Source organism: Aquabacterium sp., from assembly GCF_036273115.1.
Lineage (GTDB): Bacteria > Pseudomonadota > Gammaproteobacteria > Burkholderiales > Burkholderiaceae_C > Aquabacterium.
The window spans coordinates 57672-115342 of record NZ_DASUIN010000009.1 but is presented as its reverse complement, the minus strand read 5'-3'; the positions used below and the strand labels follow the sequence as shown (position 1 = coordinate 115342).

Here is a 57671-nt window from a genome sequence, read left to right as displayed (position 1 = left end):
ACTCGATCAGTGGCGACGTGGCGTCCTTGTTACGCAGCAGGGACTTCGGTGTCATCAGCACCAGCGGCTTGCGGAACATGCGCACCATCTGGCGACGCAACACGTGGAAGATCTGGCTGGCCGAGGTGGGCTGCACGATCTGCATGTTGTTGTCGGCAGCCAGCTGCATGAAGCGCTCCAGGCGAGCCGAGCTGTGCTCAGGGCCTTGGCCTTCGTAGCCGTGGGGCAGCATCAGGGTCAGGCCATTGGCGCGACCCCACTTCACTTCACCCGAGGCAATGAACTGGTCGATCACCACCTGAGCGCCGTTGGCAAAGTCGCCGAACTGGGCTTCCCAGATGACCAGGCTGTTGGGATCAGAGCCGGCATAGCCATACTCGAAGCCCAGCACCGCTTCTTCAGACAGGATCGAGTCGATCACGACGAAGGGCGCCTGGTTCTCACCAATGTGTTGCAGCGGCACGTACGTGCCCTCGCTCCACTTCTCGCGGTTCTGATCGTGCAGCACGGCATGGCGGTGGGTGAAGGTGCCGCGACCGCAGTCCTCACCCGACAGGCGCACCGGATAACCCGAGGCCACCAGCGAGGCAAAGGCCATGTGCTCACCCATGCCCCAGTCCACGTTCATTTCGCCACGGCCCATGGCGGCACGGTCGTCGATGACCTTCTGCACCAGGGGGTGAGGTTTGAAGTCAGCGGGAATGGTGGTGATGCGCTCAGCCAGGCGGCGGAACTCAGCCAGCGGAATGGCCGTGTCGGCGCTGTCGGTCCACTTCTTGCCCAGGTAGGGCGTCCAGTCCACCGCGTACTTGCTCTTGAAGTTGGTCAGCACCGGATCGACCGTGTGCTTGCCCGCCTCCATGGCTGCGCGGTATTCCTTGACCATGTCGTCAGGCCCGTTGGGGGGCAAGGTGCCGCCACCGATCAGCTTGTCGCCGTACACCTTGCGGGTGCCGGGGTGCTGACCGATCTTCTTGTACATCAGCGGCTGGGTCATCGACGGAGTGTCTTGCTCGTTGTGGCCCAGTTTGCGGAAGCAGACAATGTCTACCACCACATCCTTGTTGAACTGCTGGCGGTAATCCAGCGCCAACTGGGTACACAGCACGACCGCTTCCGGATCGTCTCCGTTGACGTGCAGCACGGGCGCTTCGATCATCTTGACCACGTCCGAGCAATACAGCGTGGAGCGTGTATCGCGGGGATCTGACGTGGTGAAGCCGATCTGGTTGTTGATGACGATGTGAACCGTGCCACCCGTGTAGTAGCCACGCGTCTGGGCCAGTGCCAAGGTTTCCATCACCACACCTTGACCGGCGAAAGCGGCGTCGCCGTGCACTTGAACCGGCAGCACTTGCGCGCCCTTGACGTCACCGCGGCGGTCCATACGGGCCTTGACCGACCCCTCGATCACCGGGTTCACGATTTCCAGGTGCGAGGGGTTGAACGACAGGGACAAGTGAACCGGACCGCCGGGGGTGGACACGTCAGACGAGAAGCCTTGGTGGTACTTCACGTCACCCGCAGGCAGGTTCTCAGGCGCAGTGTGTTCGAACTCGGAGAACAGATCCTTGGGCTGCTTGCCCAGGGTGTTGACCAGCACGTTCAAACGGCCGCGGTGGGCCATGCCGATCACGATTTCCTGCACGCCCTTTTCACCGGCACGCTGGATCAGTTCGTCCATGGCAGCGATGAAGCTTTCGCCTCCTTCCAGCGAAAAGCGCTTCTGCCCCACGTACTTGGTGTGCAGGAAACGCTCCAGCCCTTCGGCGGCCGTCAGACGATCGAGGATGTGCTTTTTCTGCTCGGCACTGAAGGTGGGCTTGGAGCGAATGCTCTCCAGGCGCTCTTGCCACCAGCGCTTTTCACCAGGGTCGGTGATGTGCATGAACTCGGCACCGATGCTGCCGCAATAGGTTTCACGCAAAGCCTGCAGAATGTCCCGCAGGGTCATGTGCTCGGCCTTGGTGAAATAGGTGTTCGTGGCGCTGAAGGTGATGTCCATGTCGGACTCACTCAGGTCATAGAACGTGGGCTCTAGTTCAGGAATCTTGGGGCGTTCCTGGCGCTTGAGCGGATCGAGATCGGCCCAGCGGGAACCGAGGAAGCGATAGGCAGCAATCAACGACTGAACGTGAACCTGCTTGCGAGCCACAGCCAGATCAGCTGAGCTGGTCTTGACCATGAAGGCATTGGCCTTGGCGCGTTGCGCAAACGATTCGACCACAGGTGCATGAGCCACATCGCGGTGGTCCGTGCCATCTGTTGCGGGAACGTTCTGGAGGGCGTCGAAGTAGGCGCGCCAGTTGTCTGGCACAGAGCCGGGATTGTCGAGGTACGCCTCGTACAACTCTTCAACGTATGGGGCATTGCCCCCAAACAGGTACGAGTTCGACCTGAACTGCTGCATCATTTCGCTCACCTCACTCCCGGGTCTGCCGGGACATTGGCTGGTTGGAAAACCTTCCGCGACACGGCTTGACCGGTTGGCGGATTGCGACCCGCCTTGCTGACTGCTGTAAACAAAATCCAGCAAGGGCGACGGGAAGGGCCTGTAAAAACCGGTACCCAATGTACCACCGGATTCGGACTAATTCCACACCCGGTACGGAAACCTTTTTTGCTCAGCGTTCATTGAATGCGGCGGTGCAGCAAGGCATTCAATAAAAAAGCCGGGCAAAGCCCGGCTTGGTGAGGAAAAACAACGGATCAACCGAAGTTCTTGGCCGCGAATTCCCAGTTGGCCAGGTGGTTCAGGAAGGTCTCCACGAACTTGGGGCGCAGGTTGCGGTAATCGATGTAGTAGGCGTGTTCCCACAGGTCGATGGTCAGCAGAGCGACGTCGCCAGTGGTCATGGGGGTGCCCGCTGCGCCGGTGTTCAGGATGTCGACCGAGCCGTCAGCCTTCTTCACCAACCAGGTCCAGCTCGAACCGAAGTTACCCACGGCCGACTTGGTGAAAGCTTCCTTGAAAGCATCGAAGCTACCCCACTTGGCGTTGATGGCGTCAGCCAGCTTGCCGGTAGGAGCGCCGCCGCCGTTAGGCTTCATCGAGTTCCAGAAGAAGGTGTGGTTCCAGATCTGGGCAGCGTTGTTGTAGATGCCGCCGCTGGACTTCTTGATGATGTCTTCCAGCGAAGCGTTCTCGAACTCGGTACCCGGGATCAGGTTGTTCAGGTTGGTCACGTAGGCCTGATGGTGCTTGCCGTAGTGGTACTCAAAGGTCTCAGCAGAGATGTGAGGCGCCAGAGCGTCTTGCGCGTACGGCAGGGGAGGAAGCGTGTGTGCCATGTTGCTTTTCCTGTTGGGTTATGGAGGAACGTGTAAACGTGCAGCAGCGATTGTAGGCATGTCGCCAGGGGTTTTGATCCAGCGCAAAAAATGCCCAAACCGCCACCGGGATTTAATGTTGCCTAAGACGCGCTGGCTGGCTTCACCGCAGTGACATCCAACTCGATCGATCCGTCTGCCATGACGGCATCGATCGTCTGCCCGACCTGTACCTGAGCAACCGACACCACAGGCTTGCCTTGACCTGAGCTGAGCCATGCATAACCGCGCTCCAGCACTCGCCGCGGATTGACGCTGTCACACCGCGACTGCAGGGACTCAAGCCGAAAGGCCTGTCTCTGCAACGCCACAGAGGCGGCCCGGTTCATTCGTTGCGCCAAGCCAGGTAAGCCCTGCCCCTCCAGGCGGCAGCGCTGCCGGACACCGTCATGCAAGCGATGCTCCAACACCTTGAGGGCCTGCAATCGACTCGACACCACCTGCGCTGGGGCTCGCAAACGCGCCATCAACTGGTCCAGCGTCTGCGCCGCGCCATCCAGTTTCCGCTGCATACGCAACTGCAAGATGCGCTCCATGCTGAGCAACTCTCCAGCAAGGTCGTCTCGATCCCGCGCCACCAACTCGGCCGCCGCCGTCGGCGTGGGCGCGCGCAGGTCCGCTGCGAAATCGCTGAGCGTGAAGTCGGTTTCGTGCCCCACGCCGCACACCACAGGCACCACCGACTCGGCCACCGCGCGCACGACGCGCTCGTCATTGAATGACCACAGGTCCTCCAAAGACCCGCCCCCACGGCAAAGGATGATGGTGTCGATCGCCCCGGTGCTCCTATGGAATTGCTGCACTTCTGCCAGCGCCTCCACAATCTGGGCAGGCGCCTCCGCGCCCTGAACCGAACACGGCGCAACGACTACCTCCACATGAGGCGCACGACGACGCAAAGCCGTCAGCACATCATGCAAAGCGGCGGCGGCCAGCGAAGTCACCACCGCCACTCGCTTTGGGTGAGCAGGAATCGAGCGCTTGCGGTCAGCATCAAACAAGCCTTCGGCTTCCAGCTTGGCCTTTAAACGAAGAAATTGCTCAAACAGGGCACCCGCCCCCGCCCGGCTAAGCCCTTCCACCACCAACTGCAACTCACCGCGCGACTCGTAAACCGACAGGTTGCCTCGCGCCTCCACCAGCATCCCCTCCGAGGGGGTGAAATCAATGCTGCCCAAAGCCCGGCGGAACATGGCGCAGCGCAAGCTGGCCCCTCCCCGTTCGTCTTTGAGGGTGAAGTAGCCATGACCGCTGGCCGCTCGCGTGAACCCACTGATTTCACCCCGAACGGTGACTTGGGCAAAGCGAGCCGTCAGGCTGTCGGCGATCGCTTGAATGAGCGACGAGACCCCCCACACGCGGGACGCCGGTCGTCCAGAAGACATCCAGTTACTCATGTTTCGAAGGCGTGGCAGGCGCGAATTCCAGCGCTGCCGATCACCACATTGTCAAGCGCGCCATTGTCAACCCAGATGATGCCCATCCACAGTCCTTTTGCGTCCATCCAAGCGCCATCAACCCCCGTCACACAAACGCAATATCGTCATAAGTAATTGATTTTATTGAGTTATTTGCTGCACAAAAATTCAGCAAACCACCTCAGATCGTTTATTTGCGCGGTCTGCGGCGTGATTCAACAGCCTTACCCACAAAGTTATCCACAGGAACAGTGGATGAATGCGGCACCGCAGCACTTGTGTCGGCGAACGATCGTTCGCACACCCCCAGGAAACTCCCTAGCCCCCCGATCCCATGACTCTTCCGAGGCACCGACCTCGGAATTCAAGGCCATAATCCAAACCCTCAAACACACATCCAGGCAGGGCTATCTCGCCCCTTGCGTTGTTCTTGATCCGTTTTCCCAAGGGAGTTTGCGTTGCTGTCGATCCTTCAAGCTGCCGGCTGGCCCATCATTCCGCTCGTGCTGTGCTCCATTGCCGCCTTGGCATTGATCATTGAGCGCTTCCTGAGCCTGCGAAGCACCCGTGTTGCACCCGCGCGCCTGGTTGACGAGGTCATCTCCGTCACCCGCACCAGCATGCCCACGGTCGACACCATCAACAAACTGGCCGAGAACTCCACGCTCGGTCTGGTTCTGGCCCACGGCCTGCGCGCCGCCGCTGCCGACCCGCGCATCACTGAAGCCAATCTGCGTGGCGCGTTTGAGTCTGCCGGACGCGATGCGGTCCATCAACTCGAACGCAACCTGAACGCATTGGGCACGATTGCCAGCGCCGCGCCCCTGCTGGGTCTGCTCGGCACCGTCATCGGCATGATCGAAATTTTCGGCGCCTCGGGCGCAGCGACTGGCACAGCGGGTGCCAACCCCATGGAACTGGCTCACGGTATCTCGGTGGCGCTGTACAACACCGCCTTCGGTCTGATCGTTGCCATCCCCTCGCTGATGTTCTTCCGCCATTTCCGTGCGCGGGTCGACGCCTACACCCTGCAAATGGAACAGGCCTCAGAGCGCATGGTGCCGCACCTGCTGCGCCTGACAGGCGCTCGTCGCTGAACCCCGGTTTGCAGCTAGGAGCCTGTCCATGGCCATGAATTTCCGTACGCGGACTCAGGAAGAACCGGAAATCAACCTGATTCCCTTCATCGACGTGCTGCTGGTGATCCTCATCTTCCTGATGTTGACCACCACCTACGCCAAGTTCACCGAGATGAAGATCAATCTGCCGACCGCCAATGCACAGTCGGCCAAGCCCCGCCCCAAGGAGTTGGTGGTGCTGGTGTCGGCTGACGGCCGCTATGTGATCAACCAGCGGGTTCTGGAGACGCGCGGGGTGGAGAGTCTGGCTGCTGCGCTCAACGCCGCGGCAGGCTCTGCCAAGGACACGGTCATCGTGGTCACGGCAGATGCCTCAGCCACGCACCAGAGCGTGATCAACGTGATGGACGCTGCGCGTCGCGTGGGGCTGTCGCAACTGACTTTTGCCACACAAGGTCAATCTGACGCTGCAGCGGCCGGTCAGTGATGGCGCAGACTCACTCGCACTGCTCGCTTTGACTTCACCGCGTGGCATTTGACATTCAAACCACTTGGCGACACCGAGGGCCACTGGCATGCGCCTTGTGGCCCTTGTCGCAACTGTTCGGCGCACTGGCCGGCTTGCGTCGCCTGAGCTACCGCTTGGGACTGTCGTCCGCCACGCGCCTGCCCTGCCCTGTACTGGTTGTGGGCAACCGCATTGTGGGAGGTGCTGGCAAAACCCCGACCACCATCGCCATCCTGCAGTACCTGCAGCAAAAAGGCTGGCGCCCCGGCGTGCTGACCCGCGGCTACAAGGCCGATGAGTCCACTCACCCTCGCCCTTTGCTGCTAGACGCCAACAGCCAGTCCACCCTCACGGCAACGGACGCAGGCGACGAACCTTGGCTCATCTGGCGCCGCACCCAAGTGCCTGTGATGATCGACCCGCTGCGCGTACGCGGTGGACACGCCATGCTCGACCGTCACCCGGAGGTCAACATCCTCGTCTGTGACGACGGCTTGCAACATCTTCCCCTGCATCGGGACATCGAAGTCATCGTGTTCGACGAACGCGGCCAAGGCAATGGCTGGCTGCTGCCGGCAGGCCCTTTGCGTGAACCGGTGAACACGCCCGCGCCGGCCGATCTGTGCGCCGCCCCGATCGTGCTGTACAACGCCGCCCAACCCAGCACCGACCTGCCCGGGCACTGTGTCACCAAAAGCACCGCTCCGCTAATCGAGTTGAATGACTGGTGGCATGGCCGCCGTGATCGCCAGCCCCCCCCGCTGACGCCAGACAACCAGGGCCCCGAGCCCGTCTGGGCCGTTGCCGGCATCGCCCAGCCTGATCGTTTTTTTCAGCAACTGACAGCCCAAGGCTGGCGGGTCCACGGCCACCCACTGGCTGACCACGCCGACCTGAGCACCCTGCCCTGGCCTGAGTCTGTGACGCAAGTCATCGTGACCGAGAAAGATGCTGTCAAACTATCGCCTGACGAGATACGCCGCCAACGCCCCCACACGACGGTGTGGGTAGCGGCACTCGACTACCAGCCAGCGCCCTCTTTCTGGCTGGAACTCGACCAGGCCTTGGGCAAACTCCCCAATCCTCACCCAAAGAATTGACACCATGGATACCCGACTCATCGAACTGCTCGTTTGCCCGGTTTGCAAGGGCCCGCTGCAGCGTCCCGCCCAAAGTGACCACCTGGTGTGTGCAGCTGACAAACTTGGTTTTCCGATCCGAGACGGTATCCCGGTGATGCTGGAAAGCGAAGCCGTGGCCGTGGATGACAACCTGCGGCCCATTCCCATGCACGCCCCGCTGCCCGCAGCCGACTGAGATGAGCTACACCGTTCTGATTCCGGCTCGTCTGGCATCCACCCGTCTGCCCAACAAGCCGCTGGCCGACATCGGTGGTGCACCGATGGTGGTCCGTGTGGCGCAGCGCGCCGCTCAGAGCCAAGCCAGCCGAATTGTGGTGGCCGCTGACCACCCCAGCATCGTCGAAGCCTGCCAAGCCCACAGCATTGAATGCGTGCTCACGCGTGACGACCATCCCACAGGCAGCGACCGACTCGCCCAAGCTTGCGAACTGCTTGGACTCGATGGCCAGGATGCGGTGGTGAACGTACAGGGCGATGAACCCTTGATCGATCCTGCCTTGATCGACGCCTGCGCCACTCAACTCGACCGGCGCCCCGATTGCGTCGTCAGCACGGCAGCGCACCCGATTCACGAAGCTGAACTGTTCGCCAATCCAAACGTGGTGAAGGTCGTGCTCGATGCCGCCGGCCGCGCCTTGTACTTCTCGCGCGCCCCCATTCCTTGGTGGCGCGACGCCCCCGTGGCGGGACAGCCCTGCAGCGCAGTGGCACCTGCTTTGCGCCACATCGGCATCTATGGCTACCGCGCCGGGTTCCTGCGTCGCTTTCCGTCACTGAGCATCAGCCCACTGGAGACCATCGAGTCGCTGGAACAGCTGCGAGTGATGTGGCATGGCGAGCGCATTGCCGTGCATGTCACGGAACAGGCACCCGGAGCTGGGGTTGATACCCCCGAAGATCTGGAGCGCGTGCGCGCCGTGTTTGCTGCAGGTTGACACCAACTTGGTGCACAACAACGACGAGCCCTCACAGACTGACCTAAATTGCGCTGGATCACCGCTCTACGGGCAGTCCCGCAGCTGACCTGAAACCCTGCGTGATATCCTCGCGGGTTGATGCAGTCAGAGCAGGCATCCACCTGCTCAGGACATAGAGGAGATACATGAGACTCATTCTGTTGGGCGCCCCTGGCGCCGGCAAGGGCACCCAGGCTGCCTTCTTGTGCCAGAAATTTGGCATTCCCCAGATCTCGACCGGCGACATGCTGCGTGCTGCCATCAAGGCCGGCACCGAGCTGGGTCTGGCCGCCAAGAAGGTCATGGATGCAGGTGGTCTGGTCAATGACGACATCATCATCGGCCTGGTCAAGGAACGCATTGCGCAAGCCGATTGCGCCAATGGCTTCCTGTTCGACGGCTTCCCTCGCACCATTCCTCAAGCCGAAGCCATGAAGGCCGCCGGCGTGAAGATCGACTATGTGCTGGAAATCGACGTTCCCGACAGCTCCATCATCGAGCGCATGAGCGGTCGCCGTGTCCACGTGGCATCGGGTCGCACCTATCACGTCGTCTTCAACCCACCCAAGGTGGCAGGCAAGGACGACGCCACAGGCGAAGACCTGATCCAGCGCGACGACGACAAGGAAGAAACCGTGCGCAAGCGCCTGGAGGTTTATCACCAGCAGACCCGTCCGTTGGTTGATTACTACTCCCAGTGGGCAGCGACTGGCGACGCAGTGGCCCCTCAATGCCGCAAAATCAGCGGTGTTGGCTCGGTGGACGACATCACCGCCCGCGCGCTGCAAGCCCTGGCAAGCTGATCTCTTTCAGCTTCGGCTGAACGCACAGGCCCCGTCGCCCCACAGCGCCGGGGTTTTTTGTTTCCACCGTGATCCCACAGTCTTTCATTCAGGACCTGCTCGCCCGAACCGACGTCGTCGAAGTCGTCGGGCGCCATGTCACGCTTAAAAAGGCCGGGATCAACTTCAAGGGCCTCTGCCCCTTCCACGGGGAAAAGTCGCCCAGCTTCATCGTCAGCCCCAGTCGCCAGACGTACCACTGCTTCGGCTGCGGCGTGCACGGCAACGCCCTGGGCTTCCTGATGGAAAACGGGGGACTCGGTTTTGTGGAGGCAGTCAAGGAACTGGCGCAAATGCAGGGCATGCCGGTTCCCGATGACAACAGCAGCCCCCAGGACCGCGAGCGAGCCAAGGCGCAAAAAGAAAAGCAGGCCACGCTGACCGACGTCATGGCGCAAGCCATGAAACACTGGAAGCAGCAGCTCAAAATCACCCCGAGAGCGGTCAAGTACCTCAAAGGCCGCGGCTTGACCGGCGAAATTGCCGCGCGCTTCGCGCTGGGCTATGCCCCCGAGAATTGGCGCGGCCTGGCCAGCGCCTTCCCCAAATACGATGACCCCATTCTGGTCGAGGCCGGCCTGGTCATCACTCAAGACCCACAGCCGGGCGAAAACGAGGGCAAACGCTACGACCGCTTCCGCGACCGGATCATGTTCCCGATTCGCAACCCGCAAGGCGAAGTGATCGGCTTTGGTGGCCGGGTTCTGGACAAGGGCGAACCCAAGTACCTGAACTCGCCCGAAACCCCCGTCTTCACCAAAGGCCGTGAACTGTATGGCCTCTATGAAGGTCGCGCTGCTCTGCGCAACAAGGGCTACGCCATCGTCACCGAAGGGTATATGGACGTGGTGGCCCTCGCGCAGTGGGGTTTTGGCAATGCCGTCGCCACACTGGGTACGGCTTGTACGGCCGAACACGTTCAAAAGCTGTTTCGCTTCACCGAACACGTGGTGTTCAGCTTTGATGGCGACGCTGCGGGCCGGCGGGCTGCCGGTCGTGCGCTGGAAGCCGCGCTGCCCTTTGCCACCGACACGCGCCGCATCGGCTTCTTGTTCCTGCCCGCCGAGCACGATCCCGACAGCTACATCCGCGAGTTCGGGGCCGAGGCCTTCGAGGCGTGCGTCAAAAAGGCGGTTCCGCTTTCGCGGCAGATCATCGAGCACGCCAGCGCCGACTGCGACCTCGACACCGCCGAAGGTCGTGCGCGTCTTCTGGCTCAGGCCATCCCGCTGATCAGGCAGTTGCCCGATGGCGCACTCAAAGGCCAGATTGCCGACGACCTGGCCACACAGGCTCGCACCCAGCCTGAGGAAGTACGCAAGCGTCTTCACGAAGGCCACAACCAGGGACCTCGCAGCGGATCCGGACACGGCGCGCGTCAAACCACGCGCGGCGATGGCCCTGACGAGATCCCCGTGTTTGAGCCAGATGATTTCGGCGCTGGCGATCACTGGCAGCCCCCAGATTTTGACGATGGCAGCTACAGTGGCCACCAGGGCGGAGGCCCCGATGGCGGTTATGGCGACACATCGGGCGGCTACCCGAATCGCTCACGTTCATCCAAATGGTCCGGTGAAGGCCGGCAAGGCAAACGCTGGCGCGACGGCACACGCTGGCAAAAGCACGGCAGCCCGGTGGCAGCGCGCCCTTTGCCCCAAGCGGCCACGCCGCTGGACCGCATCGCCTGGCTGCTGGTCAATCACAGCGATTTCTGGGAACAACTCCCCGAATCGGTCCATGACCTGTTGTGCGAGCAAGATCCCCCTTACGGCGAGTTCTTTCGCTGGCTGGACAAAACCATTGTCGACCAGGGCGTTCTGCCCGCGGACGACTTGATGCGCCAGATGCGCGACAATGACGACGACTTCGGTCAGAAGCCCGAAAACGGCGGGCGCTTCACTCAACTGGCCGACCGAATCAGCCGATTCCTCGATCTGTCAGAGGCCAAGGAAACCGTCACCAGCCTGCTGTACATGATCAAACCCCTCGAATTGGAGCTGATCCGAGAGAAACTCGAGTTACTGAATCAATCCGGTGAACTATCCGAAGCAGCTGAGAGTCAAAAGCTCGAGTTGATCCGGCAGTCTCTGGCGCTGAAGCTTGAAATCAGCCAGAAACGCCCCATATCTGGATAGCAGCCCCCCTCCATCCCGCCTTTGCTTTGACGCCCTTCCCCGCTTGAGGGATAATGGAGGGTTCGACAAGCCCCCAGAATTTGTTCGAGGACCTCCCGCATGACCGCGAAAAAAGCCGCGAAGACCGCTGACGCTGCAGAAGTGACTGAAAAGAAAACCAAGGCCGCATCGGCCGCTGACAGCACAGCCACCGCTAGCGAACCCAAGAAGCGGGGCCGCAAGCCCAAGGCTGCAACCGAGTCTGCAGGCGCCAAGTCCACCAAGAAGGAAACCAAAAAGGCTTCCTTTGACGAAGACGATGTGGGCGACCTCGAAGCCGACATCGAAGCCGATCTGGACGCCACCGAAGCTGAAGCGGAAGGTGGCGAAGAAGGCGGCGAAGACAAGCCCAAGGCCAAACCCCTTCGCATGAAGGTGTCGCGCGCCAAGGAGCGCGCCCTGATGCGTGAATTCGGCATCGACGACACCACGCTGACCGAAGACGAAGTCAACAAGCGTCGCCAAGACCTGAAGACCCTGATCAAGCTGGGTAAGACCCGTGGCTTCCTGACTCATCAGGAAATCAACGACCACTTGCCCGAAAAGCTGGTCGAGAACGAAATCCTCGAGGCCATCATTTCCATGTTGAACGACATGGGCGTGGCGGTTTACGAGCAGGCACCTGACGCTGCGACGCTGCTGATCTCCAACAGCGCCCAGTCCACGGCCACCGAAGAAGAAGCTGAAGAAGCTGCTGAAGCTGCCCTGTCCACGGTGGACTCCGAATTCGGCCGCACGACTGACCCTGTCCGCATGTACATGCGCGAAATGGGCACCGTCGAACTGCTGACTCGCGAAGGCGAAATCGAAATTGCCAAGCGCATCGAAGGTGGCCTGCAAGCCATGATGCTGGCCATTTCGGCCTCGCCCACCACCATCGCTGAAATCCTGTCCCTGTCGGACAAGATCCGCGCCGGTGAACAGCCTATCTCCGACGTCGTGGACGGCTTTGTCGCCGCCGACGAAGCCGATGACTACGTGGCCGAAGAAGACTTCGACGAATTCGACGAAGACGACGATGACGATGGCAATGGCGGCTCCAAGGCGCTGACCAAGAAGCTCGAAGAGCTGAAGAACCAGGCCCTGGTGAAGTTTGACGACCTGCGCGACAACTTCGAGAAAATGGCCAAGGCCTTCGAGAAGGACGGCTACAAATCGGCGTCTTACAACAAGGCTCAGCAGGCCATCAGCGACCAGCTGATGACCATTCGCTTTACCGTCAAGACCATTGAGCGCCTGTGCGATGTCCTGCGTTCGCAAGTGGACGACGTGCGCCGCTACGAACGCGAATTGCGCAAGATTGTGGTCGACAAGTGCGGCATGCCTCAAGACCAGTTCATCAAGGACTTCCCACCCAACATCCTGAATCTGGAATGGGCGGTGAAAGAGTCCCAAGCTGGCAAGAACTACAGCGCCGTGATGGGCCGTAGCTTGCCCGCCATTCAGGAACTGCAACAGAAGCTGATCGACCTGCAGGCCAAGGCCGTCGTGCCCATCGAAGACCTGAAGGAAATCAACAAGCGCATGAACGAGGGCGAACGTGCCTCGCGCGATGCCAAGAAGGAAATGATTGAGGCCAACTTGCGTTTGGTGATCTCGATCGCGAAGAAGTACACCAACCGTGGCCTGCAATTCCTGGATCTGATCCAGGAGGGCAACATTGGTCTGATGAAGGCGGTGGACAAGTTCGAATACCGTCGCGGCTACAAGTTCTCGACCTATGCAACCTGGTGGATCCGTCAGGCCATCACCCGCTCGATCGCCGACCAGGCCCGCACCATCCGTATCCCGGTTCACATGATCGAAACGATCAACAAGATGAACCGCATCTCGCGTCAGCACTTGCAGGAATTCGGCTTTGAGCCCGATGCCCCCACGCTGGCTGCCAAGATGGAAATGCCGGAGGACAAGGTCCGCAAGATCATGAAGATCGCCAAGGAGCCGATCTCGATGGAAACACCCATCGGGGACGACGACGACAGCCACCTGGGCGATTTCATCGAGGACACCAACAACACTGCGCCAATCGAAGCTGCCATGCAAGCCGGCTTGCGCGATGTGGTGAAGGACATCCTCGATTCGCTGACCCCGCGCGAAGCCAAGGTGCTGCGCATGCGTTTCGGTATCGAAATGTCGACTGACCACACGCTGGAAGAAGTCGGCAAGCAGTTCGACGTGACCCGCGAGCGCATCCGTCAGATCGAAGCCAAGGCCATCCGTAAGCTCAAGCACCCCAGCCGCTCCGACAAGCTCCGCACCTATCTGGACAACCTCTGATTTCCAGACACCTGCGAGTCAAACCCGGCCTCGGCCGGGTTTTCTTTTGCCTGTTGAAACAAATCAACCGGCGATTTGTGCGTATTTCTTCACACCGCCCGGCAGGATTTCACGTCAAGATGCCGGCATGAGCAACACCCGGCAATGTGCGGTGCTGTTTGCTGACCTGCGAGGCAGCACAGCCCTGTACCTGAAACTAGGCAACAGCGAGGCAGCCACGGTTGTCACGCACAGCCTGGCCATGCTCGGTCAAATCGTGGCCCGTAACGGCGGTCGCGTCATCAAAACGCTGGGAGATGGCCTGATGGCCGTGTTCCGCGACCCGGAACGCGCGGTGGAGTCTGCTGCCAGCTTGCAAGAGTCGCTGGAACGCTCCGCCGTGGTTCCTGGCGGCCTGCCAGGCAGAGAAACCGCCATCAAGCTGAAAACGGCCGTGGCCTGGGGTGAGATCGTCGAACTCGACAACGATTGCTTCGGCGACGCGGTGAATGTCGCTGCTCGCATCCTCGACCTCGCCGGCGACAACGAAACCTTGATCACCGGCCCCCTGCACCGGCAACTGCCCACCGATCTGCAATCGCGCTTCCGCAGCATCGACAAACTGCACCTGCGTGGACGCAAGGAGCCGGTAGCTGTGCTGCGCATGGAAAACCGGCGCTTCGGCGACACGGTGACCACCATGCACATTGAGCTGTCTGGCGCTGACATGCCCGAGGGCATTCGCCTCTTCAACGACGAAACAGACCGCACCTACACCTCGGCTGACATGCCTCTGGAACTGGGGCGCAGCCCACAGGCAGGCTTTTGCATCAACGATTCACGTGTGTCACGCACACATGCCCGCATCGAGTCCCACAGCGGGCATTTCTATCTGAGCGACCAGAGCTACAACGGCACCCACGTTCAGTTTGACCACGACGAACAGGTGCTGACCCTGAGACGCGGCACCTGCACCTTGCACGGCACCGGCTCAATCTACCTGGGCACCACGCCCAACGACCCAAGCGCCGCCAAGGTTCGATTCGAAGTGCTGAGTTATGGCGATGTCGACGCGACCTGACGCCCTTTCCTACACGGATTTCAGTTAGTCCTGTCAGCACCAACCTTGTCCGCTTAACACCGCACGGGTCGATTGCAGCGTGAATGCGTCAGCACATGCAGGGAAATACTCAGATGTGACACTTCTGACAACGACTGCACGACCTTGGGGCTTATGATTGCAACGTTTGCTGATCGAAGCCATGGGAGGACACATGGAGATTCGAAGTCAACCGGGCTCCGGGACCCGGCACATCTTGTCATGCGGCCAGCAGTTTAAGCCTACCCCCAGCCAGCCTTCCCGGCATCAGGCGGCTGGTCGATTTGTTCGATCATGATGAACACCCCGTCTGAGACGTCTGATGCTTCCCCACTCGCACGCCCGCTGCGAGTGCTTTACGTTGAAGACAACCGCATCAATGCCATGCTCTTCGAAGAGGCATTGAGACCCTACGCTCAAATCGAGCTTGAAGTGGCAGAAGACGGCCAAGTGGCCCTGTCTGTGGCACGAGAAAAGACGCCTGACGTCCTTGTGCTGGATGCCCATTTGCCGGGCATGTCTGGCTTTGAGGTGCTCAGGGCCCTGCGCACGGTACCCGGCCTGCAAAATGCGCCGGCTTACATGTGCTCCGCAGATGCCATGCCTGAAGATGTCGCGAAGGCGCACAGTGAGGGCTTTACCGGCTACTGGACCAAACCCATCGATATCATTGAGGTGACCAACATTCTTTGCCAACTGGCAAACGAACTTTTGCCACCTTCCAAATGAGCTACCGCCCAGAGCCCGATTACCGACACGGACAAATTCCCCAGACTGCCATCCTGCTGGTTAATCTGGGCACACCGGAGGAGCCCACTCCCAGCGCCTTGCGACGCTACCTTGGGCAATTCCTGAGCGATCCACGTGTGGTCGAAATCCCGTCGCTGGTGTGGAAGCCAATTTTGCACGGCATCATCTTGCGTGTCCGCCCCGCGAAGTCGGCGGCCAAATACGCCAGCATCTGGATGCCGGACGGTTCCCCGCTTCGGGTCTGGACCGAAAGGCAAACCAAACTGCTACAAGGCTATGTGGGCGAAGACGGCCACAAGGTGATCGTGCGCCACGCGATGCGCTACGGCCAACCCAGCATCGCCAAAGAGCTTGATGCACTGAAGCAAGCCGGGGCCACACGCATCCTGATCGTGCCGCTGTACCCACAGTACTCTGGCGCGACCACGGCCAGTGTGCTCGATGACGTCTATCGCTGGGGTTTGACGGTGCGCAACTTGCCGGAAGTTCGCGTCGTCAATCGCTTCCACGATGACGCAGGCTACATCGATGCCCTCGCCCAGCGAGTGGAACAACACTGGCGCCAGAACGGCAAAGCCCGCAAGCTGGTCATGAGCTTTCATGGCATGCCTCACCACACCTTGCTCAAAGGTGATCCCTACCATTGCGAATGCCACAAAACCGCAAGGCTGCTGGCCCATCGTCTTGGCCTGCCACCTGAAGAATACGTGGTCACCTTCCAGAGCCGCTTTGGCCGCGCCAAATGGCTTGAGCCCTATACCGAGCCCACACTGAAACAACTGGCCCAACAAGGGGTGGAATCGGTTGATGTGATCTGCCCTGGGTTTGTATCCGACTGCATTGAAACCCTGGAAGAAATCGCGATGGAAGCCAAAGCAGCGTTCCTGGGTAGCGGCGGCAAGCGGTTCGAGTACATCCCGTGCCTGAACGATGACCCGGCCTGGATTCGAGCGTTGAAAGCCCTCACCGAGCGCCACATGCAAGGCTGGCCGACTCGACTCGACGAGCAGCCATCGGCCGATGCGCTCGAAGCTCAGCGCAGCAGAGCGGCCGCCATGGGGTGCCCGCGCTGAGTCTTCTCGACTGGCTGATGCGACTCAAGTCAGACCGACGAGCCTGCGGGTGGCTCGTTCGGACCTGGCGCTCGCGTTGCCTCCCCCTCCGCTTGAAAGCCGTCCCCTGATGGATCCTGCGGCAGCAAGGCCTGCGTCAGCGCCTCAGGCACAGCCTCGACCTGCTTGAGGGCCCGCCCCATCACGCGGGTGCGCGTTTCCACAGAAGAAATCACACTGCTGGCTTCGTCCAACTTGCGCCGGGTTTTGGCCAGTACATCGCCAAACTTGCCAAACTCGGTTTTCACTGCACCCAGCACTTGCCAGACCTCGGTAGATCGGCGCTCCAGGGCCAGGGTTCGGAAGCCCATCTGCAAGCTGTTCAAGGTGGCCAACAAGGTGGTGGGGCCGGCCAGCATGACCCGATGGTCTCGCTGCAGGGACTCGACCAAGCCCGGACGCCTTAGCGCCTCGGCGTAGAGCCCCTCGGTCGGCACGAAGAGGATCGCAAAATCTGCGGTATGCGGAGGGGCGAGGTACTTCTCCTTGATCGTACGTGCCTCGTTGCGTAGCCTCTGTTCCAGGGCCTTGGCCGCTTGCTCCACAGCAGACGCGTCCGCTCGGTCATGCGCATCGAGCAAGCGCTCGTAGTCTTCACGTGGGAACTTCGCATCAATGGGCAACCACAAGGCTTGGTCTGGACCACCCCTGCCTGGCAAGCGAATGGCAAATTCCACCCGTGCCCCGCTGCCCGGCACGGTTTCAACGTTGACCGCGTATTGGTCGGGTGTGAAGACCTGCTCCAGCAAGCCCGCCAGTTGCACCTCTCCGAAAATGCCTCGGGTCTTCACGTTGTTGAGCACGCGGTTCAGTGAGCCGACGTCACTGGCCAGGCGTTGCATTTCGCCCAATCCTCGGTGCACCTGATCCAACCGTTCCGCGACCTGCTTGAAACTCTCTCCCAGCCGGGCTTCAAGGGTCGCGTGAAGCTTCTCGTCAACCGTTTGGCGCATCTGCTCCAGCTTGCGCTCGTTGTCGGCTTGCAGAGCCTGAAGGCGCGCCTCGACTGTCGTGCGCACTTCGGCCAAGCGCCGCTCATTGGCGTCTGACAAATTCTTGAGCTGTTCATTCTGGGTACGAGCCAGATCCCCTTGCTGGGCCAGCAGCGATTGCTGGAACTGGACCAACGTACTCCCCGTTTCCTGACGCGTCCAAGCGGCGCTGCGCGCCACCTCATCTCGCAAGGCCCGCTCCAGTTGCTCGGTTCGTTCGCGAAGCAACTCCTGCAACGCCTGCCCCCATTGGTTCAATGCGTCATCGCCACGTGGGCCATTGCGCCACACCAGCAACAGCAAGAGCCCCAGATTGGCCACAAGCAAGATCAAAGTCATCCATTCCATCGGCACATTGTCTCCCAGCAGGCGCATGAAAAAGGCCACCCGAAGGTGGCCTTGTCGCGACGACATGCCTCAAGGCATGGATGTCAACTCATCAGGCTTCAAGATGCGACAGTTGCACATGGGCACCCGTCTTCAAGCGGATCTCCTCGGGCGTGACACCCGGCGCCAGTTCCACGCACTTGAAGCCGTCTGGCGTCACATCAATCACGCACAACTCGGTGATGATGCGATCGACCACACCCACGCCTGTCAGTGGCAGGGTGCAGTTTTGCAGCAGCTTGTGCTCGCCGTTCTTCGCAGCGTGCTCCATGAGCACGACCACGCGGCCCACACCGGCGACCAGATCCATGGCGCCACCCATGCCTTTGACCATCTTGCCCGGAATCATCCAGTTGGCCAGATCGCCCTTTTCCGACACTTGCATGGCGCCCAGAATGGACAGGTTGATCTTGCCGCCGCGAATCATCGCGAAGCTTTCATGCGAACCGAAGATCGACGAGCCGGGCAGGCAGGTCACGGTTTGCTTGCCGGCGTTGATGATGTCGGCATCCACCTGGTCTTCCGTTGGAAAGGGGCCAATGCCCAACATGCCATTTTCCGACTGCAACCAGACTTCAATGTCTTCTCGCACATGGTTGGCCACCAAGGTGGGCAAGCCAATACCCAAGTTCACATAGAAACCGTCTTGCAGTTCCTGAGCGGCGCGTGCCGCCATTTCATCATGCGTCCAGGCCATGGTTCAGGCTCCTGCTTTTTCAGTGATGGTGCGCTTTTCAATGCGCTTTTCTGGGGTCGGGTTGTGCACGATCCGGTGCACGTAGATACCGGGCAGGTGCACGGAATCAGGGTCAATCGACCCGGTCTCCACAATCTCTTCCACTTCGACCACGGTGAGCTTGCCAGCCATGGCAGCTGCCGGGTTGAAGTTACGCGCGGTGCGGCGGAAGATCAGGTTGCCCGACTTGTCAGCCTTCCAGGCCTTGACCAAAGCCACCTCGGGGAACAGGGCGCGCTCCATCACATAGGTTTCGCCATCGAACTCACGGGTCTCCTTGCCCTCCGCCACGATGGTGCCCACGCCCGTCTTGGTGAAGAAGGCCGGAATGCCAGCACCACCCGCACGCAGCTTCTCGGCCAGGGTACCCTGGGGCGTGAACTCCAGCTCCAACTCACCCGCGAGGTACTGGCGCTCGAACTCCTTGTTCTCGCCCACGTAGCTGGAGATCATTTTTTTGATCTGGCGCGTGTTGAGCAACTTGCCCAGGCCAAAGCCGTCCACACCAGCGTTGTTGGAAATCACCGTCAGGTTCTTGACGCCAGTGGCCTGCAGGGCGTCAATCAGAGCCTCGGGGATTCCGCACAGGCCGAAGCCTCCCACTGCGAGCAATTGCCCGTCTTTCACAATCCCAGCCAGCGCACTGGCCGCGTCGGGATAGACCTTGTTCATCCGTTCACTCCTAGCTATTTGTTTGGCAACGCAGCAAAACTCGGGCCACATCAAATTGCCGTTTCGCTGCACTGCAACATGGAAAGCGTACACCGGGTCCGCATCAAAAAGCCAGCAAACAAGACGAAAAAAAGCCGCGTTTTGCGCGAAGCAAACGCGGCCCCATGCTTAGCCCCTATTGACTCAGGCTGGTAGCGCAGGCGGTGTCTCGCCACCAGGTAAAGCAGGCGCACTGGTCGCGAGCTTGCGAATGGCATCGGGCAGCGGTGACGCGCGCCCGTCTTTGAGGCTGACCCACACCAAAGTGGCGCCACCTGCGGCATACACCACGCCAGGGTCATCGGTACGCTCGATCGACACGAATGTGTCGATGCTGGTGCGGCCTGGGTTGGCCACATACAAGCGAATGGTGATGGTGCCCGGAAACACCAAAGGCCGATAGAAGTTACAGAAGGCGTTGGCAATCACGGGCCCATCTTCAGCACCACTGAGCGTGCCGTTGATCGAGGTGATCCAGGACACACGGGCTTGCTCCATGTAGCGGAAATACACCGTGTTGTTGACATGCCCAAGGGCATCCATCTCGCCCCAGGCTATCGGGTGGGCCAGTTCGTAAACCAGGATCTTGTGCTCGGGAATTTCCAGACGCATGGCTGTACTCGGTTCGGTTCAAAAGGTCCAAATGACGCTGCCCTCGAAAATGAGGGCAGCAACTTTTGATTTCAAGGGGCTGATGTCAAGCAAGCCCAGTCTGCGTCAGGCAGCGGTCACACCATCGTCGGCGGAAATGATCGCGCCGTTGATGAAATCGCTCTCGGCGGCACACAGGGTCACCAGCATGGCGTCCAAATCCTTGGGCTGCCCCACACGCTTGCGTGGCAGCATGTTGATCAGCTTCTGACCGGCTTCGGTGTTCCAGTGGTGGTGGTTGATTTCGGTATCAATGTAACCAGGACAGATGGCGTTGGTGGTGATGCCCATGCGCCCCCATTCGGCAGCCATCACCTTCGTCATGTGAACGACTGCGGCCTTGCTCATGCAGTACACGCCGATTTGAGGCATGGTACGCAGCCCCGCGGCCGAAGCAATGTTGATGATGCGACCACCCGTGAAGGTGCCTGGGGCTGAGCCTTTGGCACGAGCCAGCATGCGCTTGGCCACCTCCTGCGCCACAAAGAAGGCGCCGCGCGTATTGGTGTCAAACACGTAGTCGTAGCCGTCTTCGGTCACATCGACCAAGCGCTCGGTGGTGCTGACGCCGGAGTTGTTGATCAGGATGTCGAGCGGACCCACTTCGGTTTCGGCGTGGGCCACAGCAGCACGGATGCTACTGACATCGGTCACATCCAGGCCCACCACATGGGCATCGCCGCCAAGCGACTCGATTTCGGAGCGCAGGTCTTTCAAACGCTCGACACGGCGCCCCGCCAGAACGACCGCCGCGCCGGCCTTGGCCAGGGTTCGGGCGAACTGCGCACCCAGACCGCTCGATGCGCCGGTGATCAGGGCCACGCGGCCAGACAGGTCAATCGTGTAACTCATGAATGTTGCTCCTCAAGCGCTCAAAGTGCCGTCGTTTCGACAGCTGAAACCTCAGAAACCATAGCACGTGAACCTCTCCGCACATTCAACAAAGTACGGTGCAAGCCACAGGTCATTTCATCGGCGTAAATTTGACAAGACATCTTGCCAGAATTTTGCGAACGATCGTGCTTTTTTTGTTGGAAATATCGGCTCACATACCCTTAGAATTGCGCACCTGCAAAGTATCCCCAAGACAAACACAAGTCACTACAGATAAGGAACCACGATGACGCCACAGGAAATCCTTGAACAGTTTGGTCCGCGCGAGTCGATGGAATATGACGTCGTCATCGTGGGCGCCGGCCCCGCCGGTCTGTCTACCGCCATCCGACTGAAGCAACTGGCAGAGAAGGCCGGCAAGGAAATCTCGGTTGTCGTGCTGGAAAAGGGCTCGGAGCCTGGCGCGCACATCCTCTCGGGCGCCGTGATGGACCCGATTGCCATGACCGAACTGTTCCCCAATTGGAAGGAACTGGGCGCCCCCCTGAACCAACCCGTGACCGGTGACGAAGTGCTGGTGCTGACCGAAACCGGCACCATCGCTACGCCCAAGGCCTTGATCCCCAACAACTTCCACAACGAAGGCAACTACGTCATCAGCCTCGGTAATGTGGTGCGTTGGCTGGGCCAGCAAGCTGAAGCCCTGGGCGTGGAAATCTTCCCCGGCTTTGCTGCTGCTGAAGTGCTGTACAACGACGATGGCTCCGTCAAGGGCGTGGCCACCGGCAACCTGGGTATCGACAAGAGCGGCGAGCCCACAGGCGACTTCCAGCTGGGCATGGAGTTGCTGGGCAAGTACACCATCTTCGCCGAAGGCGCACGTGGTCACCTGGGCAAGCAACTGATCGCCAAATTCAAGCTGGACGAAGGCAAGGACCCACAAAGCTACGCCATTGGCATCAAGGAACTGTGGGAAATCGATCCTGCCAAGGCCAAGCCTGGTCTGGTCGTGCACACCGCCGGCTGGCCCATGGACACCAAGACCTACGGTGGCGGCTTCCTGTATCACCTGGAAGACAACAAGGTCACTTTGGGCTTCGTAACCGGTCTGGACTACCAGAACCCCTGGCTGTCTCCTTTCGAGGAAATGCAGCGCTGGAAAACTCACCCCAGCATCAAGCCTTTGCTGGAAGGTGCCAAGCGTTTGAGCTACGGCGCGCGTGCCATCACCGCCGGTGGCATCCTGTCGCTGCCCAAGTTCGTGTTCCCCGGTGGTGCACTGGTGGGCTGTGACGCAGGCTTCCTGAACGCCGCTCGCATCAAGGGCTCGCACGCCGCCATGAAGACCGGCATGCTGTGCGCTGAAGCCATCTTCGACGCTCTGAACGCAGGCCGCCAGAGCGACGAACTGACGGCTTACCCTGCTTCGTTCGAGAAGAGCTGGCTGAAGGAAGAGCTGGACACCTCCAAGAACTTCAAGCAGTGGTTCAAGAAGGGCATGTTCGTCGGCATGATCATGACCGGCATCGAGCACTGGCTGCTGCCCAAGCTGGGCATCAAGGTCGCGCCTTGGACCATCCACCGCACCGAAGCCGATCACACTCGCCTGCTGCCCGCCGCACAGTGCGCCAAGATCGACTATCCGAAGCCCGATGGCAAGATCACCTTTGACCGCCTGAGCTCGGTGTTCGTGTCCAACACCAACCACAACGAGCACCAGCCCGCTCACTTGACACTGAAGAACGCTTCAGTGCCTGTGCAGATCAACCTGGCCAAGTACGCCGGTCCCGAGTCGCGTTACTGCCCTGCTGGCGTGTATGAATTCGTGAAGAATGAAGACAACACCGATCGCCTGCAGATCAATGCGCAAAACTGCGTGCACTGCAAGACCTGCGACATCAAGGACCCCACACAGAACATCGTGTGGATCACGCCTGAAGGCGGCGGCGGTCCTAACTACGCCGGCATGTAATCGAATAGATCATCCGAAAGGATGGTCCCAAAGGGAGCCGATGAGGCTCCCTTTTTTTGTGTCATCAAGGCTTGTCGACCTCACTCAATCCTTGATTCACTTGTGATGCTCGTTCTTGCATCGCTTTGTTCAAGTCATCCCTTACTTGATCTTGCAGCCTTCGCGCATCGTCACCCCGCCCCGCGTCGGGGAACGCCACGCCGGCACTCGATGCCGCCTGAGATGCCGCGAGCGGAACCGCTTGATGTGTCGCTGCCAGCTGATTCTTGGCCAGCACGGCCACGATGGCCAAGGCCACAACCAAGGACACCAAACCAAACACCTTCATACGGAACTCCTGGTAAGACGTGTCCGATCATCAGAGGTCACTCGTCTGGCGACTCGATGATTTGCCCCACGGGCAAGGGTTCATCCTCTTCGATGACGTCCATGCCATGCAAGGCCTGACGAGACGCGGCCGCGCGCCGCTCATCCCGCAGTGCCTTGATCTGCGCTCTGCGCTCGGCAAAGAACTGCTTGAGCAACTGGCTGCTGGCTTCCGCCAGCACACCGCCCACGATGTGGGTATGGTGGTTCAGTTGACGGTTGGCGAACAAATCAAGCACCGACCCGGCCACACCGGTTTTGGGGTCGGTCGCGGCGAAGACCACTCGCTTGAAGCGGGCGTGCATCAGCGCCATGGCACACATGGCGCAGGGCTCGAGGGTCACGAACAACTCGCACTCGGGAAGTCGGTAGTTCTTGAGCAAATCAGCCGCATGGCGCAAGGCCACGATCTCGGCGTGCGCAGTCGGGTCGTGCGTGGTGATGGGGCGGTTGTAGCCTGTGGCAATGATCTGCCCTTGCCGCATGATGACCGCCCCAACCGGCACTTCCCCCGCCAGCCAGGCATTGTGGGCCTGGTCCAGCGCGATGCGCATGGCGTATTCATCACCGGGAAGAATCTGGTCGCTCAATCGCCCACTCCATAAGGGTGCACCACGGCACCAGGCACTGCACATGGGCCCATGAGCCCGTCCTCTCGATCGATTTTATCGGCTTCGTCTGCCCGGTATTACACTGTTTTCATGGACAACATCGTCATCGTTGGCTCATCCGGCCACGCCAAGGTCATCATCGACATCGTGGAAAAGGCCGGACAGTACCGGCTGATCGGCTTGCTCGATCGTTTCCGGCAAATTGGCGAACTCACTTCAGGGCATGCCGTCTTGGGCGGCGAAGAACATTTGCCCGACCTGATTCAGACACATCAGATCGCCGGCGTGATCGTGGGCATTGGCGACAACTTCGTGCGCGCGCAAGTGGCAGCACGCATCCGAGCGCTGTGCCCTGACCTGCCCTTTGTCTCCGCCATCCACCCCAGTGCCCAAATCGGCAAAGGCGTTTCGATTGGAGCAGGGACCGTGGTGATGGCCGGCGCCTGCATCAACCCGGACACACGGGTGGGTGAGCATTGCATCGTCAACACGCGGGCGTCACTGGACCACGATTCGGTGCTGGGCGACTATGCCAGTCTGGCACCCGGCGTGACCACAGGCGGTGGCTGCAACATTGGTCCGTATGCTGCCATCAGCATCGGGGCCACACTGATCCACCGCGTTGAGATTGGAGAGCACGCCGTGATCGGTGCAGGTGCCGTGGTGACACGCTCGGTTGCCCCCCACGTGGTGGCTTTCGGTGTGCCGGCCAACACGGTGCGCCGCCGGGAAGCTGGCGACAAATACCTTTGACTTGTCGCCTCGGCGTTTAGGTTGCACGGATCAAATCGGGCGTTTAGGCACCGCGGCCAACAGCACCCTGGTGTAGTCGTGTGCTGGCCGGGTCAACACCGTCTCGGCATCTCCCTGCTCCACGATCTCGCCCTGACGCATCACCGCCACGTGGTCAGCCAGGTACGAGACCACGCCCATGTTGTGGGTGATGAACAGCAGCCCCAGGCCCAGTTGTTCCTGCAACTCGCGCAGCAAATTCAAGATCTGCGCTTGCACCGACACATCCAAAGCTGAAGTCGGCTCGTCGCAGACCAGCACCTGCGGCTCCACGGCCAGTGCTCGCGCAATGGCCAGGCGCTGCCGCTGCCCCCCGGAAAACTCGTGTGGGAAACGATCCAGCGCATCGGCGCGCAGCCCCACCTGCTCGATGAGTTGTTTGACCTTGTTGAGACGCTGCTCGGCTGACCAATCGGGCCGCAAGCTCAGCAAGCCTTCCTGCAGGATTTCCGAGACGCGCATGCGTGGGTTCAGCGAGGCAAAGGGATCTTGGAAAATCATTTGCACCGACCGACGCGCCAGCAACAAATCTGGCCCACTCAGCTGAAAGAGGTCGTGCCGGCCTGCGGGGGTCTCCAGCCAGGCTTGGCCCCCGACCTGGATCTGCGGCTGTCCGCGCAAGAGCTGCACAATGGCTCGCCCGGTTGTGGTCTTGCCGCAGCCTGACTCGCCCACCAAAGCCAGCGTCTGGCCCGCGGCCACTTGAAAGGTTACGCCCTTGACGGCGTCAAACACACGATCGGGCTTGAACAGGCCTTGCTGAGCGCGAAACGCCACACGCAGGTCTTTCACATCGAGCAGCACACGCCTTGTCTGCTCAGCCTGCCTAACTTGATCACGAGTCAATGCCGTGGTGCTGGCCATGCCTGCCGCCTCTGCACGGTCAGTGTCCATTGGATACCAGCAGCGAACCCGGCGCTGCGCCCCTTCCAGCAAGGGCGCTTCGCTTCGACAACGGTCTTGTGCGACATGGCAACGTGGCGCAAAGCGACAACCTTCGAAGGCTTGCCACAGAGGCGGCACGGTGCCAGCAATCGACACCAAAGGCTGACCCTTGCGTTCCGCATCGGGCAGGGCTTGCAGCAGCAGGCGCGCGTAGGGATGCCGAGGCTGGGCGAAGAACTGCGCGGCGGGTGCTTCTTCCACAATCTGCCCGGCATACATCAATGCCACGCGGTGGGCCATGTCCGCCACCACACCCAGGTCGTGGGTGATCAGAAGCAGGCCTAAGCGGCGTTCGCGCTGCAAGTCTTTGAGCAAGTCGAGCACCTGCTTCTGAATGGTCACATCCAGAGCGGTGGTCGGCTCGTCGGCAATCAGGAAATCAGGCTCGGCTGCCAGGGTCATGGCGATCATGACACGCTGCTTCTGCCCCCCGCTCATCTCGAATGGATAGCTGTCAATACGGCGCTCAGGCTCTGGAATGCCCACACGCTTGAGCCAATCAATGGCCTTGCGCCGTGCAGACTCGCCTCGCAGGCTGGTGTGGGTTTCAATGGCCTCCACGATCTGCTCGCCGACCCGCATGATCGGGTTCAGGCTGGTCGCTGGCTCCTGAAAGATGATGCCCACACGCCCACCCCGAATCTGGCGCATGGCCGACTCGGGCAAGCGCAGCAACTCGGTGGGTTTGGCATCAGGCACCGCGGCGCTGAGTGCGACACGCCCTGAGCGCACATGCCCGTTGTCGGGTAGCAATCGCATCAGGGCCAGTGCCGTCATGCTCTTGCCACAACCCGATTCGCCCACCAGGGCAAAGGTCTCGCCTCGCGACAGGGTCAGGCTCATGCCATCGATGGCGCGCACCAGCCCTGCGTCAGCATCCAGGCCCACATAGAGATCTTGAACTTGCAACATCATTGGCCTCAATTCTTGGCGAGTGCCGCAGCAGTTTTCATCTTCATGGGGCGGGCTACCTTGGCCCGCGGGTCGAATGCGTCGCGCACGGCATCGGCAAACAGGTTGGCCGCCAGCACCAGGGTCACCATGAAAGCAAAGGCCGCCGCGAAGGACCACCACACAACCGGATCGCGTGCCATTTCGCTGCGTGCCTGGTTGATCATGGTGCCAAAGCTGCTCATCGCGGGGTCAACGCCAATGCCCACGTAAGACAGCACGGCCTCGTAAAGGATGAGGCTGGAGAACTCCATCACCGTGGTGATCAAAACCAGGTGCATGACGTTGGGCAAGATGTGGCGGCGCATGATGCCCCAAGGCCCCACGCCAAAGGCGGTGGCGGCCTGCACATACTCCAGCTCGCGCAGCTTGAGGGTTTCAGCCCGCAACAGGCGGCACAGGCCTGCCCAGCCTGTTACACCCAGAATGACGCACAACAGGAAGATCTTCAGATCGGCCCGCTCCAGCCCAGTTTCAAACAGCTCGGGGTGCTTGTCCAGAAACACCTGAACCATGAGCACACACGCTGCAATCAACAAGATATTGGGTACGGAAGACAGCACGGTGTAGATGTACTGGATCACATCGTCGACCCAGCCCTTGAAATAGCCGGCCGCAATGCCCAGCGCCAAGGCCAAGGGCAAGGTGGCAATGGTGGCCAGTGAACCGATCACAAAGGCGGTGCGCACGCTCTTGATGGCGGTATAGAGCACATCGTTGCCCGTGCGGTCTGTCCCCAGCACATGGTAGCCCTGCCCCCAGCTCAAGGCACATCCAATACAGATGAGCGTGATGACAACCGACGAGCTCACCCACATGGCACGCCAGTGAATGGTGCGACGGCGCAACAGGGCCTGCGCGTCTTGCTCATGGATAGCCGAGCGCATCAACACACGCAAGCCAGCGGCCACGATCAAACCGAGCACCAGGCCGTAAGCGAAACGGCCCAGGACATCGCCAAGCCACTGCTGCTGAGGGTCCGTCAAACCGGCTCCCCCATGTTTGAGACGCGGGTAAGCACGTTTGGGCAACTCAGGTACACCCGCAGCATCGAGCTTGGGCTTGGCGCCCGCCTGAGGTGGCACAGCCTCCTTGACGAAGCCATGGGTGGCCAGCGGCTGCGAGTAGCTCTTTTCGCGGCTGGCGATGAGTTTGGCCAAGGCCAGATCCAGCACCGATTCGGTCCGGGTATCAAACGCAGCCGCACCGCCTGCCACATTGGGTAAGGCGCGGCGAAAATGCAGGCTGTCGACCAAGGTCACCAGGAGCATGGCCGCCAGCACCACGCACGAAGCCACTGCGGCACCGTTTTCGAAAACGCGGCGCCAGGCGGCTCGCAACACGGGGTCGCGCCAGACGCGCCACACATAGGCGCCCAGGGCCAACAGCAGCACCCACATGACCACATCGGTCCAGAGAATGACGGGTTTGAAAGACATCATCACACACCCTCACTGCATGCGAACACGGGGGTCAGCCAAGGTGTAGGCCACATCCACCAGAATGTTGGACAAGATGTAGAGCACCGAACCGAGGAAGACCATCGCCCGCACGATGGCGAAGTCCTGGCTGGCAATGGCGTCCATCATGTAGGCCCCCAAGCCAGGAATACCGAAGAAGCTCTCGGTCAACAAGCCACCCATGAACAGCCCTGGCAAGGATCCCCCCACGCTGGTCAGAATGGGCAGCATGGCGTTGCGCAGCACATGGCGCCCCATGATTTGTCCATCGCGCAGGCCTTTGGCGCGTGCGGTTCGCACATAGTCCTTGCCGACCTCTTCGAGGAACAGGGTGCGATAAAAGCGCGCGTGCCCGGCCAGGTTGGCCAGCAGCATCAGGCCAATGGGCAGCACCAGGAAACGAAGGGCATCCAAGCCATTGGCATAGCCCGACACCGGGGCCAGCTTGGCCCAGCGCGAAAAAATGTATTGCCCCACGATGATGTAGAACAGCGCCGAGATCGACATCATCACCACACAGGCCACCACGCCCCAGAAATCGACCGACGTCCCTCTGAACATCACCAGCCACAGCGAAAAGATGATGCTGGCCACCAAGCCCATCACAAACAACGGAAGAGTCAATTGCAGGCTCACGCCCATGCGCTGCTTGATCTGGTAGCCGATATCGCCGGCGCTGTCGTTGTCTGCACGGCCAAAGTCAAAAGCAAACAGGGACACGGAACGGTCCCAGAACACGGTGTCGGTCACGCAATCCAGGCCTTGGGCCTCGGCGTTGATCAACAAAGGCTTGTCGTACCCCCGCTCGGCTTTCCACTTTTCAATCTGCTCGGGTGTGACACGCTTGCCGCCGCCCACGTTCATGCGAGCCATGTCGTCGGTTGTGTTGACTGTGAAAAACAGAATGAAGGTGATCAGGTTGACCCCGATCAGCGTGAGCACCCCGTAGCCCAGGCGGCGAATCAGAAAACTCAACATCAACGATCTCCCTGAGCCACGGCGGTTTGCTGCTCTCGCACGCGGTACAGATGCCAGGCGCCCCACCCCATCAAGCCCAATAGGGCAAACAAGATGGCGAAGGGCCAATACAGAGGCTGGTTCCAGTCTTGCAGGCGCTGTACCCGCTCTTGGGTGTCAAGGCGGTAATACTGGGCCTGGTCTCGCACCATGATGCTGGGCTTGCCGTTGTGCACCCAGCGGTGATAGGCGCCCGAGGCATAGGGGAAGTAGCCCCAGGACCAGGGGGCGTCTTCTTGCAGGATACGGACCATGCGGTCGATCACGGCCTGCTTGGCGGGGCCGTCGTCCATGAAGCGCAACTGGCTGTAGAGACGGTCATACTCTTCGTTGGCGTAGTTGGCGGCGTTTTCGCCGTCATGCACCGATTTGGCGTTGGGGCCATACAGCAGGAACAGGAAGTTCTCTGCATCGGGATAGTCTGCCAACCACCCCCAGGTGATGATCTGGTGCTTGCCGCGCCGCACCTTGTCCTGGAACTGGTTGTAGTCGGTTGCGCGAACCTCCAACTGAATACCCAGTTTGGCAAACTGCTTGGCGGTCCAGTCGAGCATGGGCTTGGCTTCCGGAGTCGCTGGCCGACCATAGTCGTAGTACAGCACCAGCGGCTTGCCCGTCTTCGCATCGCGCCCATCAGGGTAGCCGGCCTCAGCCAACAGGTTGCGGGCCTCTTCCACCGAGCGGCGCACAGCCAAGCCGTTCACCCAACGGTGCGTCACCGGGTTGATGCCTTCTTGCGTGCCATGGCGGGACCCGAATACACCTCCCGGCAATGGACCATGCGCGACCTCCCCTGCTGCTTTGGGGAAGATTCGGTTGTATTCGTCCCAATCCACGGCAATGGAGATGGCCTGGCGCAGCTTGCGGTTGCGCGCTTGTTGCTCGGGGGTGTCGCCCTTGCCCACAACCGGATCCAACCAGTTGAAGCCCATGTAGCTGCTGGACAGGTCCACCGTGCGGGCCAGCACGATGCCCTTGTCAGTGAACTCCTTGTTGAACTTATCCGAGTCCTCCATCTGGATCTTGTAGGCATTGCCGTAGCTCATCTGGTCAAACTCGGGCAGATCCAGATAGCCCTGACGGAACTTCGCATCTTGCGAAACGCCTTCCTTTTCCAGATTGAAGACGATGGTATCGACAAAGGGGGTCTTCTTGCCGCAGTCGGTGAGCAGACCTGCTGCACGATCCTTGTCGGTCCCATCGCAGGGATACACGCCCCCCCGGTAATTCGGGTTGCGCTTGAGCACGTGCCGACGGTCTTGCACCGAAGTCCACATCATGTAAGGCCCCGTACCCACGGGCCAGGTGTTGAGCGACAGGCCATTGCCAGCCATCCCTGGCTGGGCGTAGAACGCATCGGCCTCCCAGGGCACCGGCGCCAGGAAAGTCATGGCCATCCAGTACTTCCATTGGGGGTACTTGCCCTTGATGCGCAGGACCAGGGTGTACTTGTCGGTTGCGCGCGCACCTTCCAGTGGCCATTGGCGGAAGTCAAGGAAGGGCTTGTCGCGTGTGGTGGGAGGCAAGTTGGCACGCAGCTTCTTGTCCTCTTGCTTGACCAGCTTGCCGTACTCAGCCAAGCCCACCACGTACTCGCTGAACACGCCGAACACCGGCGCAGCGGTACGCGTGGTGGCATGTCGCTTGATCGCGTACACATAGTCTTCCGCCGTCAACTCACGTGTGCCAGTCTGCTCAAACTCCCAGGGGCTGCGCTTTTGACCGATCTGCTCGCGCGTCAGGTGATGGTAGAGGTACTCGCCTTGCGCATTGCGCGCAAAGGCGGGATGGGGTGCAAACAACACGCCAGGCCGAATTCGGATGGTGTAGACGCTCTCGGCAATCTGATCGGCAGGGGCATCGTCTGGCAAGGGCTTGCCGGCACGGTCCACATAGTGGGGCTGCACAACTTCTTCCGCCGTCTTGGGAACCAGCGTGTAGGGCCGCTTGAGGTAATGGTAGCCATACAGCGGTTCGTAGATCTGGTAGGTGAACGGGGTCTCGTTGCTGCTGTAAGACGAGGTCGGATCCAGATACCGAGGCGAACGCTCATTGAAGGCGGTGTACAGGGTGTTTTCCTGCGCGGCGCCATCTGCATACGGGCTGTTGTTGCACCCGACGACCGTGGCTGCTGCCAGCCCCAATGCAAACACCTTGACCGAGCGACCCCAAAGACGTGCGAAACGCTGCATGGACACAATCACCACATGATGAAGGCTTCACGCCCCTGAACCACCAGATTGACCTGCCGGCCCAAAGGCAGACTGAGCTTGACTGGCACATGCCCGAATGGCAGCCCGGTGAGAATGGGCACCTGGGTCAACTCGCGTAGGTAATGAATGACCGATTTGAGGGTGTAACCACGGTCAAGTGGCGAGCGGCGGTACTCGGTAAAGGCACCCAACACAATGGCCCGCTGGCTGGACAGCACGCCGGCCTGGTGCAATTGCAGCAAGGCGCGCTCGATTCGGTAAGGATGCTCGTTGACATCTTCCAGGAAGAGCACCCCATTCTTGATTTTTGGGAAATGCGGTGTGGCCAGCAAAGCCTGCGTCACGGCCAGATTGCCCCCCCACAGGCGCCCAACCACGTCCAGGCCATCAAAATCAGCCTCGGTACGGAAACCCACGGCCTCCAGTTCTCCGGTCATGGCCTCGACAAAACATTCTTGGGTGACGTCATCGCCGCCTTCGGGCGAGTCGTCTCGGCCAAAGTCGTCACAGGCCATCGGGCCAGCCCAGAATCCCGCCGAGACACCTTCGCCCGGCTTGGCAGGGCCGGTGGCCTTGTGCGCCAAGGCTGCGAGTTGCAATGCGGTGACGTCGCTGTAGCCCACCCAGGCGGTGCCCTGTTCGACACTGCGAGCGATCTGCTTGAAGTCGAGGGTGTCGAGCAAACGGCTCAGGCCATAGCCGCCACGTGTGGCCAGTGCCACGGCCGGCGCAGCTTGTGCCACGCGGTGAATGGCGTCTCGGCGGGTGGCGTCGTCACCCGCGAAACGCTGGTGCTTGGTCAGGGCCGAGGCATCAACCGATGGCTCAAACCCCAGGGCGGTCAGGCGCTTGGTGGCCCGACGAACAGGCGCCGCAGCAGACACGATGCCCGCTGGGCTGTAAATGATCAATTGGCGCGACACAGAACCCCCGCGAATCGCTGCGTGATTGCAGCGACCACGAGTCTAAGTGCTGTGTGGCAATCAAACGATGCTCAGGTTCCCGAACGTTGCGGCTTGGCCAAGGTTTTGACCTGGAAAGTGCCATCACTGTCAAACAACCAGGCCTCCACAAAGCCATTGCGACTCAGTTCCTGCCGCACTGGTTCAGGCACCGACTCCACCTGCGCGCGCTGAACGGTTTCCAGTGCCCGGGCGAGCATTTCAGGCTGCTCATCGTTGGTGCGCAACACATCGGCCACGAAATGGCCATCGTCGGCCATCTTCACATTGAGCACGATCACGGCTCGCAACAATGGCTGAGGGTTGCGGTCATGCACCAGTTCTGGCGACCCCGCGTACACCGCGCGGGCGAAGTCTTTGCGGAACTCGTCCAACGGGCCTGCAAAGGCGGGCTTGGCCGCCGCCAGCAAAGAGGCTGCGAGCAAACTGAAACAGACTGTTTTTGCCATCATGAGGGGCTCCTGGTTCTCCAGACACCTCATTGAGCGTATGCCTGTGGCAGGCCCTTGTGTCAGCCACAGGGCACCGGGGGACACAAGGCTACGTGCGGAAGTTCACAAGACCCTCAGTTTCGTGCGATGCAGGACATGGCCAAACCGGCTTGAGTCTTCGTTGGGCGGGCCCCCAAAGGGCTTCGCCGCCACACGGCGACCGAAAGCCCCCAGATACAACCCGTGACAAAAAACGGCTTCAGTTAGACTGGGCTCATGGAGATCCGCCCTTACCAAGCCAGCGACGAGACCGCTGTGATCGAACTCTGGCAGCGCTGTGAGCTCACCCGCCCATGGAATGACCCGCACAAGGACATCGCCCGCAAAATGGCGGTGCAGCCAGAGCTATTTTTTGTGGGGGTGCAAAATGGCCAATTGGTCGCCAGCGCCATGGCGGGGTTCGACGGCCATCGCGGTTGGGTGAATTACCTGGCCGTGCACCCGCTGTGGCAGCGACAGGGCTTGGCGCGCCAACTCATGCGCCATGTTGAACAGGCGCTTCAAGCCATCGGGTGCCCCAAGCTGAACCTGCAGGTGCGAACTGGCAACCTGCAGGCCATGGCCTTCTATGAGGCCATCGGCTATGGGCAAGACGAGGTGGTCAGCCTGGGCAAACGACTGATTTCAGATCAGCACTGATCTTTACTTGTGGCGCGGATGGATGGTGCGGTCCAGCCAGCCACCCAACAGCATGGCGGGCACAAACAGCCACACCTCCGTGTTGCTGGACAGCACCGAAGCCAAGGCGGGCCCAGGGCAATAGCCGGTCAGCCCCCAACCCACACCAAAAATGGCCGCCCCGGCGATCAAGCGCCGATCCAGCGCCACGGCGCTGGGCAGGTAAAAGCGCTCAGCCAACCAGGGCTTGCCACGCTTCAAAACCAGGGCAAAGGCCACCAGGGTCACCATCACGGCGCCGCCCATCACGAAGGCCAGGCTCGGGTCCCAGTGCCCGGCCACATCCAGAAAATCGAGCACCTTGACCGGATTGGTCATGCCCGCCAAAGCCAGGCCCACACCAAACAAGGCGCCCGCGATCAAGCAAACAAATAGCTTCAGCATGGGGCACCTCAGGCTGCAAGGAGGTGGCGCACCACCCAAACGGTCAGGCCACCCGTAGCCATGAAGGTCAGCGTGGCCACCAGGGAGCGCCAGGAACGGCGCCCCAAACCACACACACCATGCCCGCTGGTGCAACCGTTACCCAAAGACGTGCCGTAGCCCACCAAGGCGCCGCCCGCCACAATGACCCAAGGCGACATGCCCGCGCGAGGGCCCACCGACCCATACCCGAACAGGAAGCAAACGGAGGCCCCCAGCACCATGCCCAACAGAAACACGGCACGCCAGGTGGCTTCGGTTTGAAGCCCCGCTCGCAAACTGGAAAACAAGCCATGGGCCATGTTGCTGATGCCGGCAATGCGACCGGTGGCAAAGAGCAACAGCGTAGCCGACAGGCCAATCAAAACGCCCCCTGCCAGAGCCTGGGCGATGGATGAAACAGTCAACACAAAACTACCTGATCACGTGTCAAAAAACCCCTCAATGATGACACGTGATCGGCGGTTCAGTCTTTGTAGAGGCCATCCACCACGTCACGGTAGCGGTCCAGTACCACCTTGCGCTTGACCTTCATGGTGGGAGTCAGCTCGCCGGACTCGATCGTCAACGATTGCGGCAAGACCGTGAACTTGCGGATGTGCGCCACCCGGGCATGCCGGGTGTTCACATGGTCCACCCCTTTTTGCAGCTCGGCCAGCACCGTGGGATGCTGATGGAGTCCCTCGCCACTCAGATGATGTTGGCGCGCAAAATCGGCCAAAGCATCAGGCATCAAGGTCAGCATGGCCGTCAGATAGTGGCGCCCGTCGCCACACACCACGGCGTGCTCGACCAGGTGCGTGTTCATCAGGTCGGCCTCGATGTTGGCCGGCGAAATGTTCTTGCCGCCCGAGGTGATCAGCAGGTCTTTCTTGCGCCCCGTGATGTAGAGGTAGCCCTCTTCATCCATGTGCCCCAGATCACCTGAAGCCAACCAGCCATCGACCAGAGCCTCGGCTGTGCCTGCAGGATTTCCGGCATAGCCTCTGAAAATATGGGGACCTCGCACGAAGATCTCACCGTCATCCGCAATACGGACCTCAGCACCATCCACCGGGCGCCCCACTGAGCCCAGCTTGGTGGCACCCGGCACACTCAAGGTGGTGGCGCCACAGCTTTCAGACTGGCCGTACACCTCTCGAATGACCATGTCGAGCCCGGTGAAGAACTTCAGCATCTCTGCGGAAATGGGCGCGGCGCCTGTGGCCAGCATGTGGGCCTGATCCAGGCCAATCGCCGCTTTGACCTTCTTCAGGATCAAGGCCTCGGCCACACGCATTTTCAAGGTAACCCAAGGGCCCGGCATCTCGCCCTTGAGTCGAAGCTCATGCCATTGCGAGGCCACGTCCAGGGCCCACCGGGCCAGATGAGCCTTGGCGCCGGTCGCCGCATCGAGCTTGGCGGTGATCCCCGCATGCATTTTTTCCCACACCCGAGGCACACCAAAGAAGATGGTGGGACGCACCTCCTTCAAGTGGTCGCTCAGCTCTTCCAGCTTTCTGGCGAAATAGACTGGAAAGCCCTGCAGGGCTGGACTGTGAACCGAAATCATCTGTTCTGCCACGTGTGCCAAAGGCAGATACGAGATCACACGTTGGTCGGCTGTGGCCCCCAGCGCACCGCACAAAGACTGCGCACTCCACGACAGATTCGCGTGGGTCAGAACCACGGCCTTCGACGGCCCTGTCGTGCCCGATGTGTAGATATAGGTCCCGGGGTCCTCGGGATGGATCGCTTGCAAGCGCTCATCGACCTGCTTTTGCAAGCTACCCTCACCCATGCGCAAAAACTCATGCCAGCCAATGGTGCCCGTCACCGATGGCCGCCCATCGTCCATGCGCACCACATGCTTGAGGTGCTTGAGGCCATCTCTCAATGCAGCGATCTTTTGATAGCGCTCTTCGTTTTCGATCAACAGCACCGGCGACTGCGAATGGTTGAGGATGTACTCGACCTCAGACACGGAACTGGTCCAGTAGATGCCAGCCGGCACTGCCCCCACCAGCATGGCCGCCATGTCCATGATGATCCACTCGGGGCGATTGAAGCCCAGAATGCACACCACCTGACCGGGCTGAACGCCCAAAGCGACCAAGCCACGGGCAGCGGCCTGAACCTGTTCGGCGTATTGCGCCCAGGTGGTGGGCTGCCAGCCCTTCTCATCACGAACAAAGTAACCTGGCCGCGTGGCGTATCGCTGCGCGGAGCGCAGGAATCGTGCGGGTGTCGACATGAAACCCACGCTCGACGGCACAGGTGTCAAGGACGGACGCTCGTCGCCCTGCTCAGGCGGCAAGTCCTTCAACAATGCTGGTTGCCCCATATTTGTCTCCTGCTTGTAGTCCGAGGATGGCGCGCGCTTCGGCGGGCGAAGCGATTTCACGACCCGCATTGCGGGCGCACTGAGCCAGCGCTTCGATCAGCTGACCGTTACCAGGCGTGCGCTCCCCGTTGGGCAGGTAGAAGGTGTCTTCGACACCGGTGCGGAGCATGCCGCCCAGATCGGCCGTGGCCTGGTGCACAGGCCAGATCTCCTGACGGCCAATCAAGGTCGTTTGCCAGATGGCACCGGGCTCGCGGTACTTCACCAGCAAAGCCAGCAGGTCCGCATCGACCGGCATACCCGAGGCCACACCCATCACGAAGTTGTATTCGAGGTGGTCGGTCATGCCGTTTTTCTTGTACATGCCAACCGAGCGAACAATGCCCACATCGAAGCATTCAAACTCGGGGTTGGTGCCGGTTTCCTTCATGACGTCAAGCATGGCTTTGACCTTGTCTACCTGGTTGTCGAACAGCATGGGGGGCCAGGCCCACGAGCCATCGTCCTTGATCTTCAGGTAGTTCAGGCTGCCCGCATTGCAGGCGGCAATTTCCGGACGAATGCGGCGAATGCAGGCGACGGGGCCAGAGATGTCCTTCCCAATGACACCCGTGGTCAGGTTGATGATGACGCCGGGGCAAGCCTCGCGAATGGCGATGTCGATCTCGGCGGCCACCTGTGGGTCCCAGCTGGGCAGGTGCCCCATGCCGTCGACTTGCTGACGCAAGTGAACGTGCATGATCGATGCGCCCGCGTTGTAGGCATCGCGCGCCGCAGCAGCCATTTCCGCCGGGGTGACCGGCACAGGGTGTTGTTTGGGATTCGTCAGCACACCCGTGAGGGCACACGTCAAGATCGCCTTGTCTTTCGCGTTGTTGCTCATCATGACTCCTTCGCTTCCGTTTCGATCAGTTCCAGCTCGACGATCAGGGCCTGGGCTTGCACCTGGTCTCCTGTCGCGCCGGCCACGGCCTTCACCACGCCCGGCGCTTGCGCACAGAGCCACATTTCCATCTTCATCGCCTCGACGCTGACCAATTGCTGGCCGGCTTCGACTCGGTCACCTTCTTTGACCAGCACTTGGGCAATCACCCCGGCTACCGGCGACACCGCCCGACGCGGATCGTTCGCCTGATCTTGCGAAGGCCAAGGGGACACTTCCGTGAACACGAAGGTCGCAGCCTGCATCACGATATGCAAGCTGGCACCAGCCCATACGGCCAACACCTTTTTGCGTACGCCATTGAGCTCATATCGCAGGGTGCCGCCTGCCCGTCCAGCCTCGTGGTCGATGATCCTCAAGGTGGCGCCCTCACCTTCGCCTTGAAGGCGCAAGTGAACGGTGCCATCCGTCGCGGGGGTGACCCGCACACCGATGGTTTGTCCATCCGCTTGCAACTTCAGGTCGTAAGCCGCCACACTGGCCGACCGCACATGCCCGAAATGCCCGGCTTGGGCCGCGTCCTTTCTGCAGAAGGCCGCAGCAGCCACCAACACGGCCTCGCGTGGCGCGACTGGACGCTGCATGATGGACTCGGCATCCTCCAGCCATTGATCGATCAAGGTGGTGGTCATCTCCCCTCGACGGAAAGCGGGATGATCGACCAGATCGCGCAAGAATCGCGAGTTGTTCTTCAAGCCCAGCAGCGGGGCATCGTCGAGCACGGCCATCAGTCGGCGAATGGCATCGTCACGATCACGACCATGCACAATCAGCTTGGCCACCATGGCGTCGTAGAACGGCGTGACTTCGCCGCCTTCCCGAATGCCATCGTCAATGCGCACGCCTTCATACAAGGCTCGCTCGGGTCGCCACCAGTGGATCGGACCGGTCTGGGGTGCAAAACCACTGTAGGGGTCTTCCGCGTACAGACGTGCTTCGATGGCATGGCCCGTCAGGGTGATGTCAGATTGCTTGACGGGCAAGGGCTGGCCCGAAGCCACGCGCAACTGCCACTCCACCAAGTCGAACCCCGAGATCATTTCCGTCACAGGGTGTTCCACCTGCAAGCGCGTATTCATCTCCAGGAAGTAATAGTTCAGCTTGTCGTCAACAATGAACTCAATGGTGCCAGCCCCACGGTAGCCCACGGCCAGCGCGGCTGCCACGGCGTCCTTGCCCATGCTGGCACGCATCTCAGGGCTCACCACGGGCGATGGCGCCTCTTCAATCACCTTCTGGCGGCGCCGCTGAGCCGTGCAGTCACGCTCCCCCACGTACACAGCATTGCCATGCGCATCGGCAAACACTTGAATCTCGATGTGCCGGCCATTGAGAATCAGCCGCTCCAACATCAAGGTGCCATCACCAAACGCACTTTGCGCTTCACGGCGCGCACTCACAATGGCCTGGGCCAGGTCGGCTTGCTTGTGAACCAGACGCATGCCTCGGCCACCGCCTCCGCTCACGGCTTTGACCAACAAGGGGTAGCCCAAGCGCTCGGCCTCGGCCAGCAGCCGCTCTTCGCTCTGGTCCTCCCCCAGATAACCCGGCGCTGTGGGCACCCGAGCTTCGATCATGCGGGCCTTGGCGCCCGCCTTGTCCCCCATCACCCGAATCGCTTCAGGTGGCGGACCAATGAAGATCACGCCCGCATCGGCGCAGGCCTGCGCAAAGCCGGCGTTCTCCGACAAGAAGCCATAGCCCGGATGAATCGCATTGGCTCCGGTCTGCTTGGCCACCTCAATCAGGCGCTCGCCACGCAAGTACGACTCGGAGGCCGGCGCAGGACCAATGCAGACGGCTTCGTCGGCCAGATCGACATGAGGCGCACGCGCATCGGCCTCTGAATACACCGCCACCGTGCGGTAGCCCAGCTTGCGTGCCGTACGAATCACGCGGCAAGCGATCTCGCCACGGTTGGCGATCAGAATCTTATTGATCACGTTCAGGACTCCTGAGGCACCCAGCTCGGTTGACGCTTTTGCATGAAGGCCGCCGTGCCCTCCTGCCCTTCTGCACTCTGGATGGCTTGCGAGAACAATTGAGCTGCGTCTTCGATCAAGTCTTGTGGTTCTTCCAGGCGAGCACGCGCCAGTAACTTCTTGGTGGTGGCAATGGCACCGGGGGCGCAGGCCATCATGCGTGTGGCCACTTGCTTGACCGCCGCATTCAGGCTCTCGGCATCGGCATGCACTTCATGCACAAGACGAATGGCCAAAGCTTCAGATGCCTCGACCTTGCCGCCGGTGACTGCGAGGCGCTTGGCTTCGGCATAGCCAATCCGCTCGACCAGGAAAGGAGCGATCTGCGCAGGCACAACACCCAAGGACGTCTCGGGCAAGCGGAACACCACGTTGTTCAGGGCCAGCGTCACATCCGACACACAAGCCAGACCAAAGCCTCCGCCCATGACCGAGCCTTCCAGCACGGTGACGATGGGCAAAGGTGAACGGGCGTATGCCAGGCACAAGCGGCCAAACTTGGCGTTCACCACCGCCATGGCGTCTTTGTCACCCGCAGCCATCTTCATGCGCGCCTGGGCCATGTCACCAATGTCTCCGCCCGCGCAAAAGTGCCCGCCGTTGCCACGCACCACCACTACCCGAACAGTAGGGTCGGCTTCGGCCCCGCCCAGCACATCGGTCAACTCGCCCACCATATCCAGCGACATGGCGTTGCGGACTTCAGGCCGGTTCAAGGTGATGGTCAGCACACCCGCGGTGTGATCCAGCAGCAAAGTTTTCATCTGAGACTCGGCCATGATCACTTCGCCTTCTTGGGCAGGGTGCCTTCCAGCTTGGCGATGATGCCCAGCATGATCTCGTCGGCCCCACCGCCGATCGACACCAAGCGGCCATCCCGATACGCACGAGAAATCGGGTTATCCCAGGTGAAGCCCATGCCGCCCCAGTATTGCAGGCAGGCATCGGTGGTCTCGCGAATCAGACGACCGCATTTGAGCTTGGCCATCGACGCCAGACGGGTCACATCCTTGCCCGACACATACTCTTCCACTGCGCGGTAAACCAGCGAACGCAGGGCTTCCACTTCGGTGCGCAACTCGGCCATGCGGAAATGGATGACCTGATTGTTGATCAAAGGCTGACCAAAGGTATGACGCTCACGGGTGTACTCAATGGTTTGATCGATCAAACGATCCAACATCTTGAGCGAGTTGGCTGCGCCATACAAACGTTCTTCCTGGAACTGCAGCATCTGCATCATGAAGCCCGTGCCTTCGGAGCCGATCAGGTTGCGCTTGGGCACACGCACGTTGTCGAAAAAGATCTGTGCGGTGTCCGACGCATTCATGCCAATCTTCTTGATCTTCTGGCGCTCAATGCCCTTGGCATCCATCGGCACGATGATCAGCGACTTATTCGAGTGCACAGGACCTTCTGATGTGTTGGCCAACAAACAGCACCAGTCCGCTTGCATGCCATTGGTGATCCACATCTTGGAACCATTGATCACATAGTCATCACCTTCACTGCGCGCGGTCGTCTTCAAGGCTGCCACGTCAGACCCGCCCCCCACTTCGCTCACGCCAATGCAACCGACCATGTCACCCGCAATCGCTGGCGCCAGGTACTCCTTGCGCAAGGCATCCGAGCCAAAGCGAGCCAGAGCCGGAGTACACATGTCGGTCTGCACACCAATGGCCATGGGCACGCCCCCACAGTTCGCGGCACCCAGAGCTTCAGACACCACCATCGAGTAAGAAAAGTCCAGCCCCAGGCCACCATATTCCGTGGGGTACTTCACCCCCAGCAGCCCCAGGTTCGCCATTTTTTTGAAAACCTCGTGGGCAGGAAAAATCTCGGCCTCCTCCCACTGGTCGATATAGGGGTTGAGTTCGTTATCGACGAAACGCTTGACGGTTTCCGACAGGGCCAGGTGTTCAGGGGTGAATTGCATGCTTTGTCTCCTCGGTGTCAGTTCAAATAGCCAGCTCGTCTTACATGCGAGCCACGCCAAAGGCATTGGGGTGCAAGGGGCGGCGATCGGCCTCGGCAGCCATGTCCAGACACATGGCCAACACACGACGGGTATCTCGTGGGTCGATGATTCCGTCATCCCACAACCGTGCGGTGCCAAACAGCACATTCGACTCGGCGTCCAGGCGCTTGCGAATCTCGGCTGACATGCCTTCCAACATGGCGTCGTTCACCGGCATGCCGGCGCGCTCCATCTTTCCGCGGGTGACGATCTCCATGACCTTGGCGGCCTGGGCTCCCCCCATCACAGCCGTGCGGGCCGATGGCCAAGAGAAGATGAAGCGAGGATCAAAGCCGCGCCCACACATGCCGTAGTTACCAGCCCCAAACGAGCCATTGAGCACCACGGTGAACTTCGGCACGCGTGCATTGGCCACCGCCTGAATCATCTTGGAGCCATGCTTGATGGCCCCACCCTTTTCTGCGGCCGACCCCACCATGTAGCCGGTGGTGTTCTGCAAGAAAACCAGCGGCGTGCCACTTTGGTCGCACAACTGAATGAATTGCGCCGCCTTGACGGAGCCATTGGGCTGAATCGGCCCGTTGTTGCCCAAAATGCCGACCAGATGGCCATTGATGCGCGCGTGACCACACAAGGTTTCCGGCGCGTAGTTGGCCTTGAATTCCAGGAAATCGGAGCCATCCACGACACGCGCAATCACCTCGCGTGTGTCGAAAGGCTCGCGGTCATCGGCAGGAATGCAACCCAGCAACTCTTCTTCCGGGTACGCCGGCGCAGGCGCCGTGCGATGGCCATCCACCTGATCCCATTGAATCTTGTCGATCACCTCGCGCGCCATTGCAATGGCGTGGGCATCGTCTTCGCACAGATACTCACCCAAACCGGTGACCTGCGCATGCATGTCAGCGCCACCCAACTCTTCGTCAGTGGTGTCCTCTCCAATGGCGGCCTTCACCAGGGGAGGACCAGCCAGATAGATCGACGAACGATCACGCACGAGGACCACATAGTCTGACAAGCCTGGCAAGTAAGCACCGCCTGCCGTGGATGACCCATGCACCACGGCAATCTGCGGAATCCCTGCCGCTGACAAGCGAGCCTGGTTGGCAAAACTGCGCCCCCCCTCCACAAAGATCTCGCTTTGGTACATCAGGTTGGCGCCACCGCTTTCCACCAGGTACACCAGTGGCAGCTTGTTTTCGCGCGCAATCTCCTGAGCTCGCAAACCCTTGCGCAAGCCCATGGGTGACACCGTGCCGCCTTTGAGCGAACTGTCGCTGGCGCTGATCATCACGCGCTTGCCAGCCACCACGCCAATGCCCACGATGGAGCCGCCGCCCAGCACCGAACGTTTGCCATCGTCGTCATGCATGCCGAGGCCGGCCAGCGTGCTCAGTTCCAAAAAGGGCGAATTGCGATCAAGCAGGCGCGCCACGCGCTCGCGAGGCAGCAACTGGCCACGCTTTTCAAACTTGTCACGCTTGCTGGCCGATTCATCGCGAACCTGCTGCTCCAGTGCTCGAACCTGGCCAAGTCGTTCCGACATCTTGTCCACATTGGTGCGGAACGAGTCGGACTTGGTATTCAGTGCAGAACGTAATACGGGCATGAAAACAATCCTTCAGATTCAGCCTTGCAGCACCTTGGGCAAGGTCGCCCGATGGAAGCCGTCGAATGTGGGAGCGGGCGGGTGGTCCATGCTCGGGAACACCGAACTGTGCAAAGGCGCACCGCCGTCAATGGCCAATGTCACCCCGGTGATGAAGGCCGCCCCTGGGCTCAGCAGAAAGCAAATGGCGGCACTGACTTCTGCCTCCAAGCCCATGCGGCGCATGGGCACCTTGTTCTTCAAGTCATGGATGATGGGCGCCATCGCAGGACCATAAGAATCCATGCCCGACGAGGCAATCCAGCCTGGCGCCACGGCATTCACCCTCACCCCAGACACTGCCCACTCAAAGGCTGCCGTCTTGGTCAGGTTGACCATGCCGGCGCGAGCCGCACCAGAGTGCCCCATTCCAGGCATGCCATTCCACATATCGGCAGTCATGTTCACCATGGCGCCGCCATGCTTTTGCATGGATTGATTGAATACCTCGCGGGCCATCAGAAAGCCCCCGGTCAGGTTGTTGGCCACCACGGCGTCGAAACCACGCTTGGAAATCGCTTGCAAGGGCGCAGGAAACTGCCCACCTGCGTTGTTGACCAAGCCATGAATACGGCCGTGCTTCGCCACGATCGCAGCCACGGCCGCTTTCACCTGGTCCTCGTCGCGAATGTCAAAGGCGGCTGTATCAGCCTTGCCACCGTCCTCCACGATTTCGGCCACGACCTTGTCCAGCTTTTCCTGGGTGCGGCCGGTGATCACCACGGTAGCCCCCAGAGACGCGAGCTCATGCGCCACGCAACGACCAATGCCGCTACCGCCCCCGGTGACAACGTGTACTTGGCCGGCAAACAGCCCCGGCGCCAGAACGCTGCTGTACTTTGTTTTTCCCAAATTGCTCATCACTCGCACGGCCAATTGGCCCCGTTGATTGAATCGATGAGCAAATGTAGGACTGGTTTACGTTAACGTCAACACAGTACCGATAAGGTTAAACACTTATACAATACGGAAACTCGATCTTCTACTCTGCTCGAACGCCTCTCCAAGGGCGTCGATCACCAGACTGAACGACCAGGTCAAGCCCGCACTATGAACCCGCAGCATCAAGCCACGATCACTTCGATCCACGCGCCCCAAATGGACACCGAACAAGACGACGCCTGGCCCGAAGACATGAACCCCGCCACAAGCGCACGACTGCGCGACAGCGATGAGCTCATCGGGATTGCCGAAATGTGCGATGCCTTTCAGGTCTCGCCACGCACCCTGCGCTTCTACGAAGAAAAGGGGCTACTTACGCCTCGCCGTATCAACGGCACCCGCGTGTACTCACGACAAGACCGCGCCCGACTGGCCCGCATCCTGCGCGCCAAGGCACTGGGCACACCACTGTCGGAGATCAAGAACTACCTTGACATGTATGGTCAACATGGCGAAGGTCGTATCCAGCAGTTGATCTACGCCATCGAAAAGACCGATGCCGCTATCAAGGAACTCGAAGCCAAGCGTGCCCAGATCGATGCCTCACTGGCAGAGATGCGCCTGATCAACGAAACCAGCCGCAAAGCCTTGGCCAAGAAGCGCGGCGATAGCGCCGAACACTGATGCCACAGGCGAAGGCACCCTGACGCAGTGCCACAATGGGCGATCGTTTTGAATACGATCGCTCCCGATGATTGTTCGCCCCCGCCCCAATTGGCTGCGCATGCTTTTCGTGCGCCGCGGCTCCATCCTTAAAAAGGTCTTGCCACAACTGGGGGTCATCACAGCCCTATCCATCCTGGTCGTGATCTTCCATGGCGAACTGCTTCACTGGAAGGTCACACTCACCACCGTGCCCTTTTCCTTGGTCGGGGTGGCATTGGCGATCTTCCTCGGGTTTCGCAACAGCGCCAGCTACGACCGATACTGGGAGGCGCGCAAGCTCTGGGGCAAATTGCTCACCGACAGCCGCAACGCCACACGGCAGTACCTCACGTTCATCGGCACCGAGGCCCGCCCCTTTGTTCTGGGCCTGGCCGCCTATGTCCACGCGGTCAGACACCAACTGCGCAACACTGACCCCACCCGAGACATGCAGCGCTTGCTGCCTGCGGAATTGATGCCCAGGCTAGCCAACAGGCAAACCCCGCCGCTGCAGATCATGATGTGGTTAAGCGAATGCCTGCGCCAGCATCGCCTCAAGGGTGAACTCGACGCCATCCTGGCTTCTGAACTCGACAAGTCCTTGACCGGCCTGAATGATGCTTTTGGCGGGTGCGAACGCATTGCATACACGCCGCTGCCCTTCACTTATTCCGTGATCCTGCACCGAACGGTGTATCTGTACTGCTTCATGCTGCCGTTCGGCCTGTTAGACGCCATCGGCTTCATGACCCCGGTGATGGTTGCCTTTGTGGCCTACACCTTCTTCGCCATCGAAGCCTTGAGCGACGAGATCGAGGAGCCGTTCGGCCTGCTGCCTAACGACCTGGCACTGGATGCCATGGCCACCAACATCGAAAGCGCCCTGCTGGAAATGCTGGGTGACCGCGAGCTCCCCAAGCCTGTTGAGCCCGTCAATTTCCTACTGACCTGAACATCCCGGCAAACCAGCCAAGCAAAAAGAAGCAAAAAGCGAAAAACCCCTGCAAGCAAAGCTCACAGGGGTTTTGATTCGCTGGCGGAGTCGGAGGGATTCGAACCCTCGATGCAGCTCATCACCGCATACTCCCTTAGCAGGGGAGCACCTTCGGCCTCTCGGTCACGACTCCAGCTCAAGCAAGCATTATAGCCAGGAAATCAGCGCTCCTTGCGAGCGCTGTCTCCAAAACAACGCACCGATCAGGCGGCTGCCTTGCCTTCCAGGCCAAATGCTTTGTGCAGGGCGCGCACAGCCAGCTCCATGTACTTCTCGTCGATCACGACGGAGGTCTTGATTTCGCTGGTGGTGATCATCTGGATGTTGATGCTCTCGTCCGACAGGGTCTTGAACATGGTGGCGGCAATGCCAGCGTGGCTGCGCATGCCGATGCCCACGATCGAGACCTTGCAGATCTTGGTGTCACCCACCACTTTGGCAGCGCCCAAGGTTGGCAGAACTTGCTTTTCCAGCAGTTCCACGGTCTTGGCGTAGTCGTTGCGGTGCACGGTGAAGGAGAAGTCGGTCTTACCGTCGTGCGACACGTTCTGAATGATCACGTCGACGTCGATGTTGGCTTCTGCAACCTTACCCAGGATTTGGTAAGCGATGCCAGGGGTGTCGGGCACGCCGACCACGGTGATCTTGGCTTCGTCGCGGTTGAACGCGATGCCGGAAACAACGGCTTGTTCCATGTTCTCGTCTTCCTCAAAACTGATGAGCGTGCCAGACTTGGCTTCTTCTTCCAGGTTGATGTCCCAGGGGGTGAAGCTGGACAGCACACGGGTGGGCACGCGGTACTTACCGGCGAACTCCACCGAACGGATCTGCAGCACCTTGGAGCCCAGCGAGGCCATTTCCAGCATTTCTTCAAAGCTGATGGCGTTCAGGCGGCGAGCTTCAGGCACCACGCGTGGGTCGGTCGTGTACACGCCGTCCACATCGGTGTAGATCAGGCATTCGTCGGCCTTCAAGGCAGCGGCAATCGCCACGGCCGAGGTGTCAGAACCACCACGACCCAGGGTGGTGATGTAGCCTTCAGGATCCACACCCTGGAAGCCGGTGATCACCACCACTTTGCCTGCGGCCAGATCGGCACGCACGCGCTTGTCGTCAATGCTTTCAATGCGGGCCTTGGTGAACGACGAATCTGTCTTCACGGGCACTTGCCAACCAGCATAGCTGACGGCGTCCATGCCTTCAGCTTGCAGTGCGATGGACAACAAGCCCACGGACACTTGCTCACCTGTCGAGGCAATCATGTCCAGCTCGCGCGGATTGGCGCGGTCAGAGAGCTCTTTTGCGAGACCCAGCAAGCGGTTGGTTTCACCACTCATGGCCGAAGGCACGACCACGATTTGATGACCCGCACGCACCCACTTAGCCACGCGCTTGGCCACGTTACGGATGCGCTCGGTCGAGCCCATCGACGTGCCGCCGTATTTGTGAACGATCAGTGCCATGTCTTTGTCAGGAAAAAAACCGCGCGCAACCAAACACAAATCAGACCAATCGCGCGATCAAACCCGGCATTTTAGCCCTTGCTCGTCTCCGCCGGCAACGAAAGCCATGTCAAATGCGCCCGGCTTTGCGCTGGATCGATCACGGTGGCACGGGCATCCATCCCCAATGCCGGCACGAAAAGCAGCCGATTCTGGCTGTAGACCAGTGGAGCATGGCGCAACCAAGCTGGCACACCCAGACTCTGAAACTGCTTCTTCAAACACCGAGCAGGCCGGTTTGCCGCGATCTGAAACGACTCGCCACCAGACCTCGCCAACAGCCGAACCTCCGCCAAGCTCGACCAAGGCACCCCCGGCTGATCAGGAGCGGCCTCGCTCACTTGCAACACGCCCGCCCATTCGGGAACCGAATAGGCGCCGGGCCCAGACACGCTCAGACACACCGCCGCCCCCGATGGGGTATGTGGCCTAATGCCTTGAGCCGGAACGGGGCCGGCATCAGCGCCATACCAGGACAAGGCCCCCCGATACAAGCCCAGCGACACCTCGGGCCAATGGGCTTGACGCCCCGCCAACAGGGCGGCCGGCACCTCGTCACACAACCGATAAACCCAAGCCCGAGAAAGAGGCTGCCCCGCCACCTGCTGCACCCAGTGGCGCAAGAGCTCACGCCGCTCCGGGGCCGGTCGAGCCATCCAGGCCGTGGCATCCAACGCCAACGCCCCGACGGACAGGGACTTCAGTTCAGCATCTGCCCATCGCGCCAGGCACCAGGCCGCATCGGCGCTGTGTTGCGCTGCATGCGCCAGAGCCTGATCGACCTGGGGAAACTGCGACCGCCACACCGGCATCACCGAAAGCCGCAAGCGGTTGCGGGCAAACCGTTGATCCGCATTCGAATCGTCATCGATGTAGCTCAAGCCATGTGCAGCGACATACGCCTCGATCTCGGAACGCTCTCGATCCAGCCAGGGGCGACTCCAGACGACCCCATCGCGCTCAATGCACTCAGGCATGGCAGCCAGACCAGCCACCCCCGCCCCGCGCATGGCCTGGAGCAAAAAGGTTTCTGCCTGGTCCTGCCGATGATGCGCCAGCATCACCAGGTCGGCACCCGCCTCTCGCGCCATGCGAGCCAGTGCATCGTAGCGCGCCTCTCGCGCCACCGCCTCCAGGCTGTCGCCCGCCGGCACATTCAAGACCAGCTTGTCTGCACGCAGGCGCACCGGCAACCCTTGTGCTGCCCAAGCCTCACACTGGGTGTGGGCATGCTGCAACCAAGCATCGGCATGTGCGCTCAAGCCATGGTGCACGTGCAGGGCCACCACCTCGGCGCCCAAAGATTGGGCCACTCTGGCGCAGGCATAAAGCAAAGCGGTGGAATCTCTTCCACCGCTGTAGGCCACCGCAAAGCAGGTTGGCCCGGTCTCAGGCACGACCTGCTGCATGGGTTCAATGTTCCTTGGTATCGGTGAAACGACCGTAGCTCTGCAAGCGCTCGTAACGTTGATTGAGCAAGTCTTTCACTTTCAGGTCCGACACCTGGCGGAAAGCATCATTGAGCGCACGCTTCAAGTTGGCACAAGCCTGCTTGTGATCGCGGTGGGCACCGCCCACGGGTTCGCTGATGATCTTGTCAATCAGACCCAAGGCCTTCAAGCGATGCGCGGTGATGCCCAATGCTTCAGCTGCATCCGACGCGCGGTCTGCGGTTTTCCACAGAATCGAGGCGCAGCCCTCCGGCGAAATCACCGAATACACCGAGAACTGCAGCATCAGCACCTGGTCGGCCACGCTGATCGCCAAAGCGCCACCGGACCCACCTTCCCCAATGATGGTGGTGATGATGGGCACTTCCAGGCGCGCCATTTCGAAAATGTTTCGGCCAATGGCTTCCGACTGGTTGCGCTCCTCGGCACCAATACCGGGGTAGGCGCCAGGCGTGTCCACGAAGGTGAACACGGGCAAGCCAAATTTTTCAGCCGTCTGCATCAGACGCAAGGCCTTGCGATAGCCCTCCGGGCGCGACATGCCGAAATTGCGCATCGCGCGCTCCTTCGTGTCACGGCCCTTCTGGTGACCGATCACCATGCAGGGCTGGCCATTGAAGCGCGCCAAACCACCCACGATCGATTGATCGTCTGCAAAGTGGCGATCGCCGTGCATTTCCTGGAAATCTGTGAACAGCTCGTTCACGTAGTCCAGGGTGTAAGGACGCTGCGGATGGCGGGCAATCTGCGTGACCTGCCAAGGCGACAGGTTGGCGTAGATGTCCTTGGTCAACTGCATGCTCTTCTTGCTCAAGCGGTCGATTTCCTCGGAAATATCGACCGCTGACTCGCTCTGCACGTAACGCAGCTCTTCGATTTTGGATTCCAGCTCCGCAATGGGTTGCTCGAATTCCAGAAAATGTCGCTTGCTCATGGCAATGTGTCCTCTATCAAGCCGCAACCGTATCAGTACTCAGATGGCACCGGATCCAGACTGCGCCACAGGTACCAGGTTCCGACGGTGCGGTAAGGCGCCCAGGCCTCGGCGATGTCACGCGCTTCGGCTCGCGACACCGGTTCACCACTGAAGTAATTCTGACTGATGCCTTTGATCAATCCAAGATCATCCAAGGGCAGCACATTCGGCCGCATCAGATGGAAGATCAGAAACATTTCGGCTGTCCAGCGCCCGATGCCTCGGATATCGACCAACTCGTCGATGATCGCCTCGTCATCCATGCCCTCCCATTGAGACACATGCACGGCGCCTTCATGGAAGTGCTTGGCCAGATCCAGCAGGTAATCGGCTTTTCGCGCAGACAGCCCGGCCGAACGGATCTGCTCAACGGACAAGACCAGCACCCCCTCGACCGACAGGGGGCTGCGGGTGTCCTGCGGGCCGTTGCCGACCACCGCCAACAAGCGCTCCCAAACCGATTGGGCCGCCTTCACCGAAATCTGCTGCCCCACGATGGACCGAGCCAAGGTGGTGAACGGATCGCGACGGCTATACAGGCGCGCAGAGCTGTGCTCGGCGATCAGCTTACGCATGACGCGATCCCGTTTGGACAGATGCTTGCAGGCCTCGTCCCAATAAGGAGGCGTCACGCGGGTCCCCGGCGGCACCGCGACCGAGTCAGGCTCCGCCTTCGCTAGGGCTGACTTCACGCCTTGACCCATGTGGTCCCCTGAGCACTGTCTTTCAACACGATGCCCTTCGCTTGCAGCTCCTGACGGATGCGATCGGCCTCGGCAAAGTTCTTGGCGGCTTTGGCGGCAGCACGTGCCGCAATCGCGGCTTCAATCGCGGCCACATCGTCACCGGAAGCTGCGCCACCTTGCAGATAAGCCCGAGGCTCTTGCTGCAGCAAACCCAAGATACCGGCCAGGCCCTTGAGCAAACCAGCATGGGTCAGCGACCCCGTGCGATTGACCTCGGCAGCCAGTTCGAACAACACCGCCACCGCAATAGGTGTGTTGAAGTCTTCGTCCATGGCCGCCTTGAAACGCGCGGCATGGTCTTGGGCCCAGTCGATCTTAGAGGTATCAACGCCGCTGAGATCAACCGAATCAAGTGCCGTGTACAGACGACGCAGCCCTTGACGGGCATCATCCAACCCGGCATCGCTGTAGTTGAACGGACTGCGGTAGTGCACTCGCAACATGAAGTAGCGAACGGTCTCACCATCGTAGCTCTTGAGCACATCACGGATAGTGAAGAAGTTCCCCAACGATTTGGACATCTTTTCGTTGTCCACATTGAGGAAGCCGTTGTGCATCCAGTAATTGACAAAGCGCTTGCCACTGGCCCCTTCGCTTTGGGCAATCTCGTTTTCGTGATGGGGGAATTGCAGATCCAGACCACCGCCGTGAATGTCGAAATGCTCACCCAGCAAGGCACAACTCATGGCCGAACACTCAATGTGCCAACCCGGGCGGCCTGCGCCAAATGGCGAATCGTATTTCGCATCCGCTGGCTCTTCGGGCTTGGCTGCCTTCCAAAGCACAAAGTCAAGCGGATCTTGCTTACCGTCATCAACGGCCACGCGCTCGCCGGCACGCAATTGGTCAAGCGACTTGCCCGACAACTTGCCATAGCCTTCGAACTTCCGTACGGCGTAGTTCACGTCGCCATTGGAGGCGCGATAGGCCAGGCCTTTTTGCTCGAGCTTGCCGATCATGTCGAGCATCTGCCCCACGTACTCGGTGGCCCGAGGTTCGTGGTCTGGCATTTCAATGCCCAGAGAACCGATGTCCTTGTGCATGGCATCGGTCATCTCGTCGGTCAACTGCCGAATGGTGATGCCCCGCTCCACCGCGCGACGAATGATCTTGTCATCAATGTCGGTGATATTGCGAACATAGTTGACACGAAAGCCAGAAGCCTTCAACCAACGCTGCACCACATCGAACGACATCATCATGCGGGCATGGCCCACGTGACAGTAGTCGTAAATCGTCATGCCGCACACATACATACCGACCTGGCCTGGCACCATCGGCACGAAGGTTTCGACCTGTCCGGAAAGGCTATTGAATAAACGCAAAGTCATGGAATTCGGAGTTATCGCGGCGCGAACAAGACACACTTACAACAAAGAGCGACCCTGCCGGCCAAGTCGGGAAAGCACATATCAGGCTTGCCCAGACCGCTCAGATACAATCGACCGAGTATACCGGCCCGCCCGAAAACGGGCTTTGCGGCACACCAAGCCACAGGCCCAGCCACTCATCAGACGCTCGACGTTCATCCACACCGGACAATGAATTACATGCCATCGATTGCGCGAATCATCGCGGCGGCCTGCCTCTCTTTGACGGCTGCCACTGTATTTGCAGACGAAGCAGCTGAAGTACAGAAATTGCTGGCCGCCGGGAAAAATCCCGAAGCCTTGCAAAAGGCGGATCAATATCTGGCGGGCAAGCCCAAAGACCCGATGATGCGCTTTCTGAAAGGCATCAGCCTCTCGCAAGCCGGCCGCACCACAGACGCCATCAGCGTGTTTGTGAAGTTGACGGAAGACTATCCCGAGCTGCCCGAGCCCTTTAACAATCTGGCCGTTCTTTACGCCCAGCAAGGGCAGTACGACAAGTCGCGCAATGCGCTCGAAATGGCGATTCGCACCAACCCGAGCTACGCAACGGCCTACGAAAACCTGGGTGACGTCTACGCCAAGCTGGCCAGCCAGGCTTACTCCAAGGCGCTGCAGATCGATACCAAGTCCAACGTGGCGCCCAAGCTGGCCATGATCAAGGATCTGTTTCCGCGTGAGCGCAACAGTCTGATCGCTTCAGCGGGCGGCACGGCGGCCACCATGGCTCCGGCGCCCCAGCCTGCTCGGGTGGCGGCGCCTGCGCCGGCCCCCGTGGTTGCCCCAGCTCCGGCTCCGGCACCCCAGCCGGTACCTGCGCCGATCGCAGTGCCGCCCAAGCCAGTGGTGAAACCAGCAGCCCCCGTTGCGGCCCCAGCCGTCGTAGCTGCGGCGCCTGCCCCCGAGCCGAAGGCTCCAGCCAAAGCCGAACACAAACCTGAGCCAACCTCCGGCCGTGAGCGAGAGGTCGACTCGACCGTGCGAGCATGGGTCTCCGCCTGGAGCAAAAAGGACCTCAACGGGTACTTCTCGTTCTACGGCAAAGAGTTCAACCCCGGCAAGTCGCGTAAAGCGTGGGAAGACGAGCGTCGCGCCCGTATCATGGGCAAGCGCAACATCTCCATCAAAATTTCCAACATGAAGATCGCGGTGAACGGGAACAAGGCCAGCGCCACCTTCCGCCAGGACTACCGTGCCGACGGGCTGTCAATTGGCGGCACGAAGCAACTCGACCTGGTTCGCTCCGGCAACACCTGGTTGATCGTGAAGGAAAGCTCTGCTTCCTGATGATGGCTGGATCTGGAAAGACATCCCTGTCTCTGGCGCTTGCCTGCGCTGGCGTTCTCTGTGCCAGCCTCATGGGGGCGGCGCACGCGTCGACTCGCGCCAAGGCCGTCGCCGCTAAACCCACCCCAGCGGCGGTCAAGCCAGCACCACCGCCCTCACCTGCGCCACAGAAACAATCCGCATCGGCCGAGATCCGACTGATCGAGATCTACAAGCTGATTGGTGCAGGTCAGACCCGTGAGGCGCTTGGCAAGGCACAAGCGCTGGTCAACGACGTTCCCCATTTCCATCTGGCTCAATTGGTGTATGCCGACCTGCTGATGGCGCGAACCAGCAAGCTCAGCACCATGGGCGCGGCCCCAAGTAATCTGTCGGCCATGGCGCCGCAGCGCCTCGAGCAACTGAAAACTGAGGCAGAACGCCGGCTCGCCGCATTGAAAGAGCGCCCGCCTGCTGGCGCGCTGCCCGCCCAGTTCATTGAACTGCCACCCAGCACCCGACACGCCATCGCTGTCGACGCCACGCGCTCACGTCTTTACCTCTTCGAAAACGGGCCCAACGGCATGCAACTGGTGGCGGATCACTACGCCTCGGTCGGCCGCCTTGGCATCGAAAAGAGCACAGAAGGTGACCAGCGCACACCATTGGGCGTTTACTACATCACCAGCCGACTGGACGGCCACCAACTGACCGACTTCTACGGCTCGGGCGCCCTGCTGTTGAACTACCCCAACGAGTACGATCGCCGTCAAGGCCGCACCGGAGGCGGCATCTGGCTCCATGGCGTTCCCAGCGACAGCTATGCCCGCAGCCCAAATAGCACGGACGGGTGCGTCGCCCTGGCAAACCCGGAATTGCGCACGATTCTTGACCGTGTTCAGCCTCGCTCCACCCCGGTGGTGATCGCACGATCTCTGCAGTGGATACAGCCTGGCAGCGCAGAACAAGACCGCCGCAACGTTCATCACTTGATAGAAGGATGGCGCATGGCCCGAGCCAGTGGCGATGTCAATCGCCTCCTGGCCTTCTACTCGCCTCAGTTCTCCAGTGGCGCCTATGACTTCTCGCAGTGGCGAGCAGCCCTGACCAAGGAAGTGGGCCAACAGAAAACTCGCAGCTTCCAACTCAAGGATCTGTCCATCCTGGGTTGGAAAGACAAAAATGACCTGCTGGTCGTCACCTTCGGAGAAGTCGCCGATGGCCAACGCACCGGTTCGATCAAACGTCAGTATTGGGGCAAAGAGGGTGGCCTCTGGAAAATTTTCTACGAAGGAGTGATCGGATGATCCGCAAAACCATGTTGACACTGGCCGGCGTGTCGGCCGCACTGACCTTCAGCCTGGCAGCTCACGCCCAGACAGTTCGCATCACCACCAACCAGGGCGACATCCTGGTTCAACTGGATGCCGCCAAGGCCCCCAAGTCGGTTGACAACTTCCTGCAGTACGCCAAGGCAGGCCACTACAACGGCACGATCTTTCACCGTGTCATTGACGGCTTCATGATTCAAGGCGGCGGCTTCACACCCGACATGCAGCAAAAGCCGACTCGTGCCCCGATTCCCCTGGAAAGCCGCAATGGTCTGAGCAACGTGCGCGGCACCATTGCCATGGCCCGCACCAACGTGCCTGACTCAGCCACCTCGCAGTTCTTCATCAACGTGAAGGACAATGGCTTCCTGGATGCCGCCCGCTCGCCTGACGGCAATGGCTACGCCGTGTTCGGCAAGGTCACCCAAGGCATGGACGTGGTCGACAAGATCCGCAAGGTTGAGACCACCCAGCGTGGCCCCTACGGTGACGTGCCAGTTCAAGCCGTCATCATCAAACAAGTCACCATTGAGAAATAACATGACCAAAACCGTTGAACTCACCACCTCGGCTGGCGTGATCCGCCTGGAACTCGACGACGCCAAGGCCCCCGTCACCGTGGCCAACTTTCTGGACTACGTCAACAGCGGCCACTACAACGGCACGATCTTCCATCGCGTCATCAAGGGCTTCATGATTCAAGGCGGCGGCTTCGAGCCCGGCCTGAAGCAAAAGCCCACGAAAGAGCCGATTCAGAACGAAGCCAACAACGGCCTGAAGAACGACCGCTACACCATCGCCATGGCTCGCACCAGCGCCCCCCATTCGGCCAGCGCTCAGTTCTTCATCAACGGCACCAACAATGACTTCCTGAACTTCAAGTCGGAAACCCCCAATGGCTGGGGCTACGCCGTGTTCGGCAAGGTCGTGGCCGGCACCGAAGTGGTTGATGAAATCGAGAAAGCCAAGACCGGCCGTCAAGGTTTCCACGATGATGTGCCGAAAGAAGACATCGTCATCATCAAGGCTGTCGAAGTCTGATGCCAAACGGGAAGCTCCCCTTCCCGTCCTATGCAGGACACCTCAGTGCACCGCCCTCGTGGCGGTGCATTGATTTCATCTCCGATATCCATCTGGACCCGGATTTACCCAAGACCACTGCATGCCTGGCGCAGTACCTTCGTACCACGCCAGCTGATGCAGTGCTGATTCTGGGCGACCTGTTCGAGGCATGGATAGGCGATGATGTGCGCTTCGAGTCTTACGAGAGCCAGTGCGTCGACATGCTCGCCAACGCCGGGCGGCGCCTTTACCTGGGCATCATGGTGGGTAACCGCGATTTTCTCGTCGGCTCGGAACTGGTCACCGCCTGCCACGCCCATGCCTTGCAAGACCCGACGGTCTTGCGAGCCTGGAATCAGACGTGTTTGCTGATGCATGGCGACGAACTCTGTCTGGCAGACACCTCCTACCTGCAGTTCAGATCGCAGGTACGCCAAACCGCCTGGCAAGAGCGCTTCCTGGCTCAGCCCCTGCCACAACGCCAAGCGGCCGCCAATCAGATGCGCCAAGCCAGCCAAATGCACCAGAAGAGCATGGCTCAAACAGACTGGGCGGACGTCGATGAGGCCACGGCAGGCAATTGGATGACAGACAGCGGCGCCCAATGCCTGGTTCACGGGCACACCCACCGTCCTAGAACCGAGTCGTTTGGCCCTGGTGTACGTCACGTGCTGAGTGACTGGGACCTAGATCACACGTCGCAACCACGCGCGCAAGTTCTACGCTGGACTGAGGTGGGCTTCAACCGGATCGACCTCGCCACCTGAGATGGAGCGAGCCCTGAGTGCCAAGTAAGCGCCAAGTGCGCCTCAAGGCCCCAAAAAAGAAAAGGCCGAACAAACGTCCGGCCTTCTAACAAAGAGGGGCATCATGCCCCTCTGATTCATTCGGCCGTCGCCGCTTCTGGTTTCGTCTTGTCAATCTTGCGATGCGGCTGGATGTCGAGCTTGACCTCGGGCTCACCGGCACCGTTGTCCACCACATCGACAGTCAGACGACCACCGTCGACCAGGCTGCCGAACAACAGCTCGTCAGCCAAAGCCCGACGAATGGTGTCCTGGATAAGTCGCTGCATCGGACGAGCCCCCATCAGCGGATCAAAGCCCTTGCGTGCCAAGTGACGACGCAAGGCGTCTGTGAACGTCACTTCGACCTTCTTCTCTGCCAACTGGCTTTCCAGTTGCAGCAAGAACTTGTCGACCACTCGCAGGATGATTTCCTCGTCCAGCGGCTTGAAGCCCACGATCGCATCCAGACGGTTGCGGAACTCAGGCGTGAAGGCTCGCTTGATGTCGGCCATTTCGTCGCCCATCTCGCGCTGAGTGGTGAAGCCAATGGTCGACTTCTGCAGGGTCTCGGCGCCGGCATTGGTGGTCATGATGATCAACACATTCCGGAAGTCGGTCTTGCGGCCGTTGTTGTCCGTCAGAGTGCCATGGTCCATGACCTGCAGCAGGATGTTGAAAACATCCGGGTGAGCCTTCTCGATCTCGTCGAGCAGCAGCACCGCATGCGGCTTCTTCGAAATCGCTTCGGTCAGCAAACCACCCTGGTCAAAGCCCACATACCCTGGAGGCGCACCAATCAAACGGCTGACGGCATGGCGCTCCATGTACTCGGACATGTCGAAACGAATCAACTCAATGCCGAGGATGTAAGCCAGTTGTTTGGCGACTTCGGTCTTACCCACGCCCGTGGGCCCACTGAACAAGAACGAGCCAATGGGTTTGTCTGGCTTGCCGAGTCCTGAGCGCGCCATCTTGATGGCCGCTGCAAGGGCGTCAATGGCCGCATCTTGACCAAACACCACACTCTTGAGATCTCGGTCGAGGGTCTTGAGCTTGGAACGATCGTCGCTGCTCACGCTGGTCGAAGGGATGCGGGCAATCTTGGCCACAATCTCTTCCACCTCCGCGCGGGTGATGGTCTTCTTCTGTTTGCTCTTGGGCAGGATGCGTTGCGCTGCACCCGCTTCATCGATCACATCAATGGCCTTGTCGGGCAAATGACGGTCATTGATGAACTTGGCTGACAACTCTGCGGCAGCTTGAAGCGCACCCACTGCGTACTTCACGCTGTGGTGCTCCTCAAAGCGCGACTTCAAGCCCTTGAGAATCTCGATGGTCTGCTCAACAGTCGGTTCAACCACCTCCACTTTCTGGAAGCGACGAGACAGCGCGGCGTCCTTTTCAAAGATGCCGCGGAACTCGGTGAAGGTTGTAGCGCCGATGCACTTCAACTGGCCGGAACTCAATGCGGGCTTGAGCAGATTGCTCGCGTCCAGTGTGCCCCCGGATGCGGCTCCAGCTCCGATCAGGGTGTGGATTTCGTCAATGAACAACACAGCACCGGGCTGCTCCTTGAGCTGCTTGATCACCGCCTTGAGGCGCTGTTCAAAATCACCACGGTACTTGGTACCTGCCAGCAAGGCTCCCATGTCGAGCGCATAGACCTCGGCATCAGCCAGCACATCGGGCACATCCTTTTGCGTGATGCGCCAGGCCAGGCCCTCAGCGATGGCGGTCTTGCCAACACCAGCTTCGCCCACCAGCAGTGGGTTGTTCTTGCGACGACGGCACAGCACCTGGATGACACGCTCGACCTCGGTATCGCGACCGATCAGCGGATCAATCTTGCCATCGCGAGCCATCTGG

Annotated in this window: 52 protein-coding genes and 1 tRNA gene (2 of these 53 cut by a window edge); 21 read left to right on the top strand and 32 right to left on the bottom strand. The window is 60.3% G+C overall.

Going from position 1 to position 57671, the window contains the following annotated elements:
* From VFW72_RS04160 to xseA, 3 genes are all read right to left on the bottom strand, one after another.
* Positions 1-2413: the 5' portion of a 2-oxoglutarate dehydrogenase E1 component gene (locus tag VFW72_RS04160; RefSeq protein WP_329673007.1), read on the bottom strand. The gene continues 446 nt to the left of window position 1, outside the view; only the first 2413 of its 2859 coding nucleotides appear in the window; its start codon is at positions 2411-2413; the stop codon falls past the left edge of the window.
* Between the two features lie 296 nt (positions 2414-2709).
* Complete coding sequence (locus tag VFW72_RS04155; protein ID WP_329673006.1) at positions 2710-3291, bottom strand: superoxide dismutase; 582 nt, start codon at positions 3289-3291, stop codon at positions 2710-2712.
* Between the two features lie 122 nt (positions 3292-3413).
* Entirely contained in the window at positions 3414-4715 is a 1302-nt protein-coding gene (xseA, locus tag VFW72_RS04150) for an exodeoxyribonuclease VII large subunit (protein ID WP_329673005.1), read from the bottom strand.
* A 491-nt stretch (positions 4716-5206) separates the two neighbouring features.
* Between xseA and VFW72_RS04145 the strand changes: the two genes are divergently transcribed.
* The 11 genes from VFW72_RS04145 to hemH all read left to right on the top strand — a co-directional run bounded on the left by VFW72_RS04145 (position 5207) and on the right by hemH (position 16627).
* Positions 5207-5845, top strand: a complete 639-nt coding sequence (locus VFW72_RS04145; protein ID WP_329673004.1) for a MotA/TolQ/ExbB proton channel family protein — start codon at positions 5207-5209, stop codon at positions 5843-5845.
* A gap of 34 nt (positions 5846-5879) precedes the next feature.
* Positions 5880-6314: a biopolymer transporter ExbD gene (locus VFW72_RS04140; RefSeq protein WP_329673020.1), complete on the top strand. Its 435-nt coding sequence runs from the start codon at positions 5880-5882 to the stop codon at positions 6312-6314.
* Between the two features lie 41 nt (positions 6315-6355).
* Positions 6356-7435: a tetraacyldisaccharide 4'-kinase gene (gene lpxK, locus VFW72_RS04135; RefSeq protein WP_329673003.1), complete on the top strand. Its 1080-nt coding sequence runs from the start codon at positions 6356-6358 to the stop codon at positions 7433-7435.
* Positions 7436-7439: 4 nt separating this feature from the next.
* Positions 7440-7652 carry a Trm112 family protein gene (locus tag VFW72_RS04130; protein ID WP_329673002.1) on the top strand — a complete coding sequence of 71 codons (213 nt, stop codon included), beginning with the start codon at positions 7440-7442 and terminating at the stop codon, positions 7650-7652.
* Position 7653: 1 nt separating this feature from the next.
* Complete coding sequence (kdsB, locus tag VFW72_RS04125; protein WP_329673001.1) at positions 7654-8412, top strand: 3-deoxy-manno-octulosonate cytidylyltransferase; 759 nt, start codon at positions 7654-7656, stop codon at positions 8410-8412.
* Between the two features lie 167 nt (positions 8413-8579).
* Entirely contained in the window at positions 8580-9236 is a 657-nt protein-coding gene (adk, locus tag VFW72_RS04120) for an adenylate kinase (RefSeq protein WP_329673000.1), read from the top strand.
* Positions 9237-9304: 68 nt separating this feature from the next.
* A complete protein-coding gene (dnaG, locus tag VFW72_RS04115) occupies positions 9305-11410 on the top strand; it encodes a DNA primase (protein ID WP_329672999.1) in 2106 nt (701 codons plus the stop codon).
* 99 nt (positions 11411-11509) lie between these two features.
* Entirely contained in the window at positions 11510-13726 is a 2217-nt protein-coding gene (gene rpoD / locus VFW72_RS04110) for an RNA polymerase sigma factor RpoD (protein ID WP_329672998.1), read from the top strand.
* Between the two features lie 127 nt (positions 13727-13853).
* Positions 13854-14786 (top strand): adenylate/guanylate cyclase domain-containing protein, encoded by a 933-nt coding sequence (locus VFW72_RS04105; RefSeq protein ID WP_329672997.1) that lies wholly within the window; start codon positions 13854-13856, stop codon positions 14784-14786.
* A gap of 315 nt (positions 14787-15101) precedes the next feature.
* A complete protein-coding gene (locus tag VFW72_RS04100) occupies positions 15102-15533 on the top strand; it encodes a response regulator (protein WP_329672996.1) in 432 nt (143 codons plus the stop codon).
* The gene (gene hemH / locus VFW72_RS04095; protein ID WP_329672995.1) at positions 15530-16627 is read left to right on the top strand and encodes a ferrochelatase; all 1098 of its coding nucleotides are present in this window, start codon (positions 15530-15532) and stop codon (positions 16625-16627) included. The genes VFW72_RS04100 and hemH overlap by 4 nt, the downstream gene beginning before the upstream one ends.
* Before the next feature lie 29 nt (positions 16628-16656).
* On the opposite strand, the gene rmuC is transcribed toward hemH, so the two are convergent.
* The 5 genes from rmuC to VFW72_RS04070 all read right to left on the bottom strand — a co-directional run bounded on the left by rmuC (position 16657) and on the right by VFW72_RS04070 (position 20995).
* Positions 16657-18006 (bottom strand): DNA recombination protein RmuC, encoded by a 1350-nt coding sequence (gene rmuC, locus VFW72_RS04090; protein WP_329673019.1) that lies wholly within the window; start codon positions 18004-18006, stop codon positions 16657-16659.
* A gap of 91 nt (positions 18007-18097) precedes the next feature.
* Positions 18098-18742 carry a CoA transferase subunit B gene (locus VFW72_RS04085; RefSeq protein ID WP_329672994.1) on the bottom strand — a complete coding sequence of 215 codons (645 nt, stop codon included), beginning with the start codon at positions 18740-18742 and terminating at the stop codon, positions 18098-18100.
* A 3-nt stretch (positions 18743-18745) separates the two neighbouring features.
* On the bottom strand, positions 18746-19453 hold the full coding sequence (locus VFW72_RS04080) for a CoA transferase subunit A (protein ID WP_329672993.1): 708 nt from the start codon (positions 19451-19453) through the stop codon (positions 18746-18748).
* A 183-nt stretch (positions 19454-19636) separates the two neighbouring features.
* Positions 19637-20104, bottom strand: a complete 468-nt coding sequence (locus VFW72_RS04075; RefSeq protein WP_329672992.1) for an acyl-CoA thioesterase — start codon at positions 20102-20104, stop codon at positions 19637-19639.
* Positions 20105-20209: 105 nt separating this feature from the next.
* Positions 20210-20995 carry an SDR family oxidoreductase gene (locus tag VFW72_RS04070; RefSeq protein WP_329672991.1) on the bottom strand — a complete coding sequence of 262 codons (786 nt, stop codon included), beginning with the start codon at positions 20993-20995 and terminating at the stop codon, positions 20210-20212.
* 268 nt (positions 20996-21263) lie between these two features.
* Here VFW72_RS04070 and VFW72_RS04065 point away from each other — a divergent pair, with 268 nt between their 5' ends.
* The gene (locus tag VFW72_RS04065) at positions 21264-22949 is read left to right on the top strand and encodes an electron transfer flavoprotein-ubiquinone oxidoreductase (RefSeq protein ID WP_329672990.1); all 1686 of its coding nucleotides are present in this window, start codon (positions 21264-21266) and stop codon (positions 22947-22949) included.
* Between the two features lie 64 nt (positions 22950-23013).
* Here the strand turns inward: VFW72_RS04065 and VFW72_RS04060 are convergent, their stop codons facing one another.
* Both VFW72_RS04060 and tadA read right to left on the bottom strand, forming a co-directional pair.
* Positions 23014-23277, bottom strand: a complete 264-nt coding sequence (locus tag VFW72_RS04060) for a hypothetical protein (RefSeq protein ID WP_329672989.1) — start codon at positions 23275-23277, stop codon at positions 23014-23016.
* 37 nt (positions 23278-23314) lie between these two features.
* Positions 23315-23869, bottom strand: coding sequence for a tRNA adenosine(34) deaminase TadA (gene tadA / locus VFW72_RS04055; protein WP_329673018.1), 555 nt, complete (start codon positions 23867-23869; stop codon positions 23315-23317).
* 147 nt (positions 23870-24016) lie between these two features.
* On the opposite strand from tadA, the gene VFW72_RS04050 reads away from it, so the two are divergent.
* The gene (locus tag VFW72_RS04050; protein ID WP_329672988.1) at positions 24017-24679 is read left to right on the top strand and encodes an acetyltransferase; all 663 of its coding nucleotides are present in this window, start codon (positions 24017-24019) and stop codon (positions 24677-24679) included.
* Positions 24680-24709: 30 nt separating this feature from the next.
* On the opposite strand, the gene VFW72_RS04045 is transcribed toward VFW72_RS04050, so the two are convergent.
* The 6 genes from VFW72_RS04045 to VFW72_RS04020 all read right to left on the bottom strand — a co-directional run bounded on the left by VFW72_RS04045 (position 24710) and on the right by VFW72_RS04020 (position 32718).
* Complete coding sequence (locus tag VFW72_RS04045) at positions 24710-26575, bottom strand: dipeptide ABC transporter ATP-binding protein (protein WP_329672987.1); 1866 nt, start codon at positions 26573-26575, stop codon at positions 24710-24712.
* Positions 26576-26583: 8 nt separating this feature from the next.
* The gene (locus VFW72_RS04040; protein ID WP_414638772.1) at positions 26584-28053 is read right to left on the bottom strand and encodes an ABC transporter permease; all 1470 of its coding nucleotides are present in this window, start codon (positions 28051-28053) and stop codon (positions 26584-26586) included.
* A 12-nt stretch (positions 28054-28065) separates the two neighbouring features.
* A complete protein-coding gene (locus VFW72_RS04035; RefSeq protein ID WP_329672985.1) occupies positions 28066-29052 on the bottom strand; it encodes an ABC transporter permease in 987 nt (328 codons plus the stop codon).
* Positions 29052-31283, bottom strand: a complete 2232-nt coding sequence (locus VFW72_RS04030) for an ABC transporter substrate-binding protein (RefSeq protein WP_329672984.1) — start codon at positions 31281-31283, stop codon at positions 29052-29054. Before VFW72_RS04030 ends, VFW72_RS04035 begins: the two co-directional genes overlap by 1 nt.
* Positions 31284-31291: 8 nt before the next feature.
* The gene (locus tag VFW72_RS04025; RefSeq protein WP_329672983.1) at positions 31292-32227 is read right to left on the bottom strand and encodes an LD-carboxypeptidase; all 936 of its coding nucleotides are present in this window, start codon (positions 32225-32227) and stop codon (positions 31292-31294) included.
* Between the two features lie 71 nt (positions 32228-32298).
* On the bottom strand, positions 32299-32718 hold the full coding sequence (locus VFW72_RS04020) for a hypothetical protein (protein ID WP_329672982.1): 420 nt from the start codon (positions 32716-32718) through the stop codon (positions 32299-32301).
* A 255-nt stretch (positions 32719-32973) separates the two neighbouring features.
* On the opposite strand from VFW72_RS04020, the gene VFW72_RS04015 reads away from it, so the two are divergent.
* Positions 32974-33396, top strand: a complete 423-nt coding sequence (locus tag VFW72_RS04015; RefSeq protein ID WP_329672981.1) for a GNAT family acetyltransferase — start codon at positions 32974-32976, stop codon at positions 33394-33396.
* 3 nt (positions 33397-33399) lie between these two features.
* Here the strand turns inward: VFW72_RS04015 and VFW72_RS04010 are convergent, their stop codons facing one another.
* The 9 genes from VFW72_RS04010 to VFW72_RS03970 are packed head-to-tail and all read right to left on the bottom strand — an operon-like array spanning position 33400 to position 43593.
* Positions 33400-33819 (bottom strand): YeeE/YedE family protein, encoded by a 420-nt coding sequence (locus VFW72_RS04010; protein ID WP_329672980.1) that lies wholly within the window; start codon positions 33817-33819, stop codon positions 33400-33402.
* Between the two features lie 8 nt (positions 33820-33827).
* Positions 33828-34265, bottom strand: coding sequence for a YeeE/YedE family protein (locus tag VFW72_RS04005; RefSeq protein ID WP_329672979.1), 438 nt, complete (start codon positions 34263-34265; stop codon positions 33828-33830).
* Positions 34266-34324: 59 nt separating this feature from the next.
* Positions 34325-36181: a long-chain fatty acid--CoA ligase gene (locus VFW72_RS04000; RefSeq protein WP_329672978.1), complete on the bottom strand. Its 1857-nt coding sequence runs from the start codon at positions 36179-36181 to the stop codon at positions 34325-34327.
* Positions 36144-37064: a 3-keto-5-aminohexanoate cleavage protein gene (locus VFW72_RS03995; RefSeq protein WP_329672977.1), complete on the bottom strand. Its 921-nt coding sequence runs from the start codon at positions 37062-37064 to the stop codon at positions 36144-36146. Before VFW72_RS03995 ends, VFW72_RS04000 begins: the two co-directional genes overlap by 38 nt.
* Entirely contained in the window at positions 37064-39067 is a 2004-nt protein-coding gene (locus tag VFW72_RS03990; RefSeq protein ID WP_329672976.1) for an acetyl/propionyl/methylcrotonyl-CoA carboxylase subunit alpha, read from the bottom strand. The genes VFW72_RS03995 and VFW72_RS03990 overlap by 1 nt, the downstream gene beginning before the upstream one ends.
* Positions 39068-39069: 2 nt before the next feature.
* Positions 39070-39885, bottom strand: coding sequence for an enoyl-CoA hydratase/isomerase family protein (locus tag VFW72_RS03985; protein ID WP_329672975.1), 816 nt, complete (start codon positions 39883-39885; stop codon positions 39070-39072).
* 2 nt (positions 39886-39887) lie between these two features.
* Complete coding sequence (locus VFW72_RS03980) at positions 39888-41042, bottom strand: acyl-CoA dehydrogenase family protein (RefSeq protein WP_329672974.1); 1155 nt, start codon at positions 41040-41042, stop codon at positions 39888-39890.
* 40 nt (positions 41043-41082) lie between these two features.
* Positions 41083-42693 (bottom strand): acyl-CoA carboxylase subunit beta, encoded by a 1611-nt coding sequence (locus VFW72_RS03975; RefSeq protein ID WP_329672973.1) that lies wholly within the window; start codon positions 42691-42693, stop codon positions 41083-41085.
* Positions 42694-42711: 18 nt separating this feature from the next.
* On the bottom strand, positions 42712-43593 hold the full coding sequence (locus VFW72_RS03970; protein WP_329672972.1) for an SDR family oxidoreductase: 882 nt from the start codon (positions 43591-43593) through the stop codon (positions 42712-42714).
* Between the two features lie 237 nt (positions 43594-43830).
* Between VFW72_RS03970 and VFW72_RS03965 the strand changes: the two genes are divergently transcribed.
* Together VFW72_RS03965 and VFW72_RS03960 are read left to right on the top strand one after the other, a co-directional pair.
* Entirely contained in the window at positions 43831-44298 is a 468-nt protein-coding gene (locus VFW72_RS03965) for a MerR family DNA-binding transcriptional regulator (protein ID WP_329672971.1), read from the top strand.
* Between the two features lie 67 nt (positions 44299-44365).
* On the top strand, positions 44366-45271 hold the full coding sequence (locus VFW72_RS03960; RefSeq protein WP_329672970.1) for a bestrophin family protein: 906 nt from the start codon (positions 44366-44368) through the stop codon (positions 45269-45271).
* A gap of 82 nt (positions 45272-45353) precedes the next feature.
* On the opposite strand, the gene VFW72_RS03955 is transcribed toward VFW72_RS03960, so the two are convergent.
* The 6 genes from VFW72_RS03955 to cysS form a co-directional block, all read right to left on the bottom strand.
* A tRNA-Ser gene (locus tag VFW72_RS03955) sits at positions 45354-45446 on the bottom strand.
* A 70-nt stretch (positions 45447-45516) separates the two neighbouring features.
* On the bottom strand, positions 45517-46776 hold the full coding sequence (locus VFW72_RS03950; protein ID WP_329672969.1) for an aspartate kinase: 1260 nt from the start codon (positions 46774-46776) through the stop codon (positions 45517-45519).
* A 71-nt stretch (positions 46777-46847) separates the two neighbouring features.
* Complete coding sequence (tilS, locus tag VFW72_RS03945) at positions 46848-48224, bottom strand: tRNA lysidine(34) synthetase TilS (RefSeq protein WP_329672968.1); 1377 nt, start codon at positions 48222-48224, stop codon at positions 46848-46850.
* A gap of 4 nt (positions 48225-48228) precedes the next feature.
* A complete protein-coding gene (locus tag VFW72_RS03940; protein WP_329672967.1) occupies positions 48229-49200 on the bottom strand; it encodes an acetyl-CoA carboxylase carboxyltransferase subunit alpha in 972 nt (323 codons plus the stop codon).
* A 32-nt stretch (positions 49201-49232) separates the two neighbouring features.
* A complete protein-coding gene (locus VFW72_RS03935; protein ID WP_414638771.1) occupies positions 49233-49817 on the bottom strand; it encodes a DNA-3-methyladenine glycosylase family protein in 585 nt (194 codons plus the stop codon).
* Between the two features lie 113 nt (positions 49818-49930).
* Positions 49931-51319 (bottom strand): cysteine--tRNA ligase, encoded by a 1389-nt coding sequence (gene cysS, locus VFW72_RS03930; RefSeq protein WP_329672965.1) that lies wholly within the window; start codon positions 51317-51319, stop codon positions 49931-49933.
* Between the two features lie 219 nt (positions 51320-51538).
* On the opposite strand from cysS, the gene VFW72_RS03925 reads away from it, so the two are divergent.
* The 5 genes from VFW72_RS03925 to VFW72_RS03905 are packed head-to-tail and all read left to right on the top strand — an operon-like array spanning position 51539 to position 55784.
* Complete coding sequence (locus tag VFW72_RS03925) at positions 51539-52645, top strand: tetratricopeptide repeat protein (RefSeq protein WP_329672964.1); 1107 nt, start codon at positions 51539-51541, stop codon at positions 52643-52645.
* Positions 52645-53931: a L,D-transpeptidase family protein gene (locus tag VFW72_RS03920; protein WP_329672963.1), complete on the top strand. Its 1287-nt coding sequence runs from the start codon at positions 52645-52647 to the stop codon at positions 53929-53931. Before VFW72_RS03925 ends, VFW72_RS03920 begins: the two co-directional genes overlap by 1 nt.
* Entirely contained in the window at positions 53928-54494 is a 567-nt protein-coding gene (locus VFW72_RS03915; protein WP_329672962.1) for a peptidylprolyl isomerase, read from the top strand. Before VFW72_RS03920 ends, VFW72_RS03915 begins: the two co-directional genes overlap by 4 nt.
* 1 nt (position 54495) lies before the next feature.
* On the top strand, positions 54496-54996 hold the full coding sequence (locus VFW72_RS03910; RefSeq protein ID WP_329672961.1) for a peptidylprolyl isomerase: 501 nt from the start codon (positions 54496-54498) through the stop codon (positions 54994-54996).
* Positions 54996-55784, top strand: a complete 789-nt coding sequence (locus tag VFW72_RS03905) for a UDP-2,3-diacylglucosamine diphosphatase (protein WP_329672960.1) — start codon at positions 54996-54998, stop codon at positions 55782-55784. Before VFW72_RS03910 ends, VFW72_RS03905 begins: the two co-directional genes overlap by 1 nt.
* A 116-nt stretch (positions 55785-55900) precedes the next feature.
* Here VFW72_RS03905 and clpA read toward each other — a convergent pair whose 3' ends face one another.
* Positions 55901-57671, bottom strand: the 3' portion of a protein-coding gene (clpA, locus tag VFW72_RS03900; RefSeq protein WP_329672959.1) for an ATP-dependent Clp protease ATP-binding subunit ClpA. It continues 551 nt past the right edge of the window; the window shows 1771 of its 2322 coding nt (coding positions 552-2322); its start codon lies beyond the right edge, outside the window; its stop codon occupies positions 55901-55903.

What these genes read in the sequence shown, in the direction of transcription:
- VFW72_RS04060 (WP_329672989.1), bottom strand. Translation starts at nt 23,277, where the DNA reads ATGAAGGTGTTTGGTTTGGTGTCCTTGGTTGTGGCCTTGGCCATCGTG.
- VFW72_RS04085 (WP_329672994.1), bottom strand. Translation starts at nt 18,742, where the DNA reads ATGGCCTGGACGCATGATGAAATGGCGGCACGCGCCGCTCAGGAACTG.
- kdsB (WP_329673001.1), top strand. Translation starts at nt 7,654, where the DNA reads ATGAGCTACACCGTTCTGATTCCGGCTCGTCTGGCATCCACCCGTCTG.
- VFW72_RS04155 (WP_329673006.1), bottom strand. Translation starts at nt 3,291, where the DNA reads ATGGCACACACGCTTCCTCCCCTGCCGTACGCGCAAGACGCTCTGGCG.
- VFW72_RS04130 (WP_329673002.1), top strand. Translation starts at nt 7,440, where the DNA reads ATGGATACCCGACTCATCGAACTGCTCGTTTGCCCGGTTTGCAAGGGC.
- VFW72_RS03940 (WP_329672967.1), bottom strand. Translation starts at nt 49,200, where the DNA reads ATGAGCAAGCGACATTTTCTGGAATTCGAGCAACCCATTGCGGAGCTG.
- adk (WP_329673000.1), top strand. Translation starts at nt 8,580, where the DNA reads ATGAGACTCATTCTGTTGGGCGCCCCTGGCGCCGGCAAGGGCACCCAG.
- VFW72_RS04040 (WP_414638772.1), bottom strand. Translation starts at nt 28,053, where the DNA reads ATGTCTTTCAAACCCGTCATTCTCTGGACCGATGTGGTCATGTGGGTG.
- rmuC (WP_329673019.1), bottom strand. Translation starts at nt 18,006, where the DNA reads ATGGAATGGATGACTTTGATCTTGCTTGTGGCCAATCTGGGGCTCTTG.
- VFW72_RS04140 (WP_329673020.1), top strand. Translation starts at nt 5,880, where the DNA reads ATGAATTTCCGTACGCGGACTCAGGAAGAACCGGAAATCAACCTGATT.
- VFW72_RS03915 (WP_329672962.1), top strand. Translation starts at nt 53,928, where the DNA reads ATGATCCGCAAAACCATGTTGACACTGGCCGGCGTGTCGGCCGCACTG.
- VFW72_RS03965 (WP_329672971.1), top strand. Translation starts at nt 43,831, where the DNA reads ATGGACACCGAACAAGACGACGCCTGGCCCGAAGACATGAACCCCGCC.
- VFW72_RS04100 (WP_329672996.1), top strand. Translation starts at nt 15,102, where the DNA reads ATGAACACCCCGTCTGAGACGTCTGATGCTTCCCCACTCGCACGCCCG.
- VFW72_RS04065 (WP_329672990.1), top strand. Translation starts at nt 21,264, where the DNA reads ATGACGCCACAGGAAATCCTTGAACAGTTTGGTCCGCGCGAGTCGATG.
- VFW72_RS04020 (WP_329672982.1), bottom strand. Translation starts at nt 32,718, where the DNA reads ATGATGGCAAAAACAGTCTGTTTCAGTTTGCTCGCAGCCTCTTTGCTG.
- VFW72_RS03995 (WP_329672977.1), bottom strand. Translation starts at nt 37,064, where the DNA reads ATGAGCAACAACGCGAAAGACAAGGCGATCTTGACGTGTGCCCTCACG.
- VFW72_RS03985 (WP_329672975.1), bottom strand. Translation starts at nt 39,885, where the DNA reads ATGGCCGAGTCTCAGATGAAAACTTTGCTGCTGGATCACACCGCGGGT.
- xseA (WP_329673005.1), bottom strand. Translation starts at nt 4,715, where the DNA reads ATGTCTTCTGGACGACCGGCGTCCCGCGTGTGGGGGGTCTCGTCGCTC.
- VFW72_RS03905 (WP_329672960.1), top strand. Translation starts at nt 54,996, where the DNA reads ATGCCAAACGGGAAGCTCCCCTTCCCGTCCTATGCAGGACACCTCAGT.
- VFW72_RS04035 (WP_329672985.1), bottom strand. Translation starts at nt 29,052, where the DNA reads ATGTTGAGTTTTCTGATTCGCCGCCTGGGCTACGGGGTGCTCACGCTG.
- VFW72_RS04010 (WP_329672980.1), bottom strand. Translation starts at nt 33,819, where the DNA reads ATGCTGAAGCTATTTGTTTGCTTGATCGCGGGCGCCTTGTTTGGTGTG.
- VFW72_RS03910 (WP_329672961.1), top strand. Translation starts at nt 54,496, where the DNA reads ATGACCAAAACCGTTGAACTCACCACCTCGGCTGGCGTGATCCGCCTG.
- VFW72_RS04075 (WP_329672992.1), bottom strand. Translation starts at nt 20,104, where the DNA reads ATGCGTCTGGAAATTCCCGAGCACAAGATCCTGGTTTACGAACTGGCC.
- VFW72_RS03920 (WP_329672963.1), top strand. Translation starts at nt 52,645, where the DNA reads ATGATGGCTGGATCTGGAAAGACATCCCTGTCTCTGGCGCTTGCCTGC.
- tadA (WP_329673018.1), bottom strand. Translation starts at nt 23,869, where the DNA reads ATGCGCATCGCGCTGGACCAGGCCCACAATGCCTGGCTGGCGGGGGAA.
- VFW72_RS04105 (WP_329672997.1), top strand. Translation starts at nt 13,854, where the DNA reads ATGAGCAACACCCGGCAATGTGCGGTGCTGTTTGCTGACCTGCGAGGC.
- VFW72_RS03980 (WP_329672974.1), bottom strand. Translation starts at nt 41,042, where the DNA reads ATGCAATTCACCCCTGAACACCTGGCCCTGTCGGAAACCGTCAAGCGT.
- VFW72_RS04045 (WP_329672987.1), bottom strand. Translation starts at nt 26,575, where the DNA reads ATGTTGCAAGTTCAAGATCTCTATGTGGGCCTGGATGCTGACGCAGGG.
- VFW72_RS04050 (WP_329672988.1), top strand. Translation starts at nt 24,017, where the DNA reads ATGGACAACATCGTCATCGTTGGCTCATCCGGCCACGCCAAGGTCATC.
- VFW72_RS03925 (WP_329672964.1), top strand. Translation starts at nt 51,539, where the DNA reads ATGCCATCGATTGCGCGAATCATCGCGGCGGCCTGCCTCTCTTTGACG.
- VFW72_RS03960 (WP_329672970.1), top strand. Translation starts at nt 44,366, where the DNA reads ATGATTGTTCGCCCCCGCCCCAATTGGCTGCGCATGCTTTTCGTGCGC.
- hemH (WP_329672995.1), top strand. Translation starts at nt 15,530, where the DNA reads ATGAGCTACCGCCCAGAGCCCGATTACCGACACGGACAAATTCCCCAG.
- VFW72_RS04015 (WP_329672981.1), top strand. Translation starts at nt 32,974, where the DNA reads ATGGAGATCCGCCCTTACCAAGCCAGCGACGAGACCGCTGTGATCGAA.
- cysS (WP_329672965.1), bottom strand. Translation starts at nt 51,319, where the DNA reads ATGACTTTGCGTTTATTCAATAGCCTTTCCGGACAGGTCGAAACCTTC.
- VFW72_RS04070 (WP_329672991.1), bottom strand. Translation starts at nt 20,995, where the DNA reads ATGAGTTACACGATTGACCTGTCTGGCCGCGTGGCCCTGATCACCGGC.
- tilS (WP_329672968.1), bottom strand. Translation starts at nt 48,224, where the DNA reads ATGCAGCAGGTCGTGCCTGAGACCGGGCCAACCTGCTTTGCGGTGGCC.
- VFW72_RS04000 (WP_329672978.1), bottom strand. Translation starts at nt 36,181, where the DNA reads ATGGGGCAACCAGCATTGTTGAAGGACTTGCCGCCTGAGCAGGGCGAC.
- VFW72_RS03975 (WP_329672973.1), bottom strand. Translation starts at nt 42,693, where the DNA reads ATGCCCGTATTACGTTCTGCACTGAATACCAAGTCCGACTCGTTCCGC.
- VFW72_RS03970 (WP_329672972.1), bottom strand. Translation starts at nt 43,593, where the DNA reads ATGAGCAATTTGGGAAAAACAAAGTACAGCAGCGTTCTGGCGCCGGGG.
- VFW72_RS04030 (WP_329672984.1), bottom strand. Translation starts at nt 31,283, where the DNA reads ATGCAGCGTTTCGCACGTCTTTGGGGTCGCTCGGTCAAGGTGTTTGCA.
- VFW72_RS03935 (WP_414638771.1), bottom strand. Translation starts at nt 49,817, where the DNA reads ATGCGTAAGCTGATCGCCGAGCACAGCTCTGCGCGCCTGTATAGCCGT.
- VFW72_RS03950 (WP_329672969.1), bottom strand. Translation starts at nt 46,776, where the DNA reads ATGGCACTGATCGTTCACAAATACGGCGGCACGTCGATGGGCTCGACC.
- VFW72_RS04080 (WP_329672993.1), bottom strand. Translation starts at nt 19,453, where the DNA reads ATGAACAAGGTCTATCCCGACGCGGCCAGTGCGCTGGCTGGGATTGTG.
- rpoD (WP_329672998.1), top strand. Translation starts at nt 11,510, where the DNA reads ATGACCGCGAAAAAAGCCGCGAAGACCGCTGACGCTGCAGAAGTGACT.